Origin of the sequence: Pseudomonas sp. 22189 (genome assembly GCF_052045635.1) — a bacterium.
Lineage (GTDB): Bacteria > Pseudomonadota > Gammaproteobacteria > Pseudomonadales > Pseudomonadaceae > Aquipseudomonas > Aquipseudomonas parakoreensis.
Map to the genome: position 1 here is coordinate 286,134 of NZ_JBQEPG010000002.1, position 55,815 is coordinate 341,948.

Sequence of the window (55,815 nt, forward strand, 5' to 3'; positions counted from 1 at the left end):
CGGCGACAGGCGCGGTTCAATGTGGCGTTGCGCCACGGCATCGCGTGCGGCGACGGCTTCGATCAGCTCCAGGCTGTGGGTCGGCACCAGCGTCACTCGCGAGGTGCGCCCCGGCGCGTGACCGGAGCGCCCGGCCCGTTGCATCAGTCGCGCCACACCCTTGGCCGAGCCAATTTGCAGCACCCGCTCGACGGGCAGAAAGTCCACGCCCAGATCCAGGCTCGAGGTGCAGACTACGGCTTTCAACTGCCCGTCCTTCAACGCTTGCTCGACCCAGTCGCGGGTCTCGCGAGACAGTGAACTGTGGTGCAGCGCGATCAGTCCGGCCCAGTCCGGCCGCGCTTCGAGCAACGCCTGATACCAGATTTCCGACTGCGCGCGGGTGTTGGTGAAGACCAGGCTGCTGGCGCAGGCGTCGAGTTCGGCGACAACCTGCGGCAGCATCTTCAGACCGATGTGCCCGGCCCACGGAAAACGCTCGATGGCGGGTGGGATCAAGGTGTCGATCTTGAGTGATTTTTCGCTGTGGCCCTGCACGCTGATCCCGCCGCCCTGTGGGATCAGCACCTGTTCGGCGTGGGCTTGATTGCCGAGGGTGGCGGACACGCCCCAGACGATCAGCTCGGGTTGCCAATGGCGCAGGCGGGCGAGGGCCAGTTGCAGCTGTACGCCGCGTTTGTTGCCGAGCAGTTCGTGCCATTCATCGACAACGATCATCCGCAGGCTCGACAACGCAGTCCTGGCGTCGGCTCGGGCAAGCAGCAGGGTCAGGCTTTCCGGGGTGGTGATCAGCGTAGTCGGCAGGCGCCGGCCCTGACGCGCACGTTCGGCGCTGCTGGTGTCGCCGGTGCGCAGACCGATGCTCCACGGAATCTGCAAATCGCTGACCGGCGCTTGCAAGGCGCGCGCGGTGTCGGCGGCGAGGGCGCGCATCGGCGTGATCCACAGCACGGTCAGCGGTTCGCTCTGGGGTTTGCGTTTGCTGGTCGTGGCTGCGGGGGCGGCTGAACGGGCGAAGCGGTTGAGCGCGGCGAACCACACCGCATAGGTTTTACCGGCGCCGGTGCTGGCATGGAGCAACCCCGACTGACCTTGTTTGACGGCGGCCCACACCTGCTTTTGAAAGGCGAACGGCTTCCAGTTGCGTGCGCTGAACCAGAGTTTTGCGAAGTCGGTGGAGGTCGGCATACCGGCGGCGTGCGCTCTGAACGTGTTCCTTCAGTGACCGCGCCGACTGGCGAAAGGTTTAATCACGCCGCAATCCCCTGTAGGAGCTGCCGCAGGCTGCGATCTTTTGATCTTGAAAAGCAAAATCAAAAGATCGCAGCCTGCGGCAGCTCCTACATTGGAGATCCGGGTTACTTGAGGTTACCGCTGAGGAACTGTTTCAGCCGTTCGCTTCGCGGATTGCCCAGCACGTCTTCCGGCGCGCCTTCTTCTTCCACCAGCCCTTGATGCAGGAACAACACCTGGCTGGAGACTTTGCGGGCGAAGCTCATTTCATGGGTCACCATGATCATCGTCCGGCCTTCCTCGGCCAGCCCCTGAATCACCCGCAGCACTTCGCCCACCAGCTCCGGGTCGAGTGCCGAGGTCGGTTCGTCGAACAGCATCACTTCCGGCTCCATCGCCAGCGCCCGGGCAATCGCCACCCGCTGTTGCTGGCCGCCGGAGAGAAACGCCGGGTACTGATCGGCGACGCGCGCCGGCAGGCCAACCTTGTCCAGGTAACGGCGGGCGCGGTCTTCCGCTTCCTGTTTGCTGCAACCCAGTACCCGGCGCGGGGCCATGGTGATGTTTTCCAGCACGGTCATGTGGCTCCACAGGTTGAAGTGCTGGAACACCATGGCCAGTCGCGTGCGCAGGCGTTGCAGTTCATTCGGGTCGGCGACATGCATGCCGTGGCGGTCGGTGACCATGCGGATCGCCTGGCCGTCGAGGCTCATGGCGCCATCGTTGGGTTGTTCGAGGAAGTTGATGCAGCGCAAAAAGGTGCTTTTGCCCGAGCCACTGGCGCCGATCAGGCTGATCACGTCGCCGGTTTTGGCATTGAGCGAAACGCCTTTGAGTACCTGATGGTCGCCATAGCTTTTGTGCAGACCTTCAACCGTCAATTTGTACATGGGACAGACATCCTCAAGGCGAAAGTAGATAGCCGCTGCGATAGGCTTCGGCACCCGCCACGTGGGCGATCACCATGCCGGCAGTGGCCATGCGCCGCAGCGAGCGGGCGTACATCACGCCGGCAGCGGTGCAATGAATGGGGGTGACCCGGTCGTGGATCGGGTCGATGATTTCGGCAATCTGTTGCCCGGCTTGCAGGTATTGCCCGGCCGTGGCGGTGTACACCAGCAAGCCACCGACCGGCGTGGTCACCGGTTCGACACCGGCCAGCGGTGTTGCGGGGAAGGGCAAGGGCGGTTGCGGCCGGGTCTCGCCGACGATCGCATCGAACTGGATCAGGTAATCGATCAAGGCCTGGCAGTCACGGCTGGCCATCGGGTGATTGACGTCACCCTGGCCGCGCAACTCCACGGTCACCGAAAAACTGCCCAGCGGAATCTCGAAGTGCTCGCCAAAGCGTTCCTGCAGTTGCCACCACAGCAGGGTGAAGCATTCGTCGAACGACTGGCCGCCGGAATCGGTGGCCAGCAAGCTCGCCTGGGCTTCGATGTAACGCGCCAGCGGCTCGACCTGTGGCCACGCCTCGGGCGTGGTGTAGAGGTGAACCACCGATTCGAAATCGCAATGCAGGTCCAGCACCATGTCGGCATCACACGCCAGCCGTTGCAGGGTCAGGCGCTGGGATTGCAGTTGTGTGGCGGGCGTCTGGCGGGCGAGGGCGTTGCGCAGGCTGGCGCGGATCAGCTCAAGGTTGCGTTGCGGGTCGTCGCCCAGTTGGCCCTCGATGTCGTTGCCGATTTCTTCGCTGAGGTCGACGAACCAGCGATTGAAGTTCTGCCCGCTCTCCAGCTCGTAACGGCCCAGCGGCACGTCCATCAGCACTTGTTCAAGGCCGACCGGATTGGCCACCGGCACCAGCACGATCTGACTGCGCAGGCGCCCGGCGGCTTCCAGCTCCGCCAGGCGCTGCTTGAGGTGCCAGGCCACGAGCATGCCGGGCATTTCGTCGGCATGCAGCGAGGACTGGATGTAGATCTTGCCTTGGGCCTGCTCCGGGCCGAAGTGGAAGCTGTGGATCTGGCGTGCGGTCCCCGGCACCGGGGCCAACAGGTCATGGATCTGGTGTCGCATTACAGGGTTTCCTAGTGGGTCGGCCCGAGGAAGGCCAGCCATCGGCGTTCGGCGAGGCGGAACAGGCCGACCAGCGCAAAGGTAATGGTCAGGTAGATCAGCGCGGCGATGCCGAACGACTGGAAGGTCAGGTAGGTCGCCGAGTTGGCGTCCCGTGCCACTTTCAGGATGTCGGGGATGGTCGCGGTGAAGGCCACGGTGGTCGAGTGCAGCATCAGGATCACTTCGTTGCTGTAATACGGCAACGAACGGCGCAGCGCCGAGGGCATGATCACGTAGGCATACAGCTTCCAGCCGGTCAGACCGTAGGCCTTGGCCGCTTCGACTTCACCGTGGTTCATGCTGCGGATCGCCCCGGCGAAAATCTCCGTGGTGTAGGCGCAGGTGTTCAAGGCAAACGCGAGGATTGTGCAGTTCATCGCATCGCGAAAGAAACTGTCGAGCAACGGCTGCGCGCGCACGGCGGCCAGGCTGTAGATCCCGGTGTAGCAGATCAGCAACTGGATGTAGAGCGGCGTGCCACGGAACAGGTAGGTGTAGAACTGCACCGGCCAGCGCACATAGAAGTGCGAGGACACCCGGGCAATCGACAGCGGGATCGACACCAGGAACCCGATGAAGATCGAGGCGCTGAGCAACCACATCGTCATCGCCAGCCCGGTGATGTTGGTGCCGTCGGTATAAAGGAAGGGTTTCCAGTATTCCTGCAGGAGTTCGATCATCGTACGGCCTCCCGGGCACCGGCGGCGTAACGACGCTCGAGCCAGCGCAGGATGACGTTGGATGCACTGGTGATCAGCAGATAGATCAAGGCGGCGAGTACCAGGAAGTAGAACAGTTGATAGGTGCTTTTACCGGCGTCCTGCGCGGCTTTGACCAGATCCGCCAGACCGATGATCGACACCAGCGCGGTGGCCTTGAGCATTACCATCCAGTTGTTGCCGATGCCTGGCAGGGCGAAGCGCATCATTTGCGGGAACACCACGAAGCGAAAGCGCTGGCCGCGTTTGAGGCCGTAGGCGGTGGCCGCTTCGACCTGACCGCGCGGTACGGCGAGAATCGCGCCACGGAAGGTTTCGGTGAAATACGCACCATAGATGAAGCCCAGGGTGATCACCCCGGCGGTGAAGGAGTCGATTTCGATGTAGTCCCACTCCATGACGTCGGTCAGGGCGGTCAGCCAGGTTTGCAGGCTGTAGAAAATCAGCAGCATCAGCACCAGATCCGGTACGCCGCGAATCAGCGTGGTGTAGAGCTGGGCAGGCAGGCGCAGCAGTTTGGATTTCGACAGTTTGGCACTGGCGCCCAAGAGACCGAGCAACACGGCCACCAGCAGCGACAACGCCGACAATTTGATGGTCATCCAGGTGCCTTCCAACAGCAACGGACCGAAGCCCTTGAGGCTGAAGGCGGAGAGCCCCAGATTTTGTAAGAGGTTTTCGAACATAAATCAGCAACCTGAGCGGATGGAAAAGGCGCCCATCGAGTGATGGGCGCCAGGGCATTATTTACCGCTGTACAGATTCAGATCGCCAAAGTGTTTCTTTTGAATCTCGGCGTATTTGCCGTCATCGTGTAACGCTTTGATACCTTTATCTAAAAGTGCCTTCAGCTCTTTGTTACCTTTCTTAATACCGACAGCGGTTTTGGCTGGCAGCAATTCGCTGTCGACCGGCTTGCTGACTTCGTAGTTGGCGCCATCCGGCGACTTCAAAAAGCCCAGTTCGGCTTGCAGCATGTCCTGGATCGAGGCGTCGAGACGGCCGTTTTTCAGGTCGGCGTAGACCTGGTCCTGGTTGGCGTAAGCCTGGATTTTCACCCCGGCCTTCTCCAGTACGGCCTTGGCGTAGGCTTCCTGGATGGTGCCTTGCTCGTAACCGACGGATTTGCCCTTGAGAGAGGCGACGTCATCGCTCAGGCCGGAACCCTTCTTGAACACGTAGGAAGTCGGGCCGGAGAACAGCTCGCTGGAGAAATCGATCGCCTTTTCACGGGCCGGGGTCACGGTCATCGACGAAATCACACCGTCGAATTTGTTGGCGTTGAGGCCCGGAATCATGCCGTCGAAGTCGCTTTCAACCCATTTGCACTTGACCTTCAGCTCGGCGCAGATCGCGTTGCCCAGGTCGATGTCGAAGCCCACCAGGCTGCCGTCGGCCGCTTTCGACTCGAACGGTGCGTAGGAAGGATCAACGCCAAAACGCAGCTCTTTGTATTCCTTGGCCAGCGCGGAGCCGGCAGCCATGCACAACGCCAGTGCAGAAAGGGTCAGCAATGCTTTTTTCATTATTCAATCCCTAAGAACCAATATGAGCGCTTGTGGCGCAGAATTATTGTTACTGGAACGCGTACGACCTATAGAAAGTAGCAATTTCCGAACCAGAGTCCCGAACAAGTGTTTTAAAAGGTTGGGGGAGGGGAGAGAGAAAGGGATTGGTGCACGGAACCGGGCGGCTGTTGAAGGCTGCACCAAGTTGGGTCGAGGCACGCATTTTTTAGTGATTCAGAATACTTGTAGCGAGGGGATTTATCCCCGATCGGCTGCGCAGCAGTCGCAAATCCGGTACACGCGGTTTACTGAAAGTAATGATGGGGAGCCGCTTCGCGCCCATCGGGGATAAATCCCCTCACCACAAGATCTCCTCACCAGAAAATCCACTCACTACAGGATGTTCATTCAGCACGATTGGAGGTATGTCCCGGAAAACCGGGTCAGGCCAACAAATCCTGCAACGTTGCCAGGCTATCTGCCTCATCCACCGTCTTGTCCTGCCGCCAGCGCAGCATGCGCGGAAAACGCACGGCAATGCCGCTCTTGTGCCGTCGCGACAGGGCGATCCCTTCGAAACCCAGTTCGAACACCAGACTCGGTTTGACGCTGCTCACCGGGCCGAATTTTTCCACGGTGGTCTTGCGTACGATGCTGTCGACCTGACGCATCTCCTCGTCGGTCAGCCCCGAATAGGCCTTGGCAAACGGCACCAGCGCTCGTTGGCTGGATTCGGGCGGGCCATCCCACACGGCGAAGGTGTAATCGCTGTACAAACTGGCGCGCCGGCCATGGCCGCGTTGGGCGTAGATCAATACCGCATCGACGCTGAACGGATCGACCTTCCACTTCCACCACACGCCCATGTCCTTGGTCCGGCCCACGCCATACAGGGCGTCGCGGGCCTTGAGCATCATGCCCTCGACCCCCAGTCGCCGTGAGGCTTCACGCTGCCGGGCGAGATCCAACCAGTCACTCCCGGTGAGAATCGGCGAGGCCAGTAACACCGGGTTGTTACCGTGGGCGATGACCTGCTCCAGTTGCGCACGCCGTTCGGCCTGCGGACGGTTGCGCCAGTCTTCGCCCTGCCACTCCAGCAAGTCGTAGGCGAGCACCACCACCGGCACTTCTTCGAGGATTTTCTTGTCGAGGGTTTTGCGCCCGATGCGTTGCTGCAGCAGGGCGAAAGGTTGCACCGCTGGTGGCGCGCTCGATTGCGGATCGAAGGCGTCTTCGGTGCTCGGATGGGTACTTTTCCAGACCACGATTTCGCCGTCGATCACCGTGCCGTCGGGTAACGCGTGGATCAACGTATCGAATTCGGGAAAGCGTTCGGTCACCAGTTCTTCACCGCGCGACCAGACCCACAACCGCCCCTCACGTTTGACCACCTGCGCGCGGATGCCATCCCACTTCCATTCCACCTGCCAGTCGCTCGCCGGGCCCAGCAATGTTTCGAACTCCTCCACCGATTGCGACAAGGCATGGGCGAGGAAAAACGGGTAGGGCTGACCGCCACGCTGAGCGTGTTCGTCGGCGGATTCCGGAGCGATCAGTTTCAGGTAGCTGGCCGCGTTCGGCCGGTTCGACAGGTCGGTGTAACCCACCAGTCGCTGCGCCACACGTTTGCTGTCGAGGCCGGCCATCGATGCCAATGCGCGAGTGACCAACAGTTTCGACACGCCGACGCGAAAGCTGCCGGTGATCAATTTGATGCACAGCATCAGGCTCGGCCGGTCCAGCTGCGACCACAGTGCGGGCAGTTGGCGGGCGAGATACTCCGGGGTTTCACCGCGCAGCGGCAGCAGCTTGTCTTCGATCCATTCGGCCAGGCCGGCCTCGGAGCTGTGCAGGTTTTCTGGCAGCACCAGCGAAATGGTTTCCGCCAGATCGCCGACGGATTGATAGCTTTCCTCGAACAGCCACGGCTGCAACCCCGAGACCTCCACCGCCAGTTCGCGCAGGATGCGCACCGGCACCAGTTGTCGCGGGCGCCCGCCCGACAGAAAGTACACCGCCCATGCCGCGTCTTGCGGTGCAGCCTGGGCGAAGTAGGCTTGCATGGCGGCCAGTTTGGCGTTGCTGGACGTGGTGGCGTCGAGTTCGGCATACAACTCGGCGAAGGCTTTCATGCTTGCACCTCGGCGATGGCAGGTTCGGCGTCAATGTTTTCCTCTTCATCGTCGCCGTATTCGGTGTTGAAGCCTTGCGCATCCAGGCCTTGTTCACGCAGATGGCGCACCAGCACGCCGATCGAGCCGTGGGTGACCATCACCCGTTCGGCGCCGGTCTGTTCGATGGCCCAGAGCAGGCCCGGCCAGTCGGCGTGATCCGACAGCACAAAACCACGATCCACGCCGCGCCGCCGGCGGGTGCCGCGCAGGCGCATCCAGCCGCTGGCGAAGGCGTCGCTGAAATCACCGAACCGGCGCATCCAGGTGCTGCCACCGGCCGAGGGCGGGGCGATGACCAGCGCCTGACGCATGATCGGGTCGGATTTTTTGATGTCGCCGGCGTAGATCGTCGGCGGCAGGTACACGCCGGCCTCGCGGTAGACCCGGTTCAACGGCTCGACGGCGCCGTGGCTGAGGATCGGGCCGAGGCTGGCGTCGATACCGTGCAGGATCCGCTGAGCCTTGCCGAATGAATAACAGAACAGCACGCTGGCCTTGCCCGCCGCGATGTTTGCCTGCCACCACTGGTTGATCTCGCTGAACACCTGCGCCTGTGGCTGCCAGCGGTAGATCGGCAGGCCGAAGGTCGATTCGGTGATAAAGGTGTGGCAGCGCACCGGTTCGAACGGCGCGCAGGTGCCGTCGGGTTCGATCTTGTAGTCGCCGGACGCGACCCAGACTTCACCGCCGTATTCCAGACGCACCTGGGCCGAACCGAGCACATGCCCGGCCGGATGGAAACTCAAGGTCACGCCGTGGTGGGTCAGCCGCTGGCCGTAGGCGAGGGTTTGCAGGTTGATGTCCTGACCCAGACGCGCGCGCAAAATCCCTTCGCTGGCGCTGCTGGCAAGGTAGTGCTGATTGCCGTTACGGGCGTGATCGCCGTGGGCATGGGTGATCACCGAGCGCTCGACCGGGCGCCACGGATCAATATAGAAATCCCCGGCAGGGCAGTACAAGCCTTCGGGGCGGGCGATAACAAGGTCCATGTCGTTACCAGAATGGAGGGCTTGTTAGCTATGAGGTTGGCGCGAGTCCGGAAGTTCTATCGGGTTTTTATGTGGGGCGAAAAGCAAAAGATCGCAGCCTTCGGCAGCTCCTACAGGATGTTCACCATTCCCATGTAGGAGCTGCCGAAGGCTGCGATCTTTTGATCTTGCTCTAGCGTTTATTTGCCCGGGGTGAGGGTCAAACGCGTCTTGCCATACACCCGGTCAAAGTTCTGCGGCTGCATCGGCAGACCGATGTACTGACCCTTGAGCCACGCATCAACGCCATTGAGGTAATTCGGGCTGGCCGGGTTGCCGGACTGGCCGGTACCGTTCTGCCCCATCAAGGGTTCGGTCTGGCTGAAGTCGACAATGAAACGCATCGACGGCGCCCGCGTGGTGTTGAAGTCCTGACCCCAGGCAAATGCCGAGGTATTGAGCGTGGTGTGATCGCCGCCGGCTGCCAGTGGGCCGCGAACGGTCTGGCCGTTGGCGTTTTTCCATGTGTAGCTGTGCAGTTTGCCCCACTGCCAGGCCTTGTGATCGCCACCCAACTGACTGTCGCCAGCGTTGATCGCGGCGGCCAGACTGCGCGCCAGAATCACGGCTTTGTCTTCTTTCTGCGGGGTACGCAAGTCATCCCAGAACGGGCTGTCCTCGCGCCCGAGCAGGTGATCGGCCTGCGCCGCGTAGGACAAGTCGCCATTGGCAACAAAGGCTTTCCACGCCGGGCTCGACTCGGGGCCGAGCTCATCGAGGAAGATCTGCTTCATGCTTGCTTGCAGGAACAGCTCATAAATCGCCGCATCCGCCGAGGTCGAGCTGAGTTTGCCGTCGAACGCCATCAAGCGGCTGAAGGCCTCGCGCGCCTTGCTGCGATCGGCTTCCGGCAGAGCGTCGATCGCCTGCTTCAGCGGCTGCTTCATGCCCGGCGCTTCGAACATTTTCTTCAGCTTGGCGGCGAAGGTGGTGGTCTGGTCGTACTGCATGGCGATCACGCTGCGACCGTCCTGTTTGCCGCTGCCGGCCAGTTCCGCCAGACGTTCACCGCGCTCCGGCGCCGCCCACGAGTTGGACAGCTGCATGCCGTAGCCGTGAGGAATCACCCGCTGGTTGGCCGTGCCGAGCCAGCCCTGGGGCGGGTCCTGATCGTAGGGGTGGAGCATCGGGTCGGCGTAACCGTCCCAGTCGTAGCGACCTTCCCAGCCCGGCGATGGCAGCAGGCCTTCGCCTTCGCGACGGTTGGGGAAACGCCCGGTGACTTGCCAGCCAATATTGCTGGCGTCGGCGAACACCATGTTCAGGGCGATGGCGCGGATTTCGCGACTGGCGTCCGAAGCGCGTTCAACGTTTTGCGCGCGGGTCAGGTCGAAAAAAGCGTCCAGCGATTTGTCGTCGGTGAAGTTCGGGGTTTGCAGGGCCAGGCCGAAACCGTTGCCCTGTGCCGCAGCCTGGGCACTGTTGAGCAATGCACCGTGACGGGTTTCGTATACCACTTCGCGAATCGGCCGCTGGCCTTTGACGAAATAGGTTTCGTTGCGCACGCCCAGCGGCTGCCATTTGCCGTTGACCTCGTAGGTCAGGCTGCTGCCCTGACGGCGGATTTTTTCCAGGAACAGGTCCTGGTTGTCGCCGAGCACGCTGGTGACGCTCCACGCCACTTTGCCATTGAAACCGCCGAGGACCATCGGCAAACCGGCAACCGTGACACCGGCGGCCTGGTATTTCGGTGCGCGGATCTGCACGAAGGTCCACAGCGACGGCGCGGCCAAGGGCCCATGACTGTCGCTGGCAAGAATGCTCTTGCCGCTGCGGCTGCGTTGCGGGGCGATCGCCCAGTTGTTCGAGGTGCTGGCGCCCAGCAGATTCACCGCCGCCAGTTGTTGGCTGGCGTTGCTCAGTTCGGTGAGGCCAGGAATCTGTCCGTTGAGCTTGAGGCCTTGCAGCTTGTCAGCCTCGTCCAGCGGCAGGTTTTCGTCCGGAGCGGACGGGGTCAGCCAGGCGAGTTTGTCGCTGGTCACGGTCTGCGCCAGCACCAGCGAGGAAATTTCCTCCGGCAGGTTGGCTGACTGGCTGAAGTTCAGCAGCGCGAACAGCAGCGCCGAGTCTTCCGGTTTCCAGTATTCCGGCTTGTAGCCGCTGGACGCGAGGTCGCCCGGCAGTTTGTCGGCGTAGCGGAACAGGTAGGCGTTGACGCCTCGCGCATAGACTTCAAAGAAACGCTTGAGGCGTGGCGACGAGGCCTTGTACAGCTCGTCGGCGCTTTTCTTCAGGTTGACCGCGCGCATGTAGCGGTCAGCGTCGAGCATTGAGGCGCCGGACATTTCCGCCAGACGGCCCTGGGCCAGCAGGCGCAGGGTCACCATCTGGTTGATGCGGTCGCTGGCATGCACGTACCCGAGGGTGAACAGTGCGTCGTGGAAGCTGTTGCTTTCGATCAACGGCATGCCCATCGCATTGCGACGCACCGAAACGTTCTGCGCCAGCCCCTTGAGCGCTTGCACGCCGGAGGTGGGCGGGAGGGTGTCCTGAGCGTTCCAGGTCTGGCAACCGGACAGGCTCAAGACACCGGTCACTGCTGCGGCAACGCCGAACCGGGGAAGAAAATGTGTAAGGGCTGGCGAGGCCATGGCAAAGCTCCTGCGGGGGTAGAGGCTGGGGGCGCAATAAAGCCGCTACGTTAGTGAGCAGGCGGTGGCCGCGCAAGCGGGCGCGGGGGTTATTTGTGTAATTCTGTCGAATGGAGAAGATCGCAGCCTTCGGCAGCTCCTGCATTGGATTGAGTACCCCCTGTAGGAGCTGCCGCAGGCTGCGATCTTTTGATCTTGGAGGGTTGGTCTTATGCACTTGCCTGATACCTGGAGGTGATGCTGAAGTGCGGGAAATTCACTGACCCGCATGAGAAAAAAACGCCATGGAGCTCAAGGCCAACGCTGCACTGATCATCATCGACCAGCAACAAGGCATTCTGCAGCCGCGCCTGGGCCGACGGAATAATCCACAGGCCGAAGAACGCATGCTTGATTTGCTGAGGGCGTGGCGCAGCAGCGGGCGGCCGGTGATTCATGTGCAGCATCTGTCGCGTGAAGCGGATTCGGTGTTCTGGCCCGGGCAGTCAGGGGTGGAGATTCAGCAGCGATTCATGCCGCAGGACGGCGAATGGCTGATCCAGAAACAGGTGCCGGACGCGTTTTGCGCCATGGGGCTGGAGGCACGGTTGCGTGAGGCGGGGATCGGGCAATTGATCATTGTCGGTGTGGCGACCCACAACTCGGTGGAATCCACAGCGCGAACGGCGGGCAATCTGGGATTTGACGCCTGGGTGGCGGAGGACGCGTGTTTTACCTTCGACAAGGCCGATTATTTCGGCACACCGCGTTCAGCCGAAGAGGTGCACGGGATGTCGCTGGGGAATTTGCACGGGGAGTATGCGACGGTGGTCAGTGCTGCGCAGGTTCTGGCAGTTGCCTGAGAAACCTGTGGGAGCTGGCTTGCCAGCGATAGCGGAGCGTCAGGCTACATCGATGCTGGATGCGCCGGCCTCATCGCTGGCAAGCCAGCTCCCACAGTCGACTGCGTTCAGCCAGCGGGAACGCGGTCAACTGTGGGAGCGAGCTTGCTCGCGAAGGCAATGTGTCAGGCGAAGAGTATCTTCACCCGAAACATCAAGCGCCGTGGCACTTCTTGAATTTCTTGCCGTTGCCGCAAGGGCAAGGGTCGTTGCGACCGACGTCTTTCAGGGCGTTGCGCACCGGTTCCTGGTGAGCGTGGCCGCAGTTCGGGCCGTGGACATGGCCATGGTCGTGATCGTGATGATGGTCATGATCGTGGTTGCAGTCAGGGCCATGGACATGAGGTTGCTGAGTCATCGGTTGTGCTCCGGAATTAAATCGGCGGGGATTATCACGCCATTGCGCTCCAGGTGCACGTAGTGGGCGATGAATAAACCGGTTTCCATCTCGCCTTGCAATCGATAGGGCACCTGCTGGTGCGGACTTTTCAGCATTTTCACCACGTCCTTGACCCGCGGCCACAGGTTGGTGCGGATCGGTATCCGATAGAACGCGCTGCTTTTCGGTCCCACGGTGATCCAGTGTTCATGCTCGCCTTCGGCCAACAACAGGTCTGCCAGATGAATGCGATATTCCATGCCGCGCACGGTCAGGTCGCTGTCGTTGGGGTTGTCGATGCGAAAATGCAGGATGAATTTCTGTTCGAGCAATTTGGCCCGCACCACCTCGACTTTTACCAGGTGCACGGCGGGGTCGACGCTGTCGTCGCTGAACCATGAGGCGCAACCGCCGAGGTTCAGGATCAGCATCAATAACAAGCCATGCAGTGTGCGACAGTGACCGAGCATCGAAAAAACTCCCTTTGTGCCCCAGTCTAGTCGGCACTTCCCTTTATGCGCCGAAATACCCCGCACAGCACTTCTTGAACTTCTGCCCGCTGGCACATGGACACGCGTCATTGCGCCCCAGCTTCAACTGCACGGTCGGGTCGATGAAGTACCAGCGCCCGGCGTTCTGCACGAATGAAGAGCGCTCGCGGTGGCTGTGTTCGCCCTGGCTGTCGTGCCAGCGCGCGGTGAAGGTGACGAAGGCGTGCTCGGGCTGGCCGCCGAACACTTCCGAGCTTTCGACCTCAAGGCCGAGCCAGGTGCTTTGCGCGCTCCAGGCACTGATCGACTGGCGATCCAGACCGGCCTGTTGGGCGGGCAGGGTAGTGGCCACCAGATAATCGATCAGCCCCAAAACGTAGGCGCTGTAGCGCGACCGCATCAACGCTTCGGCGCACGGCGCCGGGTGGCCTTCGTGGTAGGGACCGCAGCAGGCCTGCAGCAGGTTGCCGCTGCCGCATGGGCAAATGGCTGTACTCATTGCATTACCACCAGTATTTGCCGAAGTTTTCCGGATTGGCCCAGAACCGCGAGTTGAGCCAGTCGGGGACTTGCTTGTAGTCAAGCAGATCGTAAGTGAACAGGGTCAGTACCTGCTCGTCACGCTGGAAGCGCTCACTGGCTTGCAGTGCCAGCGAGTAGAAATCGGTTTCCTGCCAGCCGCTGGCCAGCAGATCCGCCAGCACGGCGATGCGACTGGCGTTGAGGTTGCGAATCCCGCCCAGCAGGTTCAGGCCGTCACGCTTGGGCAAGTGCTCCAGGCAATCGACCACCAGCGCCAGGTCGAAGCGCCGCGCCGCGAGTTCGGCGGGCAACGCACCGGGTTCGGCGTGGGCCACGCAGCAATCCGGGTGCGCCTGTTTAAAAGCGGCGAGCGCCGGAAATTCGCTGGCGCCGATCAGCAGCAAACGCGCCGGGGCATAGCGATCCAGTAAAGCAGCCAGCGCCTGTTGCGGCGTGCGCGAAGAAATGGCGACGTTCATCGAAGCTCCTCAATCAGATCGCCAAGACTAGCGCGCCAGACGGATCCGGCCTAGACCCCGATTTGTCGCGCGTGGCAAAAGTGCCGAATCCCTGTGAACGCGGTCCCAAATGCCAGTGGCCTATTGCTGGCGGAGATTAAAACTCCGGTCTTTACTCCGTGAATCGGTTCTAAGCCGATCCCTCAGGAGAAAACCAGATGAGCATAGTTCGGACAGCATTACCTTTGATTCTGCTAACCAGTGTGTTGACTGGTTGCGCAGGTTTGCAGAAAACCGATTGGCCGACCTGTGCGGCGGTCGGCGGTGTGGTCGGGGCCGGTCTCGGTGCGACGGAAAGTTCGGCGTGGGCCGGCTACGGCGCACTGTTGGTCGGCGGTACGGCAGCGGCCTATTGCTGGGTGCACGGTGATGGCGACGAAGACGGCGACGGTGTGCCTGACAGCCGCGACAAGTGCCCGCACACGCCTAAAGGCGTGCAGGTCGATGCTGACGGCTGCCCTCCACCAGCCCCGGCGCCTGTGGTAGAAGAGGCGGTTGTGGTCAAGGAAGAAACCATCGTCATCCGCGATGTGCACTTCCAGTTCGACAAAGCCACCCTGACCGGCTCTGATAAACAGGTGCTGGACAAAGTTGCCACGCGCCTGAAACAAGAGTCGTCCACGGCGCAACTGACCGTGACCGGTCACACCGACAGCGTGGGCAGCGATGCCTACAACAAGAAACTGTCGGATCGTCGTGCGCACTCGGTGGTGGAATACCTGATCCAGCAAGGTGTGCCGCGTGCCAGCTTCGTTTCGGTGTCGGGCATGGGTGAAAGCCAGCCAGTGGCGGATAACAAAACCGCTGACGGTCGCGCACAGAACCGTCGTACCGAAATCAAAATCGTCCGCTAGCCCCTCACGCATCCGCGGCTTGTGCAGTCGCGGATGCGCGTCTTTACTCCTGTGTAACCGGTATGGGCCGGTGACACAGGAGCTTTCACAATGACTGTTTTCTCAAGGTCCGTCTTGCCGGTGCTGCTGCTGGGCAGCTTGCTCACCGGTTGCGCCACTCACAGCGACGGCGACGCCCCCCTCAATCAACGTACGTGGCCGATTTGCAGCCTGATCGGCGGGCTGGTCGGTGGCGGCCTTGGCGCCATTGAAAGTGGCGGCTGGGCCGGTGGCGGTGCCGCGCTGGGGATCCTTACCGGCGGGCTGATCTGTTATGCCCAGGATGGCGATGAAGATGGCGATGGCGTGTTCGATCGCCGCGACCGTTGTCCGGACACTCCGGCCAATACCCCGGTCGATCATCGTGGTTGTCCGCTGCCGCAATACCCGGTCACGGAAAAAGCGCCAGAGCCTGCACCGCAATCGGAAGTCATCACCCTCAGCGATGCCGGCAATGTGTTGTTCGATTTCGACAAGTCGGACCTGACCCCGGCCGCGAAAGCCCAGCTCGATACGCTGATGGACAAGTTGCGCAATGCTGACGTGGTCAGCATCAAAGTCATCGGCCATACCGACAGCAAGGGTTCGGAGGCCTATAACCAGGCGTTGTCGGAGCGGCGTGCCAGCAGTGTGGCGGCGTATCTGCTGAGCCAGGGCCTGGAACCGGCCAAACTGACCAGTGAAGGGCGCGGCGAGAGCGAGCCGGTGGCCGATAACGCGACGGACGAAGGGCGGGCGAAAAACCGTCGGGTAGAGTTGCATATCAATCGCTAGGACTTGTCTGTAGTCCGCAGGCTAGAGCTGCCGGGCGACGATCATCGTCGAACCGGCAGCGATCCGACGACTGACAAAAGTTTTTTCTTTTGCCCCTCTGGCTTATCCCCCGCGTAAGCCGTTACTGTGCGCCCAAAGAATAATTCCGAGACGGGGGAGCGTATGAAGGTTTTCTGGGGGCTGGGGCGTTTGCTGACCCTGCTGTTCTGGTGCGTGGTGGTGGTCAATCTGCTGCTGCCGTTTGTGCATCCGCTGCATCTGCTGGTCAATCTGGCCGGCGCCTTGTTGCTGGCGCTGCATGGGCTGGAGTTGCTGTTCTCTCGCCTCAAGGGGCGTGCCAACCCGTGGCGCGATCGTCTGCGCATCCTGCTGTTCGGCGTTTTTCACCTGCAAACCATCCCGGCCCCGGCCGCTCCGGAGGCTTCTTCCCATGCGTAAACTTTGCCTGCTCGCCGCATTCATCAGTCCCCTGGCCTGCGCCCAGGTGGTCAGTGTCGAAACCAATTCCCTGATGCGTTTGCCCAACACGGCCAGCACCCTGCAGCTGGAGCGGCTGGACGTCGCGGACTACGGCACCTTGCTGATTCCTGCCAACGTGACCGAGCTGACCGTCGGCGAATTGCGTCTGGGTCACGAAGCACGCATCGCGATCGTCCCGAGCGAACAGGCGCTGGACATGAAAGTCATCCGTGCCGAACTGTCCGAAGGCAGCCTGATCACCGCGCGCGGTGCGCCGGGCACGTATGAGAAAGCCGCCCGTGCCGGACGCAATCTGAATTTGCAGTTCAAGGCCTTGAGCGCGCCAAAACTGTTTGTGGATGCTCGCGGCGGTACCGGCGCGCCGGGTTTTGTTGGCCTCGATGGCGGCAACGGTGAAGATCCGGGCTGCACTTGGGGCGCGGCCGGTCACGGTTTTGATGGCAGCAACGGTAGCGATGGCCAGCCGGGAGCGCCGGGAGCGCTGGTGCGCCTGGAAGTGCCGCGCGAGTTTCCGGCTGAGCTGATCAAAGTCAATGTCGCGGGCGGCGCCGGTGGCCCGGCGGGTGTTGGCGGCAAGGCGGGCAAGGGCGGCCAGTCCAAGGGCTGCCTGGTGTACCGCGCCGATGGCGGCAAAAACGGCAAGCCCGGAGCGGATGGTCAGCCTGGACCGACGGGTGCGGCGGGGGCGGTGACTGTGCAGCGCCTCTAAACACAGCACTTCTTGATTGTGGTGAGGGGATAAATCCCCTCACCACAAAAAGTGCAGGTCGTCAGAACATCGGCCTTGCCGCTGCAATCGCCACCAGCACCAACCCCACAATCAAATTGATCCCCACCACCCGGCGAATCCGCCCCAGCACTGCCGCACCCACCGGCCATTCCTTGGCTTCAACGGCTTTGCGCAACTCTGGCAGCATCAAACCCTGAATCCGGATAAACAGCGCCGTCATCACCACATACAGTCCGATCATCACCTGCACGTATTTCGGCGCGGTCTCGAAGCCGACCTGCTGCAAGTGCAACATGCCCACGCCGCTGATCGGCAAGAGGATCACCGCGACCCAGACCCAGCGGAAAAAACCTTGAAACACTTCTACCCACAAAGTCAGGCGGGCAGGGCCGTCGAGCGCCTTCACCGCCGCCGGGCGCAGGACCATCCAGGCGAAAAACATGCCGCCGACCCAGACCAGGGCGGACAGGACATGCAGCGGATAAACGAGGCTAAAAGGTGTCATTGGGGTACTCCGTTCTGCGCGGGACTGATTAGCGGGGTATGATAGCGGCCGATCCGAACTACTGAAAATTTATCCAGCGTTTTTACGCCCGACATTCAATGATCAGCACTGAACTCAAAACCACGATCCAGGGCGCCTATTCGCGTTTTCTTGAAGCCAAGAGCCTCAAACCGCGTTACGGCCAGCGCCTGATGATCGCCGAAGTCGCCAAAGTCCTCGGGGATATCGACACCGACGACGAAGGCCGGCGCAGTGGCGACCCCGCGATTGTCGCGGTGGAAGCCGGCACCGGTACCGGCAAGACCGTGGCCTACAGCCTGGCGGCAATCCCCACGGCGAAGCTGGCCGGCAAGCGTTTGGTGATCGCCACCGCGACCGTGGCCCTGCAAGAGCAGATCGTCTACAAGGACTTGCCCGACCTGATGCGCAACAGCGGGCTGAACTTCAGCTTTGCGCTGGCCAAGGGCCGTGGCCGCTACATGTGCCTGTCCAAGCTCGACATGTTGTTGCAGGAAGGCCACGCGCAAACCGCCACCGCGCAGCTGTTCGAAGAAGAAGGCTTCAAGATCGAGGTCGATGAGGCCAGTCAGAAGCTGTTCACCAGCATGATCGAGAAACTCGCCGGCAATAAATGGGACGGCGACCGTGACAGCTGGCCCAACGCTCTCGAAGATGCCGACTGGGCGCGGCTGACCACCGATCACAGCCAGTGCACCAATCGCCATTGCCCGAATTTTGGCCAGTGCGCCTTTTACAAGGCGCGTGAAGGCATGGGCAAGGTCGATGTGATCGTCACCAACCACGACATGGTGCTGGCTGACCTGGCCCTCGGTGGCGGTGCGGTGCTGCCGGATCCGCGTGACACCATTTATGTGTTCGACGAAGGCCATCACCTGCCGGACAAGGCCATCGGCCACTTCGCTCATTACACGCGCCTGCGTTCCACCGCCGACTGGCTGGAAACCACGGCCAAGAACCTCACCAAACTGTTGGCCCAGCATCCGTTGCCGGGCGACCTCGGCAAGCTGATCGAGCAGGTGCCGGAGCTGGCGCGGGAAATCAAGACCCAGCAGCAGTTCATGTTCACCGCGTGCGAGCAGATTGCCGATTTCAAACCCGGCGAAGACGTTGAAGGCCGCGAGCGGCCACGCCATCGTTTCGTCGGCGGGGTAATTCCCGAGCACATGCGCGAGATGGGCATCGAGCTGAAGAAAGGCTATTCACGTCTCAATGACCTGTTCACCCGTCTGACCGACCTGCTCAAGGAAGGCATGGACGGCGAGGTCAATATCGGCATCGCCAGCAATCAGGCCGAAGAGTGGTATCCGCTGTTCGGCAGCCTGTTGTCCCGTGCCTCGGGCAACTGGGAACTGTGGACCGCGTTCACCGCCGAAGACCCGGAAGACAGCCCGCCGATGGCCCGCTGGCTGACGCTGGCCGAAAGCGGCTCGCTGTTCGACATCGAGGTCAATGCCAGCCCGATTCTCGCCGCAGAAACCTTGCGCCGCAGCCTGTGGAACGTCGCCTACGGCTGCCTCGTAACGTCGGCAACGCTGACCGCGCTGGGCACCTTTGACCGCTTTCGCATGCGCGCCGGGCTGCCGAAGAAAGCCGTCACCGCTGTGGTGCCGAGCCCGTTTCATCATGCCGACGCCGGCGTGTTGCGCGTGCCGGACCTCAAGGCTGATCCGCGTGATGCAGCGGCCCACACGGCGGCGATCATCCGCGATCTGCCGGACCTGGTGGAAGGCTCGCGCGGCAGTCTGGTGCTGTTCTCTTCGCGCAAACAGATGCAGGACGTGTTCGACGGCCTCGACCGCGACTGGCGCAAACAAGTGTTCATTCAAGGCAACCTGTCGAAACAGGAAACCCTGAACAAGCACAAGGCGCGGGTCGATGGCGGCGATTCCAGCGTGCTGTTCGGCCTCGCCAGTTTCGCCGAAGGGGTGGACTTGCCGGGCGCCTATTGCGAACACGTGGTGATCGCCAAGATCCCGTTCTCGGTGCCGGACGATCCGGTCGAGGCGGCGCTGTCGGAGTGGATCGAGGCCCGGGGCGGCAATCCGTTCATGGAAATCTCGGTGCCCGACGCCTCCTTGAAACTGGTTCAGGCCTGCGGCCGCCTGCTGCGCACCGAAGAAGACCGCGGCACCATCACCTTGCTCGATCGGCGCCTGGTCACCCAGCGCTATGGCAAGGCGATCCTCAATGCGTTACCGCCATTCCGTCGTGAAATATCCTGAGACAACGGTGGGCAGTTTTGCCCGCCGCGCTGTCTATCTCTCTGCCATGCTTTTCCATTGGCCTTTTGGTCGTTAGGGAGAACTCCGTTCTTATGATTCGCCGCTCGTTGCCTGCCGTTTTTGCCTTGATCTTTGCCGCTCCGTTACTGGCGGCGCCTGCCGGTCAGCAGACCCTGTTCAACTTCGTCCGTCCTGCCGATGTGGTGAAAGTCGTCACCGAAAACACTGACCTGCCACAAGCCAACGCCGAGCAAACCCCGGAAGGTGAAGTGCTGCGCCGGGTGACGTTCAACCCGGTAGCCCGCCCGACCCTGCGCCTGACCCCACAAACCGGCGCCTGGGACTGGTCGCAGTCGGGCATGATGAGCCTGCGTCTGCAGAGCGCAATGAACTGGGCCGTGACGGTCTACGTGCAAATCCAGAGCAACAACGGTCAGACCCTGACCAGCCGCGTTGACCTGCCGGCCGGCCCTGCGCAAACCCTGCTGGTGCCGCTGGTGGCAACTTCGCCGCTGAGCCAGGGCATGAAGGCCGGGCCGCCGATGCCGATGACCGTCGATGGCCAGCGCATTTTGCTGGCCAGCAGCAGCGGCGAACTGGATCGCAGCCAGGTGGTGTCGGTCAGCCTGTGGATGGATCAGCCGAAAGCCGCGCAAAGCCTGCTGCTCGAACGTTTCGGTGTGCAGGACGGCGATGCCGTGACCCGGGCCGTCTACGGCAATCTGGTGGACGCCTACGGGCAGTCGGCCCGCAGCAAATGGCCGGAAAAAATCAGCAACGACGAACAACTGAAATCTGTGGCCGCCAAGGAACAGCAACAGCTGAAAACCTGGCTGGCCGAGCGCGAAAAATCTTCGCTGGACAAGTTCGGTGGCTGGAATAAAGGGCCGGCGTTCAAGGCCAGCGGCTTTTTCCGCACTGAAAAGCGTGATGGTCGCTGGTATCTCGTCACGCCGGAAGGACATCCGTTCTATTCGCTGGGGGTCAACACCGTCAGCCCGCAGGTCAACCAGACCTACGTGGCCGGGCGTGAGTGGATGTTCGAATCCCTGCCCAAGGCCGATGAGCCGCTCGCCAGTCATTTCGGCGAAGGCGATAACCGTGGCGGCAACGGTGCCGATCAGGGCCGAGGCTATGGCAACGGGCGCTGGTACGATTTTTACGGCGCCAACCTGCAACGCCTGTACGGCGAACCTTGCGCAGCACAGGCGCATGCCGAACCGCCAGCCGCGCCGTGCAAGGCCACGGTCGATCAGCAGAAGTGGGCCACCCACACCCTCGACCGCCTGCAGGCCTGGGGCTTCAACACGGTCGGCAACTGGAGTGCCGACGCGCTCGCCGACGCCGAGCGGGTGCCATACACCTTGCCGCTGTCGATCGTCGGCGACTACACCAGCATCAGCACCGGCAGCGACTGGTGGGGCGGCATGCCTGATCCGTTCGACCCGCGTTTCGCCATGGCCACCGAGCGCGCCGTGGCCATCGCCGCCCGCGATCATCGTGATGATCCGTGGCTGATCGGCTACTACGCCGACAACGAACTGGCCTGGGCCGGTCCGGGCGATGATCCGCAGTCGCGCTATGCCTTGGCCTATGGCACGTTGAAAATGACCACCGACGTGCCGGCCAAACGCGCGTTTCTCAAGCAGCTGCGCGACAAGTACCGCAACCAGGCGGGCCTGTCGAAAGCCTGGGGCATTGATCTGCCGGCGTGGGAGTTGATGGAAGACCCGGGTTTCGTGCCACCGATGCCGAATCCGGAGCACCCGGAAATCGAAAACGACTTCAAATACTTCCAGAAGGTGTTCGCCGACACCTACTTCAAAACCATCTCCGATTCGCTGAAATGGCACGCGCCGAATCAGTTGCTGCTCGGCGGCCGTTTCGCCACCAGCACCCCGGAAGCCGTGGCGTCCTGTGCACAGTATTGCGACGTGCTGAGTTTCAACCTGTATACGCTGAAACCGCAGGACGGCTATGACTTCGCCGCTCTGCGTGCCCTCGACAAACCGGTGCTGATTACCGAGTTCAACTTCGGCTCCAGTGATCGCGGCCCGTTCTGGGGTGGCGTGACGCAACTGGCGAAGGAAGAAGATCGCGGCCCGGCGTATGCCAACTTCCTCAAACAGGCGTTAAGCGAACCGTCGATTGTTGGCGTGCACTGGTTCCAGTATCTGGACCAACCGGTAACCGGGCGTCTGCTTGATGGCGAGAACGGGCACTTTGGTCTGGTGGGGATTACCGATCTGCCGTATCAGGGTTTCGTCGAAGCGGTGCGCAAGAGCAATCTGCAAGCGGTTGATCAGCTCGGCAAAGAGGCCGAGAAGGCGGCCGCCGCTGCTGGTCATGAAGCTGAAGGAGGGCGCAAGGGTGAAGCCGGCAAGGGCCCGGGGGCCGGGCATGCGGGTGGGCATTCGGGGAATGGTCACTGAGGTTTGATGCCTTGAAGATCGCAGCCTTCGGCAGCTCCTACAGGGAATGGAATTTTGTAGGAGCTGCCGCAGGCTGCGATCTTTTGATTTTGCTTTGAAATGACCACCCGGCCCGCAGCTGTTCCCAAATCCTTCAAGGGCTGGAACAATGCGGGCCACTTTGTAGAGCGTTTTCGCGGGGGAGTTGCGGGTGCAGATTCAGGGTCATTACGAGCTTCAATTCGAAGCGGTGCGCGAGGCTTTCGCGGCACTGTTCGACGATCCCCAGGAGCGCGGCGCAGCCCTGTGCATCAAGGTCGGCGGCGAAACCGTCCTCGACCTCTGGTCCGGTACCGCCGATAAGGACGGCGCCGAGGCCTGGTACAGCGACACCATCGCCAACCTGTTTTCCTGCACCAAGACGTTCACTGCGGTCACCGCGCTGCAACTGGTGGCCGAAGGCAAACTGCAACTGGATGCACCGGTTGCCCGCTACTGGCCGGAATTCGCTGCCGCTGGCAAAGAAACCGTCACCCTGCGCCAATTGCTCTGCCATCAGGCCGGTCTGCCAGCGCTGCGCGAGTTGCTGGCGCCCGCCGCCCTCTACGAATGGCAGACCATGGTCGACGCCCTCGCAGCCGAAGCGCCGTGGTGGACGCCGGGCACCGGTCACGGCTATGCCGCCATCACTTATGGCTGGCTGGTCGGCGAGTTGCTGCGTCGTGCAGACGGTCGTGGGCCGGGCGAGTCCATCGTAGCCCGCGTCGCCAGACCGTTAGGGCTGGATTTCCACGTCGGTCTGGCGGACGAAGAATTCCACCGCGTGGCACATATTGCTCGCGGCAAGGGCAACGTCGGCGATGCCGCGGCCCAGCGTCTGCTGCAGGTGACCATGCGCGAACCGACCGCCATGACCACCCGTGCCTTCACCAATCCGCCGTCGGTGCTCACCAGCACCAACAAACCGGAATGGCGGCGCATGCAGCAGCCTGCCGCCAATGGTCATGGCAACGCGCGCAGCCTGGCCGGTTTCTACGCTGGCTTGCTCGATGGCAGCCTGCTCGAAAGCGAAATGCTCGAAGAACTGACCCGCGAACACAGTTACGGCGAAGACAAGACCCTGCTGACCCGTACCCGTTTCGGCCTGGGCTGCATGCTCGATCAGCCGGACATGGCGAACGCCACCTATGGCCTCGGCCCGCGGGCGTTTGGTCATCCGGGGGCGGGCGGTTCGGTGGGTTTTGCTGATCCCGAGCACGATGTCGCATTCGGTTTTGTGACAAATACCCTTGGGCCGTACGTCTTGATGGATCCGCGCGCGCAGCAACTGGCGCGGGTACTTGCCACTTGTCTGTAAAGCGTTACATGAGGTTCCAGGGTTGGAACCAGATCCGGTTTTTTGATTCAAAGCGTCTGTTTATCCGGGCAAAAGAGCTCTGATCTTTCATTACTTCACTTTGTGGATTTTCAATGTCATCCAAAAAAACTCTCGCCCTGGCCCTGTGTGTTGCGATCACCGGTTGCGCACAGACTCCTAAAAACGATGCGGACGGCGGCAGCTGGTGGCCGTTCGGCTCTTCCGACAAAGTGGCGGCCAAAGAGCCGGCCCCAGCCCCGGCTTCTGTCGCAGCCCCAGCCCCGCTCAAACCTGCCGCGACCGCACCTGTGGCCAAGGCTGAAAGCAGCAGCCACTGGTACTGGCCGTTCGGCAGCTCCGATGACGCGGCGGCCAAGGCCGACGTGAAACCCGAAGTCAAACCAGAAGCAAAACCGGCGGTAGTGGCCAAGGCCGATGCTGACACCGGCACAAAGTGGTGGTGGCCGTTCGGCGGCAAGGATCAGTCCACGGCCAAAGTGGTGCCGATGCCTGACCCGAAAGTCACTCAGGCCTGGCTGGATGACTACGAGCCACGCCTGCGTGCAGCGATCAAGGACAGCAATCTGCAACTCGAGCGCCGTGACAACGTGCTGGTGGTGATCGCGCCGGTTGAAGGCTCGTTCAACCCGAAACGTCCAGCGATGCTGTTGCCGGTGACCCTCAGCCCGTTCACCAATGTCGCGAAAATCCTCGAAGCTGACCCGAAAACCGCTGTCCTGGTGCTCGGTCACAGCGACAACACCGGCGCCGCGCCGGCCAACGTCAAGCTTAGCCAGGAACGCGCTCAGTCCGTGGCGGCGATTTTCCGCCTGAGCGGCTTGCAGCGTGATCGCCTGATGCTGCGCGGCATGGGTGGCGATGCCCCGCGTGCGGCCAACGACAGCGCCGAAGGCCGTGCCCTGAACCGTCGCGTCGAACTGCTGGTGACCCCGCAGAACACCATGGTGGCCCTGCTGAGCAAGTACAACATGCCGGCGCCCGCACCGACCACGATGCTTGCCGCACAGGACGTCAAGCCTGCAGCCAAACCGGTTACCCCGGCGCCGGCCGCTTCGAAGGCCGCCGTACCTGCAACCAAAAAGGCTCCGGCGAAGAAAGCCGCTGCCAAGGCACCAGCGAAGAAGGCGGCGAGCAAGGCTCCGGCGAAAACCCCAGCCAAGAAAACCGCTCCGGCCAAAGCTGCGACGACTGACAAGAAAGTTGCCGCCAGCGATACTTCCAAGCAGTGATCCGCTAACGAAAAGGAATGCGCCATGACCCAGGCTCTGGCAGATATGCGTCGTGATTACACCCGGGATGGTCTGACCGAGGCGCAAGCTCCGGCTGAACCCTTTGCGTTGTTCCACCAGTGGTTTGCCGATGCGGTGAAAACCGAACAGGCGCCGGTGGAGGCCAACGCCATGACCCTGGCCACGGTCGATGCGGACGGTCGCCCGCACTGCCGCATTCTGCTGCTCAAGGGCCTGGACGAGCAGGGCTTCACCTTTTTCACCAATTACGACAGCGCCAAGGGCCAGCATCTGGCGGCCAACCCGTTGGCTGCCATGACGTTTTTCTGGCCGACCCTGGAGCGCCAGGTGCGCATCGAAGGGCGTGTGGTGAAAGTCACGCCTGCTGAGTCCGATGCTTATTATCAGGTGCGTCCGCTGGGCAGTCGGCTCGGGGCCTGGGCTTCACCGCAGAGCCGGGTGATCAACGGGCGCGGCGAACTGGAAGAGCTGCTCAAGGCTACCGAGCAGCGTTTCAGCGATACGCAACCGCACTGTCCGGAACACTGGGGCGGTTATCGCCTGCTGCCTGAGCGCATCGAGTTCTGGCAGGGCCGTCCAAGTCGTCTGCACGATCGCCTGAACTACCGTCAGCAGGGTGCCGACTGGATTCTTGAACGTCTGGCGCCTTAAGCAGTCTACCGAGCGGGATAGCTTGCCGCAGCGGCCTCAAGCCACTTCGGCAGGTCCCGACGCTTGATCTTCTGCACGCGGGCATCGGCCAGTCGTTGCAGCATGAAGGCGCGTTTGTCTTCATCCTTGCCCGCCAACGACAGGGCCAGATCACGATCCATCCAGCGTTTGATCCGCACGTACAGCCACCCATGGAAGTACAGACCGGCGACGGTGGTGACGAAAATGATCAGGTAATCCATGAAAATCCTTGGGTTGGCAGGGCGGATTGGGCGATTTGGCGCTACTGTTGGGTGGGTCTGCAGGTGCCTGTACCGGGCCTGAATAAAATCAAGTTTATCCGGGCTGCGTCGTGACAGGCGTCAAGCAGCGGGGTTTAATGAACACCTGTTCTTTTGGAGTTGATGCTATGCGTAAGTCTGTTCTGCTGGTTGCTTCTTTTTCCACGATGGCGATGTTGCTGACCGGCTGCCAGTCGAGCCTGACCGGTGACTCCTACTCCCGTGACGAAGCGCGTCGTGTGCAGACGATTCGCATGGGCACCATCGAATCCCTGCGTCCGGTGAAAATCGAAGGCACCAAGACCCCGATCGGCGGCGCTGCAGGCGCAGTGGTCGGCGGTGTCGGTGGCAGCGCCATCGGTGGCGGCAAGGGCAGCATCGTTGCGGCGGTCATCGGCGCCGTGGCCGGCGGCCTGATCGGTTCGGCCACCGAAGAAGGCCTGACCCGCACCCAGGGCGTGGAAATCACCGTGCGCGAAGACGACGGCAGCATGCGCGCCTACGTGCAACAGGTTCAGGAAAACGAAGTGTTCCGTGTCGGTGAGCGCGTACGCATCTCCACCGTCGGTGGCACCAGCCGCGTTTCGCACTAAGCGGCAACGAGCGGTAAAGAAAAACCCCGATCAGGTGACTGGTCGGGGTTTTTTGTTGTGGTACTCACCACTTGTCGCGGTAGACGAACGCTATCTGATAGTCGAAACGAGTTAAATCAATAACTTGGTTGAAATGTGGTTGAAGAGTATCCGCCCAATGCGAAAGCATATCGAACCCTCCATTGTTCACATTGTTCTCGATCGGCATGCCAAGTGATTCGATGACGGATCCATCGTCACCGAAGTCTTTCGATAGCTCCTCTCCTTCATATAGTTCGGATTTCTTGTCATACCATTCAAGCCTGACTCTAAGTCCCATAGAACCCTCATAGATATTTTTTGATACTGCGTTTCTTCTTTTTCGGTGGATCTAATTGCTTACCGGTTCTATGGTCGAACGATCCCAAGTGCGTACCGTCACTTGCCCGGTATGTTTCAAGTTCACCGTGAAGAAAGTCCCATTCATATATTGTCCTGCCCTTCGCATCTGTCCAGCGATCTCGAAGACCACCCGCGTACGGCGTTTTCTTTTTTGCTCTTCTTAAACCTGGAAATGCAGTGATTTCGCTTGTTTCGGGGGCAGGGTGGTAGATATGGCCGGCCTCGGCTGTACCGTGGCGACGTACATTCAAAACAATGTAAACCGGCTTAACCCCCGAATCCGCCGGAAACACCAGAATGAAATCCCGATACTCCGGCGGATAAACCGGATTCACCAGAATCCCGTCCGCCGCTTTCGTCGGCGGATAAACCCAGATGTGCGGTGCTTGCGGGGCGGCCTCCAGTGCCGGGATGCCGAGAATGTCAGAACCATCCACCGCCGGTGTCCAGATCAATTCGACGCCTTCACCAAGGTTCGCAATGAATTGACTACCACGCGTGCTGAACTGCACGACATCGACCATTTCCCAATCGCGATTCCTGCCGGTATAGAAGCCGTAGCCCCTGAGGCTGCCGTCGGCCTGTTGTTCGACGCGCAGGCGCACGCGGGTACGGGCCTGTTTGAGGCTGCGCAGTTGCTCGTCGCTATAGAGTGCGCTGTCGCCGAGGCTGGAAGGCATGAGCAGCGCCACCAGTCCTGCCAGGGTGGCGGTGGCCGTTCCGGCGGCGATGGCGGGTAGCGCCTCAAAGGCGGCGCCGGCCAGGGCGAAATTGCCGAGCCCGGCGGGAATGGCTGCGGCGCCGATTTTCTTCAGGGCAATGCCGCCGTTCTCATCGCTTTCGCGTGCACCCAGCAGGATCAGCTCGCCGTAATCCTTGAGGCTGTCGGTCGGCACCATCCCCGAAGGATTCGCGTAGTCGATGATCGCGTCCGGCAATTTGCAGGACTTGGCGAACACGCATCCGGCACGCACCGGATCCGGCTTTTGGGCCGCTACCTCGTGGCTGCGCTCGAAGGCCTCCTGCCGCGCCAGCATGGCGTCGTAAGCGTTTTGCCGGGCTTCGCGCTCGGCCAATTCGGTGGCTGTCATGTAACGCCAGGTGACGTGATGTCCGTCGCCCGCCGGTGGGTTGGGAACCCGGGGAATGTCCTTGTTGCGAGCCACTTAGCGTCCTTTCGTTCATCCATCGACAACACTTCGAAAGGGCTGTGCGACGTTAACGAAGCGGACAAATGCTGGCTGTAGGACGGATCTTTGATTAAGTGCGGATTGTTCGCTATTTGTCAGGCAGGGATTCGAGCAGGCCGCTTCAGCGCAGAGAACGGGAGGAAAGGTTCTGCGTCGTTACTGCAAAAGCCTGATACCCATTTGCACAGAACCTGGCAGTTGGTGGATGAATTGAGCCTCAGCTGTATCTGTGAGGCCTGCAGGTTTTTTCCTATGCTTGATAGCTGAGCCTGTGACGAGGCAATTCCTGCCTGAATCAACGAGAACATGACCATGAGCGACACCCGACAGTGGGCCCGTGAAGCGATCCGCATCATCGAAGCGGACTTCCAGCGCAGCGCCGACACCCACCTGATCCCTTTGCCGCTGCCGGGCTTCGCAGGCATCGAGTTGTACTTCAAAGACGAGTCGAGCCATCCCACCGGCAGCCTCAAGCATCGCCTGGCGCGCTCGCTGTTTCTGTATGCGTTGTGTAACGGCTGGCTCAAGCCCGGCGCGCCGGTGATCGAGGCGTCCAGCGGTTCGACGGCGATTTCCGAAGCGTATTTCGCGCGCATGCTTGGCTTGCCGTTCATTGCGGTGATGCCGGCGACCACTTCGAAAGAAAAGATTGCGCAGATTGCCTTCTACGGTGGCCAGAGCCATCTGGTTCAGGATCCGACGCAGATTTACGCCGAGTCCGAACGTCTGGCTCGCGAGCATGGCGGCCACTTCATCGACCAGTTCACCTACGCCGAGCGGGCCACCGACTGGCGGGCGAACAACAACATCGCCGAGTCGATCTTCCAGCAGATGCGTTTCGAGAAACATCCGGAACCGAGCTGGCTGATTTCCAGCCCCGGCACCGGCGGCACCACCGCGACTCTCGGCCGCTACGTGCGTTATCGCCAGCATTGCACCCGGGTGTTGTGCGCCGATGCCGAGCGTTCGGTGTTCTTCGATTACTACCAGACGGGCGACGCGAGCCTGCGCCTGGACTGCGGTTCGCGGATCGAAGGCATCGGTCGGCCCCGGGTTGAGGCGTCGTTCCTGCCGCAGGTGATCGATGCGATGGTCAAGGTGCCGGACGCCTTGTCGCTGGCGGCCATGCATTATCTGGCGCAGCGTCTGGGACGGCATGTCGGCGGGTCGAGCGGCACCAACCTGATCGGCGCGCTGATGGCGGCGCAGCAGATGAAAGCGGCGGGGGAGTCGGGGTCGATCGTGGCGATTCTGTGCGATGGCGGCGAGCGCTATGCCGATACCTATTACGATCAGGACTGGCTGAAGGCGCAGGGCTATGAGCTGGAGGGATTGATTGCAGCGGTGGCGGCGAGTGCCGAACGCGGTGAGCCGCTGCCAACCACAGTACTGCGCGCGAATATCTGATACACCAAAAACCATTGTGGGAGCTGGCTTGCCAGCGATAGCGGATTGTCAGTCAACATCAATGTCGAATCTGAGTCCGTCATCGCTGGCAAGCCAGCTCCCACAGGATTGCGCGTTTTGCAGATTTGGCTGATCAGGCTTCCAGACCGAGGATATCCCGCGCCACGGCCTCGGCAATCCGAATCCCGTCCACACCCGCCGACAGAATCCCGCCCGCATAACCCGCGCCTTCACCGGCCGGGAACAGACCTTTGACGTTCATGCTCTGCAGCGACTCGTTACGCGTGATGCGCAGCGGCGACGAGGTGCGGGTTTCGATGCCGGTCAGTACGGCATCGTGCAGCGAGTAGCCACGAATCTGCTTCTCGAACGCCGGCAACGCTTCACGAATCGCTTCGATGGCAAAGTCCGGCAGCGCCAGGGCCAGGTCGCCCAGGGCCACGCCCGGTTTGTACGACGGCTCGACTTCGCCCAGTTCGGTGGACGGGGTGCCGTTGATGAAGTCGCCGACCAGTTGCGCGGGGGCCTTGTAATCGCTGCCGCCGAGGATGAACGCGTGGGACTCCAGACGCTCCTGCAACTCGATACCGGCCAGCGGGCCGCCCGGGTAATCGACCTCCGGGGTGATGCCGACGACGATCCCGGAGTTGGCGTTGCGCTCGTTACGCGAGTACTGGCTCATGCCGTTGGTGACCACGCGGTTCGGCTCGGACGTCGCCGCGACCACGGTGCCGCCCGGGCACATGCAGAAGCTGTAGACCGAACGGCCGTTCTTGGCGTGGTGCACCAGTTTGTAATCGGCAGCGCCCAGCTTCGGGTGGCCGGCGTACTTGCCCAGCCGCGCACGGTCGATCAGCGACTGCGGGTGTTCGATGCGGAAGCCCACCGAGAACGGCTTGGCTTCCATGAACACGCCACGGCTGTGGAGCATGCGGAAGGTGTCGCGGGCACTGTGGCCGAGGGCCAGGATTACGTGTTTCGAATGCAGGGTTTCACCGCTCGCCAGCTCGACGCCGACCAGTTGGCCGTCTTCGATCAGCACATCGGTGACGCGCTCCTGAAAGCGTACTTCGCCGCCCAGGGCGCGGATCTCTTCACGCATGGTCTCGACCATGCCGGTCAGACGGAAGGTACCGATGTGCGGTTTGCTGACATAGAGAATTTCTTCCGGCGCGCCGGCCTTGACGAATTCGTGCAGGACTTTGCGGCCGAGGAACTTCGGGTCCTTGATCTGGCTGTACAGCTTGCCGTCGGAGAACGTGCCCGCGCCGCCTTCGCCGAACTGCACGTTGGACTCGGGGTTGAGCACACTTTTACGCCACAGACCCCAGGTGTCCTTGGTGCGCTGGCGGACTTCAGTGCCACGTTCGAGGATGATCGGCTTGAAGCCCATCTGTGCCAGCAACAGGCCGGCGAAAATCCCGCACGGGCCGAAACCGACCACGATCGGGCGCTGGCTCAGGTCGCTCGGCGCCTGACCGACGAATTTGTAGCTGACATCCGGCGCCACGTTGACGTTACGGTCGTCGGCGAACTTGCCGAGCACCTTGGCCTCGTCGCGCACGGTGAGGTCGATGGTGTAGATGAAGCACAGTTCGGAAGACTTTTTGCGCGCGTCGTAGCTGCGCTTGAACAAGGTGAAATCGAGCAAGTCATCGCTGGCGATGCCCAGGCGCTGCACGATGGCGGCACGCAGGTCTTCTTCGGGATGGTCGATTGGCAGCTTGAGTTCGGTGATTCGTAACATGGCGAGGATCCGGATTCGCGGGGCGCACAACGGCGCCAGGGCGTTTGAAGGCCGCGATTATAAGCCGCAAAGGCCGGATCCGGTGAGGCTAAAACGCTCAGTCGTTGCGCGATCCGCCGAAATACCCGCAACCACGCTCGACCTTGCCGTCGATGCGCAACTCGGCGCTCATGTGCTGCACGCTGCCGGTGCTGCTGTCGACGCAGCGTTGCGGCGCGACCCACAACTCGATGCGCTGGTTGTTGGCTTCGCTGCTGAGGTTGAAGCGGCCGTCGCCCAGTTGTTCTTCGACATACGGCACGGCCAGCGCCGGTTGGCCTTCACGGTCGATGACCATGCCCTTGCCACTGACTTTGACGTTCCACTCGGGACCGTGGCCGGCGGCGCGCAGGATCAACAGTTTGAAATTCGGGTCATCGCACGCGGTGCCGGAACGCTCGACGCGATACAACTGACCGAGGTCGAGGCGGTCGCCGGCGATCTTCCCGCGTACATCGGCAAACAGCTTGCCCTGCTGATCGGCGAGGGTCGCAGCCTCTTGCAGCACGCTGGTGCCGCCGATGTCATTGACCACGTACTGACGCTGTTCGCCACAGGGCTGGAACACCAGTTTGCCGTCGGCCGCCGTCAATTGCCCCTGCATCCGGGATTGCCCGACGTGGGACGCGCTTTCACGCGGGCCGTCGAGCAACTGGCAGGCGGCGAACAATGGCAGCAGGGCAACAACGATCAACGAACGGGCAACACGCATCTTCGGCTCTCCAGACAAGTGCCGCCACGTTACGCAGGCTGACCGTTGATCACAAGGGTTTAGCCCACGTGAAAGGTCTGACCGGTTTGCAGGCCTTCGACACTTTTCGCGTAGGCCAGCGCCACATCGGCTGCCGGAACCGGCTTATAGCCACGGAAGTACGGAGCGTAGCTGCCCATGGCTTCCAGCAGCACGGTGGGGCTGATGGAGTTGATGCGCAGGCCACGCGGCAACTCGATGGCGGCGGCTTTGACGAAGCTGTCCAGTGCGCCGTTGACCAATGCCGCCGAGGCGCCGGTACGGATCGGGTCGTGGCTGAGCACGCCGCTGGTGAAGGTGAACGAGGCGCCGTCGTTGGCGTATTCGCGGCCGATCAGCAGCAGGTTGACCTGGCCCATCAGTTTGTCTTTCAGGCCCAGTGCAAAGCTGTCAGCGTTCATCTCGCCGAGTGGGGCGAAGGTTACGTTGCCGGCGGCGCAGATCAGCGCGTCGAACTTGCCGGTTTGCTCGAACAGTTTGCGAATCGATGCGCTGTCGCTGATGTCCACCTGGAAGTCGCCGCTGCTGCGACCAATGCGGATCACTTCGTGACGCTGGCTCAGCTCTTTATCCACGGCCGAACCGATGGTGCCGGCGGCACCGATCAACAGAATCTTCATGGGACTGTTCCTCAATGGGTTGAACGAGGTTTCAGTCTAGAGTGGTTTTTTCCGCAGATAAGCGCACTAATAGGCAACCTTTGGTTTTCAAATGGAAACAATCCATGAGCGAAATGGATGATCTGGCGGCGTTCGCGGTGTTGATCGAGGCCGGCAGTTTTACCTTGGCGGCACAGCAACTGGGTTGCAGCAAGGGCCAGTTGTCCAAACGCATCAGTCAGCTGGAAGCACAGTTTTCCGTGGTGTTGCTGCAACGCACCACGCGCCGCTTGACCCTGACAGCGGCGGGCGCCGCATTGTTGCCGCAAGCCCAGGCGCTGGTGGTGCAAGTGGAGCGGGCACGTCAGGCGTTGGCGCGTTTGAAAGACGACATGGCCGGTCCGGTGCGGATGACGGTGCCAGTATCGCTGGGGGAAACGTTTTTTGACGGCTTGCTGCTGGAGTTCTCGCAGCAATACCCCGAGGTGCAGATCGAGCTGGAGCTGAACAACCACTATCGCGACCTGTCCCGGGATGGCTTCGATCTGGCGATTCGCTCCGAGGTGGCCAATGACGAGCGGCTGGTGGCCAAGCCCCTGCTGGCGTGGCAGGAGTTGACCTGCGCCAGCCCGATATACCTTGAACAATTCGGCGAACCGCTGACCCCGCAGGAGCTGGCCGAACACCGCTGCCTGCTCAACAGTCATTACAGTGGCCGTGAAGAATGGCTGTATCACCAACAGCACGAATTGCTCCGGGTGCGGGTGTCGGGGCCGTTCGCCAGCAACCATTACAACCTGCTGAAGAAAGCCGCCCTGGCCGGCGCCGGTATCGCACGGTTGCCGTCGTATCTGCTGCAAACGGAACTGGCTGACGGCCGGTTGCGCTGGCTGCTGCGCGATTTTCAGACGCGCCGGATGCCGATGTATCTGGTGCACCCGTACCAAGGTGGGTTGCCCAAACGCACGCAGGTGCTGGCGGATTATCTGATTGGCTGGTTCAAACGCAGCGGCGAGGCGCTGGATCGCCTGGCGCATTGACCACGATGCCCGTGATACCCGTGATACCCGTGATACCTGTGATACCTCTGGAGCTGCCGAAGGCTGCGATCTTTTGATTTTNAGGTCAAAAGATCGCAGCCTTCGGCAGCTCCTACAGAGACATCAGAGACATCAGACATCAGCGTTTGTAGTACCTGGCGATCATGTGATCGATCGACAATTTCCCCGGCCCGGTCGCCATCAGGTACAGCAACACCGCCGCCCAGGTGCCATGGGTCGGGTAGGCATCGGGGTAGACAAACACCTCGATGACCAGCGTCATGCCCAGTAGCGCCAGCGCCGAAAACCTCGTGGCGAAGCCAATTAATATCAGCACTGGAAAGAAGTGTTCGGCGAACGCTGCCATGTGCGCGGCGATTTCCGGTGACAGCAGCGGCACAGTGTATTCGCTCTGGAACAACGGAATTGTCGAGTCCGCCAAGCGTGGCCAGCCGAGTTGAAAGGTGCCGTCGACCAAGTCGATGGCCAGTCCCTCGACCTTGGTCTGCCCGGACTTCCAGAACACCGCGGCAATCGAGAACCGGGCGATGAAGGCGATCAGGCTGTGGGGAATCTTTTCCATTAGCCCGATGGCGCGAGTGATGAGGTTGTTCATGGCGATACCTTGTTGTTCAGGTCGGTGATGGCATGGTGGCCGATCAGCAGGGCGAGGGTCTGCGGCAGATCGAAGGGCGGGCTGTCTTGCGCCGCTTGCAGCAGCGGTCGGTGATGGAGCAGATGGCGGATGAATACGCTGGCGCCGTGATCGAGGGCAAAGACCTCGACCTCCAGACCGTTGCGCAGCACCAGTGCGTGTTGCCCTTGATGGATATCGATATCCGCCAGTGTGGTGTCTTGCTGATGCGCGGCCCAGATCGAAACCACTGCGTAGGCGGAGTCGAGCAGGTGCAGCGAGGGGTGCAGGGCGATGTGCAGTTCGGCCAGTGTTTGTGGATCGGCCAGTGCAGCGCTGATCTGTTGCGCACTGACCGTCGCGGCATCGGCGGCGTGATAAGCGCGGGTGCGCAAGCGTTCGAGCCGTGCGACATCGGCCAGATACGGCACCTCGGCCGCCGGTTCGAATGCGTCAATGAAGTCCGCCAGACCGTCGCCGTAACGGCTCATCAACGGACTGTGCGGCGGCTGCTGCTGGATGAATATGCCGGCCATGCTACGGAAGAATTCCTCGCCGACCAACTGCTGCACCACCGGATAACTGTCGGCCAGCGCGTTGATCAACGAGCCTTGCACGTTATTGCGATACACCAGGAATCGGCTGGCAGGATCGGCACCGTTGGCGCTGAACAGGCCGGCGGGGCAGGGCAGGCGAGTGTCGAGCAGGGCGGCGCTGAAGTCGGCTTGAGTGTTCATGGCTGACTCCTTGAGCGCCGCAGCAACGCTTCGGCCTGCTGTGCCTCGGCCAGCAGCACGTTGAACGTCGGGAGGTGATTGTCCCGTTCGATCAAGGTTGCCACCGGGCCAACACGTTCGAGTGCCTGTCGGTATAACGCCCAGACGGCATCATCAACCGGCGCGCCGTGATCATCGATCAGCAAGCGGTCGCCGAGGCTGTCGGCGTCTTCGGCGAACCCGGCCAGATGAATCTCGCCAACCGCGTGCAAAGGCAGTGCGTCGAGGTAGGTCAGTGGATCGCGTTGATGGTTAATGCACGAGACGTAGACGTTGTTGACGTCAAGCAGCAGACCGCAACCGCTGCGGCGGATCACCTCGGTGATGAACGCCGGCTCGTCGATGGTCGAGCGCTCGAAGCCAAGATAGGTCGCTGGGTTTTCCAGCAGCATCGGGCGCTTGAGGGTGTTCTGCACTTGGTCGATATGCGCGCAGACGCGGTCAAGCGTCGGCGTGTCATACGCCAGCGGCAGCAGGTCATTGAGGAACACCGGGCCGTGGCTCGACCAGGCCAGGTGTTCGGAAAAGGCTTGCGGTTGATAACGCTCGATCAGTGTTTGCAGGCGTTGCAGGTGTTGCAGATCCAGTGGCCCTTCGGCCCCGATCGACAGCCCGACGCCGTGCAGCGACAGCGGATACTGCTCGCGGATCAACCCGAGAAAATGATGAAACGGACCGCCGTCGACCATGTAGTTTTCGGCGTGGACTTCAAAGAAACCGATGTCCGGTTGGGTGCCGAGCACTTCACGAAAGTGCCCGGTCTTGAGTCCCAGCCCCGCGCGGGGCGGGAGCCCGCAGAGGACTGCCCGAGTGCGCGGTGGGACAGGTTCGTTGAGGGTGAACATGAGCGTCACTCGGGCAGGTCGTGGATCAGGACTTGGCTTTGAAGGCTTCCATCTGACCGAAGCCGGTCGGCGAGGTTTTGCTCTCGGTGGTGGTGCAGGTGCCTTTTGGCACGAACTTCCAGGAGTTGGCCTGGTAATCCATTTTCGCGGTGCCGGCACATGTGGTGCCTGCGCCCGCGGCGCAATCGTTGTGACCCTTCATGGCCACACCGAAGCATTTTTCCATGTTGCTGTTGTCGGCGGCATTGGCGCTGGAAACGGCAGTCATGCTCAGGGCGGAACCAAGAGCCAGAACCAGTGCAGCGGCGGACAGGGTACGAGTGGTAGCAGTCATGATGTTTCTCCAGATTTGAGCTTGGGTTTTACAAGCGAAGTGCGCTTGCTTACCCCACTAGAGAACGCCCATGGCGATGCGTTACAGCGCCACCGAAATTTTTCAGAAAAAAATGCAAAACCCTGTAGGAGCTGCCGCAGGCTGCGATCTTTTGACTTTGATTTTAAAACCAGAAGCCAGATCAAAAGATCGCAGCCTGCGGCAGCTCCTACAGGGGATTTCTGTGGTTGCGCGTCTATAGTCATTGCAACGGCCCCTGTCACAGGCCGATTTACCAGGACGGTATCTCATGACGAAGGATCGATCAGTCCGCGCTGCGCTATTGCGCACGACTTCATCTTTTACGCTCGCCTGCACGCTGCCCCTGCTGTTCGGCACGGCTTGCGCCCAGACGCAGGTTGATCCGCTGGACACGCTCAAGCGCATCAACAGCAACTACAACACCCTCAAGGACGCTTGCCAGGAACCCGATACCGGCGCCGCGCGCGGGCTGTATTACTGCAGCGGCGTGACCCTGCGCATGGTCAATGACGGGCCCTTCAATCCGTGGGATTACAGCCCTTATGCAATCAAGATCGGCGCGACGTCCTACTCGTGGATTCGCAAGGATCTGAGTACGCGCATTCTCATTCACCCGGCCGGTTTCATCCTGCGCACACCCACCGATGCAGCGGCGCTGAAGCTGCCGGTCAAGGAGCAGGGCTTCACCTGCATCTATGCGTTTGATGGCGGTACCGGGCCGGAGCGCAAGTGGTATGGCTGCGGCTTCTTCGACAGCCGCGAACCGCCGCGTGCGGCGCAAGGCACGCTGAACAACCGCAATGCCGCACTGGCCTACGGCACTTGTGCCGAGGCGGGTGTCACCACCGCCGAGCAGTGGACGCAGAAATACACCGGGCTGATGAAGGGGCCGATCCAGTACAGCCAGTGTTCTTGGAACGCGGAAAAACCCAGCGACTGGCACGCGATGATCCGCGTGCATGAGTCGCGCCCGAACACCACCAACAAGGACCCCTTTGCCTTCAGTGCCCAGGTCAACGAGTTCATGTTGAAGAACGCCACCGCGAGCAACGATGGCAGCGAAAACATGAAGTACATCGATGCCTTCATCTACAACGTCAACAGCACGCAGAATTTTGCGACCCGCGGTGATCAGGCGCCGCCGAAACCGGAGAACGGTCTGAACAGCGCGCGCAATTTCCAGAAAAAACTCCAGGCCCAGGGCTACAGCGTGCCGATCCTGCGTCTGGACTTCACCAAGCCAGCCGAACAGCGTTTCAGCTATGTCGCTGCCGATCAGGCGATCGCCGAAATGGTGGTGGGTGGGGCCCCGGTGCCGCAATACATCGCCTCCGCCGACTGGATCAAACGTTACGACCCCGGCACCCGCAAGGATGAATGGAGCCTGAGCATCGTGCCCACCGCGGCGGGGCGCGCCTTGCCCGGTGAGCAGGTCGGCGCTCTGTACGATCAGTTGTTCGCCCTCAAGGGGCCGGACAGCAACTGGCGCGACAACGAAAAGTCCGCTGGCAGCATGCGTCAGCAACTGCGCTGCGTGCTGGTCAATTACCGCAACAAGACGCCATGGAATCTGGAACCGTTCAGGCCGGCGTTGTCGGACAGCGAGACTCGCGCCGCGGGTTGCAACCCGGTCCCGCGTTGAGTGTGTTGGCTAATCAAGGAGATGCAAGCCATGAAGAAACGTTTGAACAGGATCGCCCCGTTGCTCGTATTGCCGCTGTTGGTGCATGCGGCATGGGCCAGTGCCGAGTCATGCGACGAGACGCTGAGGAAGGTGGAAAAGCTCTATAACAATACCGTCGACAGTTGCGGGCAGGACCCCGCATCGGACTGCTCGGGGCTGCTGGTGCGCGGCACGCACCGCGCCGATCCGGCCAAGGGGCAAAAGTGGGACGTCTGGAACCCCAGCCCGAAAGCCGTGGAGCTGGGCACGTTTGCCGCCTCGTTCATGCGCGCCGACGGCATCAGTTATGAAGACCCCGGCATGAGCACGCAGAACGGCTACCTGATTACGCCACGGGATCTGGTGAAAGACCCCGAGACGCCGGTGCATGTCTATTGCGCGTTTCCCAACGATGCCTGGACCGACTTTCGCAACGACCGTGGCTGTGGCGACAACAAGAACACCGCCCCGACCGAAGCAGTCTGTCAGGCCATGAAACCACCGATCACCACGCCGAATGCCTGGGTCGCGCACTTCACCCAGTACAACAACAATCGCCAGCAGGACCAGTTGCAGTGCGGCTTCAACATGCGCAATCCGATGAGCAGCAAGGAGCGGGTCGACGCCTTTCGCAATTTCATGGGCGCGCGCAAAGTCATCAACAGCCGCGAGTTTCAGACTCAGACCGAGCTGCGTCTGGGTAACCCGAAAACCGATGAGCTGCCGATTCTGGCGTTCTTCTACAGCGATCAGCGCGGTCTGAACGATGCGTTGGCCAATCAAAAGGACTACAAGGCCAAGACCGGCAAGGATCGCAACATCATCAAGATCGACTTCCCGAGAACGCCGGTCGCCAAGGCCTCTTTCTCGTGCATCCAGACCTCGACGCCGGCCGCACCAAAATTTTGCGACAAGTACATCGAGTCCAGCACCTGGGTGCAGCGTCCCGATCCGAAACTGGGGCCGAACACCTGGTCGCTCTCGGTAGTGCCGACCGCGTGCGGGCGGGCAATCAAGGACGACCAGACCGACCGGATGTTTGCCGAGCTGTACAACAAGCACAAGGACGATGCGCAATGGCGCGAGTACAGCGTCAATGGCGGGTCGTTGCGGCGGCAGATGGTTTGCCATCTGGCGGCGGTCTACGACGGCAAACCGGTGAGGAACAAGCCTGAGTGGAACCTTGAACCGGCCCGGCCGTATGTCGATCAGGCGACGGCGGTGGCGCAGTACTGCAACCCGTACTGACGGCGCTTCCCTGTAGGAGCTGCCGCAGGCTGCGATCTTTTGATCTTGCAAAAGGCAAAGTCAAAAGATCGCAGCCTGCGGCAGCTCCTACACGGGGGATGTGTGAGGTATAAAAAAACGGCCCGAAGGCCGTTTTTTTGTTCAGCGAAAAGCCTCAACCGCCGAGGTACGCCTCGCGCACTTTCGGGTCGGTCAGCAGCGCTTCACCAGTACCTTGCATGACCACGCGGCCGTTCTCCAGAACGTACGCACGGTCAGCGATTTTCAGCGCCTGGTTGGCGTTCTGCTCGACCAGGAACACCGTTACACCGTCCTTGCGCAGTTGTTCGATGATGTCGAAGATCTGCTGGATGATGATCGGTGCCAGGCCCAGCGACGGCTCGTCGAGCAGCAGCAGTTTGGGCTTGCTCATCAGCGCGCGGCCGATGGCGAGCATTTGCTGTTCGCCGCCGGACATGGTGCCGCCGCGCTGGTTGAAGCGTTCTTTCAGGCGCGGGAACAGGCCGAGGACCTTGTCCATCTGCTCCTGATAGTCGCCCTTGTCGGTGAAGAAACCACCCATCGACAGGTTTTCTTCGACGGTCAGCCGGGCGAATACCCGACGACCTTCCGGCACCACGGCGATGCTCTTGCGCATGATCTGCGACGAGTCCTGGCCGACCAGTTCCTCACCCATGTAGCGGATGCTGCCGCTGTGCGCCTGCGGTGAACCGCAGAGCGTCATCAGCAGCGTGGACTTGCCGGCACCGTTGGCGCCGATCAGGGTCACGATCTCGCCCTGACGGACTTCGACGTTGACGCTGTGCAGGGCCTGGATCTTGCCGTAGAAGGTGGAAACGTTTTCGAACTGCAGCATTTACGCTTCCCCCAGGTAGGCTTTGATCACTTCAGGATTGTCGCGGATCTGTTCCGGCGTGCCATCGGCCAGCGGTGTGCCCTGGTTGATCACGACGATGTGGTCGGAAATGCTCATGACCAGTTTCATGTCGTGTTCGATCAGCAGCACGGTCACGTTGTGCTCTTCACGCAGCACGCTGATCAGCGCCTTGAGGTCTTCGGTTTCCTTCGGGTTCAGGCCGGCGGCCGGTTCGTCGAGCATGAGGATCCGCGGACGGGTCATCATGCAGCGGGCGATTTCCAGGCGCCGTTGCTGACCGTAGGCCAGGGTGCCGGCGGTACGGTTGGCGAACTCTTTCAGGTTGACCTTTTCCAGCCAGTATTCGGCGTACTCCATGGCCTCGCGCTCGCTCTTGCGGAACGCCGGGGTCTTGAACAGACCGGACAGGAAGTTGGTGTTCAGGTGACGGTGCTGCGCGATCAACAGGTTCTCGACCGCCGTCATGTCCTTGAACAGCCGCACGTTCTGGAAGGTGCGCACCACGCCCTTGAGGGCGATTTTGTGCCCCGGCAGGCCCTGGATGGGCTCGCCGTCGAGCAGGATGCTGCCGCCCGATGGCTGGTAGAAACCGGTCAGGCAGTTGAACACGGTGGTTTTGCCCGCGCCGTTCGGCCCGATCAGCGCCACCACTTGTTTTTCCTTGACGGTCAGGGCCACGCCATTGACCGCCAGCAAGCCGCCGAAGCGCATGCTCAGGTTTTCGACTTTCAGGATCTCGCGGCTCATTTTCGCAACTCCATGTGTGGGCGTTGCATCGGCAGCAGACCTTGTGGACGCCAGATCATCATCAACACCATCAGCGCACCGAACATCAACATCCGGTATTCGCTGAATTCACGCATCATTTCCGGCAACAGGATCATCACCACGGCCGCGAGAATCACGCCCAGCTGCGAGCCCATGCCACCCAGCACAACGATGGCGAGAATGATCGCCGACTCGATGAAGGTGAACGACTCCGGTGTCACCAGCCCCTGACGGGCGGCGAAGAAGCTGCCGGCGAAACCGGCGAAGCTCGCGCCCAGGGTGAACGCCGACAGCTTGATCACGGTCGGGTTGAGGCCAAGTGCGCGGCAGGCGATTTCGTCTTCACGCAGCGCTTCCCACGCACGGCCGATCGGCATGCGCAGCAGACGGTTGATGATGAACAGCGCCGCCAGTGCCAGCAACAGAGCAACCAGGTACAGGAAAATCACCTTGTTGATCGAGTTGTATTCGAGGCCGAAATACTCGTGGAAGGTTTGCAGGCCTTCCGCCGCTTTGCGTTCGAAGGTCAGGCCGAAGAACGTCGGTTTCTCGATGTTGCTGATACCGTTCGGACCGCCGGTGATGTCCGTTAGGTTACGCAGGAACAGCCGGATGATCTCGCCGAAGCCCAGGGTCACGATCGCCAGATAGTCACCGCGCAGACGCAACACCGGGAAGCCCAGCAGGAAGCCGAACGTCGCCGCCATCAGGCCGGCAATCGGCAGGCAGATCCAGAAGCTCAGGCCGTAGTAGTGCGACAGCAGCGCGTAGCTGTAGGCGCCGACGGCGTAGAAGCCGACGTAACCCAGATCGAGCAGACCGGCCAGACCGACGACGATGTTCAGGCCGAGGCCGAGCATCACGTAGATCAGGATCAGCGTGGCAATGTCCACCGCGCCACGCGAGCCGAAGAACGGCCACACCAGTGCACCGAGGATCAGCGCAATGATGATGTAGCGTTGCGTGGTCGGCAGGGTCAGGAAGTTGCTGGCTTTGGCCGGGATCAACGGCAGGCCCGGCGAGGATTTCCACGCCTTGCTGATCTGCTGGTTGAACAGCACCCGCAGGAACATCAGCACCGAGCACACGGCGATGGTCGCCAGAATGGCCGGGCTGGTGCCGTGCACTTCGAGGTTGATGCCGACAATGGTCAGTTTCAGACCGAGTACCGGGTAGGCCACGGCCCACACCAGCAAGGCACTGAACAGTGCCTGTTTAAGATTCCTAGTCATACTTTCTCAACCTCCGGACGGCCCAGAATGCCGGTCGGACGGAACAACAGCACCAGAACCAACAAGCCGAAAGCCACGACGTCCTTGTACTGGTCGCCGAAGATATCGGCGCCAAAGGCTTCCGCCACCCCGAGCACCAGCCCGCCGAGCATGGCGCCGGGGATGCTGCCGATCCCGCCGAGTACCGCAGCGGTGAAGGCCTTGAGGCCGACGAGGAAACCGGCGTTGGGGTTGATCACGCCGTACTGCATGCTCAGCAGCACAGCCGCAACGGCCGCCAGCGCAGCACCGATGACGAAGGTCAGGGCGATGATGTTGTTGGTGTTGATGCCCAGCAGGTTGGCCATCTTGATGTCTTCGGCGCAGGCGCGGCAGGCGCGACCCAGGCGAGAGCGGGAGATGAACAGCGTGAGGCCGAGCATGGCGACCAGGGTCACCACGAACACCACGATTTGCATGTAGGAAATCAGCACTTCATGTGCGCCACCTGGCCCGATGGAGAAGTTGCCGGGGATCAGGTTGGGGATGGATTTGTCCTTGGAGTCTTGCGCGAGCAGAACCGTGTTCTGCAGGAAGATCGACATACCGATCGCGGAAATCAGCGGAATCAGACGGTTGCTGCCGCGCAGGGGGCGGTAGGCGATCCGTTCGATGCTGTAACCGTAGGAACTGGTGACGACGATGCTCGCGATGAACGCGGCGGTCATCAACAGCGGGACGTTGTCGATTCCCATCATGGCCAGCCCGGCGATGGCGATGAACGCCACGTAGGAACCGATCATGTACACCTCGCCGTGGGCGAAGTTGATCATTCCAATGATGCCGTAGACCATCGTATAGCCGATGGCGATCAGGGCATACGTGCTGCCAATGGTCAGGCCATTAACCAGCTGTTGGAAGAAGTGATAGATGTCAGGCATTACAACGCTCCTAAAAACCTGATACGCATTTCACTGGTGGAGTCATTTTCCCGCCCGGCCCCGTGGATCTTTATCCACTTCGAATCCGGGTTTTGCCAGCGAACCGCTGATGACGGTTTTGAGATTTTCAGGTGGGGAGACTGGCGGATCACGCCAGCGCGGCCCATACATTCGTAAAACAAAGCCCACGGCACGCCGTGGGCTTTATTGGCAGTCAGTCAGGGCGCGCCTTACTGAGGCGAAACTTCAGTTTTCGGTTTGCCGAAGTGCCACTCGTAAACCACAAATTTGAAGTCCTTCAGGTCGCCCTTGGCGTCGAAGCTCAGGTCGCCGGTAGGGGTCTTGAAGGTGCCGGCGTGAATGGCTGCGGCCACTTTGGCTGCGTCTTCGGACTTGGCTGCCTTGATGCCTTCGGCAATCACTTCAACCGCCGAGTAGGAAGGGAACACGAACGGGCCGCTCGGGTCTTCTTTCTTCGCCTTGAACGCATCTGCCAGGGCAACGTTGGCCGGATCCTGGTCGAAGGATTTCGGCAGGGTCACCAGCAGGCCTTCGGAGGACTCTTTGGCGATCTGCGAAATGGAGTCGTTACCCACGCCTTCCGGGCCCATGAACTTGGCTTTCAGGCCTTTTTCCTGGGATTGACGCAGGATCAGGCCCAGCTCCGGGTGGTAGCCGCCGTAGTAAACGAAGTCGACGTTGGCTTGTTTGAGCTTGGCGATCATCGAGGAGAAGTCTTTGTCGCCGGCGTTGACGCCTTCGAACACGGCGACTTTCACGCCTTTCTTCTCAAGAGTCGCCTTGACGGCGGTGGCGATGCCTTCACCGTATTGCTGCTTGTCGTGCAGTACGGCAACGATTTTCGGCTTCACGTGATCGGCAATGTAGTTACCGGCGGCAGGGCCCTGGGCGCTGTCCAGACCGATGGTGCGGAAGACCATTTTGTAACCACGGGCGGTGATGTCCGGGCTGGTGGCAGCCGGGGTGATCATCACCACGCCTTCGTCTTCGTAGATGTCCGAAGCAGGCTGAGTGGAGCTGGAGCACAGGTGACCAACCACGAACTTGACGCCGTCGTTGACGACCTTGTTCGCGACCGCTACGGCTTGTTTCGGATCGCACGCGTCATCGTATTCAACGGCTTCGAGTTTCTTGCCGTCGACGCCGCCCTTGGCGTTGATCTGCTCGATGGCCATTTTCGCGCCACTGAACTGCATGTCGCCGTATTGGGCTACAGGACCGGTTTTAGGGCCGGCGATACCGATCTTGATGGTGTCAGCGGCGAACGAATGGCTGGCAACCCCGGCCAGAACCATAGCGGCAAACAGTTTGGAAATCTGCTTAGTAGCCTTAGTCATAGTGCTCCACTCTTACTGTTGTAATTTTTTTGAGTTCTGGCGCCGTAGCAGCAGAACCGGGTCAGATATCTTGGCGATACCCTCCGGAAATGCCCCCGGCAACTGTACCGGTACAGTGTAGAGCGCCGGTTGTTGGCCTGGGAAGCTGGCGCCAGGGGGCAAAACTTGTGGGTGTCGCATTTTTGAATGAAAAAGACAGAATTGCGGCGGGGCTTTCGGGGGGCTTATGCCCCAAACAGCAGCATTCCTTGGCGTTCCTGCTCTTTTCGTTCGGTGAAGCCATTTGCAACCGGGTTTTTCTGCCGAACCACCGACGTTATCATTCGCGTCGATTTCTTTTCCGGACAAACCCATGAATCAAGAACCTAGCACCCTCTATGCCAAGCTGCTTGGTGAAACCGCATCTATTACCTGGAAAGAGCTGGAGCCGTTCTTCGCCAAGGGTGCCCTATTGTGGGTCGACCCGGCCCTGGATTTGATCGCCGCTGCCGAGGCCGTAGCCTCGGATGATGGCGAGAAAGTCGCCGCCTGGCTGGCCGAAGACAAGGTCGCCAAGCTGTCTGAAACGCGGGCGCTGGATATTTTCGAGCGTGATCCGCAGATGTGGGCGGTGGTGGTAAGGCCGTGGATTCTGGTCCAGGAAAGGGCGCAGGCCTGAGTGTGTGCACCTTGATGGTGCGCTCTTCGTGCGCCGGAAAGTGTGTAGCCGAGTAGCGTGATGGCACGTTGCCGTAGAGAAAGGCCACAAGCGTGCGTGGCCTCACGGTGACGTAAACGTAACGGGAACAGTTTATTGAGCAGCCTGAGAGCTGCTTAATTGTTTCTTGATGTTGGCGATGAAGGTTTTGCAGTGTGTGGAGTGGCCTCTTCGCGAGCAGGCTCGCTCCCACATTTNTTGTGGGAGCGAGCCTGCTCGCGAAGGGAGCGACTCGGTCTTCGATCAGACCGAGTAAGTCTTCCCGGTATGGTTATTCAGGGAAATAACCTTGGTCTTGCCGATGCGGTGACGGTAGATCTCGCGCAGGTACTTGATCGACTTCTTCACGCAGTCGCGCGACAGGCGAATGTCGTTGATCGAAACAAACTTGTCCTTGTCGTTGATCAGTTCGCGGTATTTCTTCTCGTACATCGGCTTGATCGCGTACCAGTTGGTGTCGAGGATCTTCGCCGGGTTTTCGAACTCGTTGAGCAGGTCGTCGATGCGGTCTTCGTCAAAGTCTTCATTAATGATGAAGTCGAGGATCGAGTTGTCCAGGGTCTCGTCGAAACGGTACGGGGTCTTGGCGAAGCAACGCTTGATGAACGCCACGATCAGGGTCAGGAAATCGTCCGACAGGCACGGACTCTTGGCGATCAGGGTGGTCAGCGACAGGTTGGCCGACGCACCGATCACCAGCGCATAACGCTTGAGTGTGGTGTTGGGGAACAGGCTGTTGAGGTGGGTCTTCAACCGGTTCAGATCCATGTAGGACAGCTTGTAGTCTTTCGGCAACGAAACGATCGACACCACCGATGAGCAGTTCTTGAAGAAGTGCAGGTCGTGCAGGGCGGCGGCGTCGTAGCCGGAATTCTTGTACTGCTCCAGCGACGCGCGATAGCGCTTGGATTCGATTGGCAGCAGGCTGATGCCTTCGATGGCCTGGGTGACCTTGTTGAAGTGCGGCAGGTCGATCGAACGGAAGAACAGATCGTCGATGTTCAGGCGCTGCGGCTCTTTGTCGAATACCTTGAACTTGTCGCTGCTCGGCGGCGGGGTTTCCGGCACCACCGATTCGGCGTAGGCAATCGCCACCGGGCCGGCCAGGCTCATGAACAAGTCGTTGGCATCCAGGCGAATTGTTTCGCCGATGTCGATGCCGGCGCGGCGGAAGTAGTTCTGGTCGTAGTCGGTGGTCACCGCCTGCGCCGTCAGAATGTTGAAGATCTGCTGGGAGATGTACTGGTTGGCGTGCTTCTCCATCGCATTGACATCAATGTTCTGGATGTTGCCGTCATCGCTCTCTTCGGCGTAACGCATGATGTCGTTGGAGATCAGCATCATCGCGTTCCAAGGGCGAATACGGCCCATGACGCTGGCTTCGCTGCTGTCTTCATTGGCGAAGTTGTAGGAGAAATCCCATTCTTCCGACAGGTATTTGCACAACAGGCGTCCGGCGTTGATGTGCAGCGCCTCAGACATTTCGCTGCGGTGATCGGAAATGTTCGGCAGCACGCAGATGCCGCTGGTGAAGATCGGCTCGAACACGAACGAATGCCCGCTCTTGCCGTCATGCTCGTCCATCGGCTTGGTGTCGAAGGTCTTGTTCATGTACGAGTGCTGCTGGGCCAGGCCGAATTCCGAAGCCATGCCCGAACCGGTACCGCCGCCGGCACTGAAGATCGAGAAGTACAGGCGCGACTGGTTGGCCTTGATGCCGCAGCTGTCGATCAGGTACGAGTGGATCATTTTCCAGTCAGGGCTGGAGAAGCGCTGGGTGTCCTTGTTGAGGATGATCTTGGCCAGGTACTGACCGAGGATCGGCGCGTTACCGGCGCCACCGGCATGGACTTCGGACAAGTCCATGATCTTCATTTTGCTGTAATCGCGCAGAAAGCCGCTTTTCTCGCCCTTGCGCGAGAATCGGATGCGCCCGGCGATGTCCTTGTCGAGGTCGCCGAGCATCACCAGCGGTTCGACCAGGAACACCGGTTTGCTCGACTTGTTCGGGCCGATCCGCAGATTCTGCTTGATCCACTGGGCCGGGCTGTAGCCCTTGTCGGCCAGACGCCGGTCAGCGGCGCGGTCTTCGTTGTTGAATTCGTTGAGGTAGAACTTGCGCGCGTTGTACACCAACTCCGCGACGTCGAGGGCGATGTTCGAGCCGCAGCGACCGAGGCCGATCAGGCATACCGACGGGAATTCCTGGTCGTTGTGCTGTTCGTTGTCGCCTTCCAGGTGCGGCGGGCGCGGGAACACCAGGTCACGCAGACCGTCGAGGTTGTCGAGGATGCGGTCGGTGTTGGTTTCGGTGTAATACAGATATTGCTGAGTGCCCAGCGGGCGCGAAGGAGGCAATGGCTTCATCGGAGCCGGGCTGTTCGCCGCAGGGCTCAGGGGCAGATCGGATACCGCAGTGGCCGGATTGTTTTTAGAAGTCATTGTGCGCCATATACCTGGACAGGGTTGGCTCGGCGACCGTTGTCATCGAGCCTCACGGAAAGAGGATCTCGCGTCTTTGACTGCGCGTATTTGGCCCGGGCGTCAGGGGCTTGGCCTGATCGTCGCGCGGGGGAATCCTTTCCTGATCGTTCATGAATCGGCCATTATTCGGTGATCTTTAATCGAAAAGAGGCAAAATGATGTCAACGCTACCTTCGTTGGGCTTTGCCGGAATCGGCCTGATGGGCTTGCCCATGTGCCACCGTTTGCTGGCGGCGGGCTACCCGTTGACCGTGTGGAACCGCAACCCGGCCAAGTGCGCGCCCCTGGTTGAAGCCGGCGCCCGGCAGGTGGCGACTCCAGCCGAGCTGTGCGAACACGCGGACGTGGTGATGCTCTGTCTGGCCGATACGGCGGTGGTGCGCGAGGTGGTGTTTGGCACTGGCGGCGTTGTTGAAGGTGCGAAAAACGGCCAGTTGCTGGTGGACTTCTCCAGCCTCGAACCGACGGCTACTCGCGAGATGGCCGCCGACTTGGCAGGCAGGACCGGCATGGCCTGGCTTGATTCACCGGTGTCCGGCGGCGTGGTCGGTGCCGAGGCGGGCAGCCTGGCGATCATGGTCGGTGGTGCGGTGACGGATCTGGATCGGGTACGCCCGATGCTGCTCAACCTCGGTCAGCGCGTCACGCACATGGGCGGCATTGGCGCGGGGCAGGTGACCAAGGCTTGCAATCAGATGATCGTCGCTTGCAACGCGTTGGTGATTGCCGAAGTGGTGGCGCTGGCCGAACAGGCCGGAGTCGATGCGCGCTTGATTGCCGAAGCGCTGGCCGGTGGCTTTGCCGATTCGAAACCGCTGCAGATCCTCGCCCCGCAAATGGCCGAAAGCCGTTTTGAACCGGTGAAATGGCACGTGCGCACGCTGCTCAAGGATCTCGATACGGCGGTGAAATTCTCCCGCGAACAAGGCTCGGCCACGCCGATCAGCGGATTGGCCGCACAACTGATGCGCCTGCATGGGGCACAGGGTTTTTTGCAGAAGGATCCAGCGACTCTGGTACGCATGTACCGCGCGCCAGACTCAGTGGATTGACCGAATGCGCGTGTTTGCGCTGGTTGATTTCCTCCAGCACCGGACGGAGTTCATCCAGCGGCACCGGGCGGCTGAGCAGATACCCCTGAATGAAGTCGCAGCCCGAACGTTCGAGAAACTCGTACTGCTCCAGGCTTTCCACGCCTTCGGTCACCACCTGCAAGTGCAGGGTGTGGGCCATGACGATGATCGCCTGGACGATCTCCATGTCGGCGGTCGCCGCAGGAATGTCGAGGATGAACGAGCGGTCGATTTTCAGCGTATTGAGCGGCAGACGTTTGAGGTAGGCCAACGATGAGTATCCGGTGCCGAAGTCGTCGATCGACAGCGATACGCCGAGGGCCCGGATCTGCCGCAACAGCACCAGCGTGTTGGCGATGTTGCCCATCAGTGCGTTTTCGGTGACTTCCAGCTCCAGCCGTTCCGGCGCGACCCCAGCGCTGCGCAGTGCACTTTCGATTTCGTTGGCCAGTTCTTCCCGGGCCAGGTTGAGCGGTGAGCAGTTCCAGGCGATTTTCAGTTCGTTGCAGCCGTGGCGCGTCAGTTCGCCGAGGTCGGTGCAGGCGCGGCGAAGCACCCAGTTGTCCAGTTCGGCGATCAGGCCGTTGGTTTCGGCAATCGCGATGAAACGGTCCGGGGCCAGCAGGCCATGCACCGGATGCTGCCAGCGAATCAACGCTTCGAGTTTGGTCACCCGGCCGGTTTTCAGTTCGAAGATGGGTTGGTAATACAGCGTCAGCCCGTGGTCTTCACGCAAAGCCTGGCGCAGTTCTTCTTCCAGTTGCAGTTCGAGGCTGGCGCGGGTCTTCATGTTCGAACTGAAAAAATGCAGGCCGTTACGCCCGGCACCCTTGGACTGATACAACGCCAGATCGGCGTGCTTGAGCAGTTCTTCGCAGCTGGTGCCGTCGTTGGGGAACAGGCTGATACCGATGCTGGTGGTCATCACCATACGACGTCCGGCCAATTCGATCGGCTCCTTCATTTTCTGCATGATCCGTTGCGCCATGCTGCGCGCTTCCTCGCGGTCGTGCAGGCCGATCAGGATGCAGAACTCGTCACCGCCAAAGCGTGCGACCACGTCTTCATGGCTGCGCACCGAGCCTTTGATGTGGTTGGCGATGACTTTGAGCAGGGCGTCGCCGGCGTCATGGCCGAGGCTGTCGTTGATCCGCTTGAAGTGGTCGATGTCGAGAAACATCACCGCGAGCATGCCGCCTTCGCTGGTTTTCTGGCTGAGTTTCTCGGCGAAGATCTGGTTGAAACCGCGACGGTTGATCAGGTTGGTCAGGGCGTCGTAATTGGCCACTTGTTGCAGCGACATCCGAGCCTGATCGAGCTGGCTGAGCAGGGCATTGACTCGGCGCAGATCCTGCTCCTTGCTTTGCAGTTTCTTGTCGGCCAGTGCCGCGCTGATCGCGCTGCCGAGAATCAACAGTGTGATCAGCGCGATGGTCAGGCCCAGTTGCAGGTGATTGGTTTCGGCACTCAAGGTCGGCGTGGCGCCTTCGGGCAACACCAGATGCAACGCGGCCATCCCGGTGAAATGCATGCTGATGATGCCGGCGCCGAGGATGATCGCGGCGGTGTATTTGAACAGTTGATGAAAACGCCCACTGCCTTCACGCAAGTAACCGGCGACCCACAGCGCGGCGAAACTGGCGCTGATCGCAATCACGATCGACAGGCAGAACAACAGCGGCTCGTAATAGGCGGTGGCCACCGAGTGCATCGCCGCCATGCCGACGTAATGCATGCCGGCGATGCCCAAGCCAATGACGATGGCGGTTTTCAGGTAATGCACCCGTGAGGGATGGGGCACGCTCAGGGTGTGCATCGCCAGCCACGAAGCGAGCAGGGCGATCACCAGGGAAAACAGGGTGGTGGCCAGTTCGTAATGGATTTCGATCGGTGTCTGGAACGCCAGCATGGCAATGAAGTGCATCGCCCAGATACCGCCGGCCAGGCAAGTGGCGCCGATCCAGCGCCAGACCCGTTGCGAGCCCGGGTCTTCGGCATGGCCGACCCGCTCGGCCATGTCGAGGGTGGCAAAACTCGCGGCGCAGGCGACCAGATAAGCCACCAGCACCAGCAAGGGATTGTGTGTGCAATCGAGAATGACCTGCCCGCCGTCCGGCAGCTCGGTAACAAACTGCAAACCAAGCCACTCCATAGCATCCCCGTCTCTGAAGTCGTCCCTTCTGCGTCAGAAACGCAGGCGAATGAGAGGAGTATAGAGGCGGTTTTTATCGTGCAAGCGATAGTGGCATATTGGCGCCAACCATTTCGGCATGAGCCTCATAGCGATTGGCGCTAAGCGTCAGGCGCTCTGGTCGTAGGGGATCTGATTCCAGTCCTTCTCAAGGGGCGGCAAGCCGAAGCGGGCGCGGGCCTTGTCGCAATCGACATTCTGTTCACCGTTCTCCCAGGACGATTCGAATTCGCGGCAGGGGCTGGAGCGCTGCTCATAAATCGAGCACTGCACCTGACTGCCCACCTCGCCGACCAACGCCGTACAACGCGGTGACTTGCAGTCGGTGCCGTTCATCGCCACCCGGCTGGGGCTGATCTGCGTCACCAGCTCATCGGGCACTGTGCCGCCGGAGGAGGCGCATTCACCCCAGAAAAAAGACACGCGAAAATGGGAACAGCAGGCACCGCAATTCAGACACGGACTGACTTCGGACATTAGGAGGGCATCAAAGGGGTTGATCGGCGAATCCGGACGGATCCGGCGGCTATTCTAGGCTTCGCCATGAACTTGGGAAGGGGGGCGCGAAAGTATTTTTTTGTAGCCGGGTTTTGCCTCTAAACCCCCGGTTTACGGGGGATTGCTGCGTTATCAAGGGCTTACGTTTCTTTACAGAGCCATGGCTCATTATCAGCTTGACGAATGATCACAGACAGCTACGCACCGCCTGTCTAGATTGCAGGTTCCGGGCTCGGATGCGTCGGCAGTGAAGCCCTCATAACAATAAAGAGACGGACCCATGCAGAACTCGACCCAAGCGGCGAATGCCTGGCGCATTCTGTTCCTGTTGTTCCTTGCCAACCTGTTCAACTTCTTCGACCGCACCATTCCGGCGATCATCATCGAGCCGATCCGCATGGAGTGGCACCTGAGTGACTTTCAACTGGGGATCGTCGGTACCGCGTTTACCCTGGTTTATGCGATTGCCGGTCTGCCGTTAGGCCGCATGGCCGACACTGGCTCGCGCAGCAAACTGATGGGCTGGGGCCTGGCGACCTGGAGCGCACTGACGGCGGTCAACGGTCTGGTTGGTAGTTTCTGGAGCTTTCTGTTGGTGCGCATGGGGATCGGCATTGGCGAAGCCAGTTATGCACCGGCCGCCAACTCGCTGATCGGCGACCTGTTCCCGGCACACCGCCGGGCGCGGGCCATGGGCATTTTCATGCTCGGGCTGCCCTTGGGATTGTTGCTGGCGTTCTTCACCATCGGTGCGATGGTCAAGGCGTTCGACAGCTGGCGTGCGCCGTTCTTTATCGCGGCGGTGCCGGGGCTGATCCTCGCGGTGTTCATGTTCTTCATCAAGGAACCCAAGCGCGGCGCGGCGGAAACCGTGCAGGTGTCCCAGGATAAAGTCGACAGACCGATCCGCCGTGTCCTCGCCGTGCCGACGTTCCTTTGGCTGGTGATGGCGGGCCTGTGTTTCAACTTCGCCACCTATGCCTGCAACTCGTTCCTGGTGCCGATGCTGCAGCGCTACTTCCTGATGCCGTTGCAGGACGCGGCGGTGGCAACCGGGGTGATTGTGGGGATCACCGGGTTGATCGGCCTGACACTCGGCGGCTGGCTCGCTGACAAGATTCATCAGCGAGTCGCCAACGGCCGGCTGCTGTTTGCCGGCTTCAGTCTGATCATCTCGACCCTGTGCACGGCCTGGGCGTTGCACGCCGGACGGGTCGAGATCGGCGTGTTCGTCGCGGTGTTCAGCGTCGGCTGGCTGTTTGCCTATAACTTCTACACCTGCGTGTACACGGCGATCCAGGACGTGGTCGAACCACGCCTGCGGGCCACGGCGATGGCGTTGTTCTTTGCCGGGTTGTACTTGCTCGGCGGCGGCTTGGGGCCGGTGGTGGTGGGGGCCTTGTCCGATCACTTTGCCAAGTCGGCGATGCTTTCGGCGGGGGCTGAGCAGATGACCGAGGCGTTCAAGGCTGTCGGCCTGCATGACGCGATGTATCTGATTCCGGTGGCGCTGTTTTTCACCATGGTGTTTCTGTTTCTGGCCGCGCGGTGTTTTGTGCGGGATGCGCAGCGGATGAAGGAGGGGTTGGTGGCAGTGGTTGAGCCTGATGTTTCTGTGGCGACTGCATGATTGCTATCGCTGGCAAGCCAGCTCCCACAGTGACCGAGTCACACGCATAATTTTGTAAACACTCCAAACCCTNNNNGGCAAACAAAAAGGCCCGCATCACTGCGGGCCTTTTCATTTACAGCGGTGGGGCAGGGTGGCTTAACCCGCCACAAGTACCCGAATCGCTTCCAGACGCAGCGCCGCTTTATCCAGCATCGCCAGACCCTGTTCACGCTGCTGGCGCAACGCATCGAGTTCGCTGTCGCGCACGGTCGGGTTGACCGCTTGCAACGCGGTCAGGCGCGCCAGTTCTTCTTCGGTGTCGGCTGCCAGACGGCGCCGGGCCTCGGCCACGCGCTCGGCGTGACGCGGAGTGACCTTGTCTTCACCCGCGTTGATCCGTGGCGTCAGCTGATCGCGCTGGGCCTGGATGAACTTGTTGGCGCTGGCGCGAGGTACGCTTTCCAGTTGATCGTTGAGGGTTGCGAACGAGACCCGTGGCGACAGGTCGTTACCGTTGGCATCGAGCAGGCAGCGCAAGGCGGCCGGTGGCAGGTAGCGGCCCAGTTGCAGCGAACGCGGGGCAACCACTTCGCTGACATAGAGCAGTTCCAGCAGCACGGTGCCCGGTTTCAGTGCCTTGTTCTTGATCAGCGCGACGGCGGTGTTGCCCATCGAACCGGACAGCACCAGGTCCATGCCGCCCTGCACCATCGGGTGTTCCCAGGTGATGAACTGCATGTCTTCGCGCGACAGCGCCTGGTTGCGGTCGTAGGTGATGGTCACACCTTCGTCGTCGCCCAGCGGGAAGCTGGCGTCGAGCATCTTCTCGCTCGGCTTGAGGATCAGGGCGTTTTCCGAGTGGTCTTCGCTGTCGATGCCGAACGCATCGAACAGGGTTTCCATGTAAATCGGCAGGGCGAACTGGTCGTCCTGTTCAAGGATCGCCTCGACCAGCGCATCCCCTTCGCCAGCACCGCCGGAGTTGAGTTCCAGCAGACGGTCGCGACCGGTGTGCAGCTCTTGTTCCAGACGCTCGCGCTCGGTGCGGGCCTCGTCGATCAGTGCTTGCCACTCGCCGTCATCGGCTTCTTCGAGCAGCGGCAGCAGGCGCGGGCCGAACTGATGCTGCAAGGCGTTGCCGGTCGGGCAGGTGTTGAGGAACGCGTTCAATGCTTCGTGGTACCACTGGAACAGGCGCTCTTGCGGGCTGGTTTCCAGGTACGGCACGTGCAGTTCGATGATGTGCTTCTGGCCGATCCGGTCGAGACGACCGATGCGCTGCTCGAGCAGGTCCGGGTGCGATGGCAGATCGAACAGCACCAGGTGATGAGCGAACTGGAAGTTGCGACCCTCACTGCCGATTTCCGAGCAGATCAGCACTTGCGCGCCGAACTCTTCGTCGGCGAAGTAGGCGGCGGCGCGGTCACGCTCAAGGATGTTCATGCCTTCATGGAACACCGTGGCCGGAATGCCGGAACGCACGCGCAGGGCATCTTCCAGGTCCATCGCGGTTTCGGCGTGGGCGCAGATCACCAGCACTTTGGTGCGCTTGAGCATTTTCAGCTGATCGATCAGCCACTCGACGCGCGGGTCGAATTTCCACCAGCGCTCTTCTTCGCTGGCGTCCGGCTGGGCCTGGAAGCTGACTTCCGGGTACAGCTCGGCGTGATCGCCCAGCGGCAGTTCGAGGTATTCGTCCGGGCATGGCAGCGGGTAAGGGTGCAGTTTACGCTCGGGGAAACCCTGCACGGCGGCGCGGGTGTTACGGAACAGTACGCGGCCGGTGCCGTGGCGGTCGAGCAGCTCACGCACCAGACGGGCGCTGGCTTCGCTGTCGCCATCGTTGACCGCGGTCAGCAAGGCTTCGCCTTCGTTGCCGAGGAAACCGTGGATGGTCTTGTGCGCTTCCGGCGACAGGCGCCCCTTGTCGAGCAGTTCCTGAACGGCTTCAGCCACCGGGCGATAGTTCTCGCTCTCGGCGCGGAACGCGGCCAGGTCATGGAAACGGTTCGGGTCGAGCAGGCGCAGACGGGCGAAGTGGCTGTCCTGACCGAGTTGTTCCGGGGTCGCGGTGAGCAGCAGTACACCGGGAATCACTTCCGCCAGTTGCTCGACCAGCGCGTACTCCGGGCTGACCTTGTCTTCATGCCACACCAGGTGATGGGCTTCGTCGACCACCATCAGGTCCCAGCCGGCGGCGAACAGTGCATCCTGCGCCTTCTCGTCTTCGACCAGCCATTCCAGGGCAACCAATGCCAGCTGGGTGTCTTCGAACGGGTTGGTGGCATCGCTTTCAATGAAGCGTTCTTCGTCGAACAGCGCGACCTGCAGGTTGAAGCGGCGGCGCATTTCCACCAGCCACTGGTGCTGCAGGTTTTCCGGCACCAGAATCAGCACGCGATTGGCGCGGCCCGAGAGCAGTTGGCGATGGATCACCAGACCGGCTTCGATGGTTTTCCCCAGGCCCACTTCGTCTGCCAGCAGAACCCGTGGCGCGATGCGGTCGGCGACTTCACGGGCGATGTGCAACTGGTGCGCGATCGGTTGCGCACGCACGCCGCCCAGGCCCCAGAGCGAGGACTGCAATTGGCGGCTGGTGTGTTCCAGGGTGTTGTAGCGCAGGGAGAACCATGGCAGCGGGTCGATCTGTCCGGCGAACAGACGGTCGCTGGCCAGACGGAACTGAATGAAGTTCGACAGCTGGGTTTCCGGCAGGGTGACGGCTTCGTTCTGCCCGTTGAGACCGTGATAGACCATCAGCCCGTCGACGTCGTCGACTTCGCGCACGGTCATCTTCCAGCCTTCGAAGTGAGTAATCGTGTCACCCGGCGAGAACCGCACGCGGGTGAGGGGCGCATTCCGTAGCGCGTACTGGCGGGTTTCGCCAGTGGCCGGGTAAAGCACGGTCAACAAGCGGCCGTCCTGTGCCAGAACGGTGCCTAAACCAAGCTCTGCTTCGCTGTCACTGATCCAGCGTTGCCCCGGTTGATACTGCTGCGCCATGCTGCCTGACTCCCACCTTGAAAAAGCGGGCTATCTTAACGGAATGCAGGCTTCAGGGCCAAAGATTACTGGGTAGGAGCTGCCGCAGGCTGCGATCTTTTGATCTACGGAAACACCTGAGTTCTACGTT

The 55,815-nt window shown here is 61.0% G+C and carries 52 protein-coding genes (1 of these 52 cut by a window edge); 19 read left to right on the forward strand and 33 right to left on the reverse strand.

Annotation, left to right across the window (positions count from 1 at the left end; genetic code table 11):
• The 9 genes from ACTJKS_RS03065 to ACTJKS_RS03105 all read right to left on the reverse strand — a co-directional run.
• On the reverse strand, nt 1–1,188 hold the 5' portion of the coding sequence (locus ACTJKS_RS03065; protein ID WP_108181874.1) for a ligase-associated DNA damage response DEXH box helicase. 1,302 nt of this gene lie to the left of the window's left edge; the window shows 1,188 of its 2,490 coding nt (coding positions 1–1,188); it begins with the start codon at nt 1,186–1,188; the stop codon falls past the left edge of the window.
• A gap of 170 nt (nt 1,189–1,358) precedes the next feature.
• Nucleotides 1,359–2,123 carry an ABC transporter ATP-binding protein gene (locus ACTJKS_RS03070; protein WP_108181876.1) on the reverse strand — a complete coding sequence of 255 codons (765 nt, stop codon included), beginning with the start codon at nt 2,121–2,123 and terminating at the stop codon, nt 1,359–1,361.
• 13 nt (nt 2,124–2,136) lie between these two features.
• Nucleotides 2,137–3,255, reverse strand: a complete 1,119-nt coding sequence (locus ACTJKS_RS03075; RefSeq protein WP_108181877.1) for a succinylglutamate desuccinylase/aspartoacylase family protein — start codon at nt 3,253–3,255, stop codon at nt 2,137–2,139.
• Between the two features lie 11 nt (nt 3,256–3,266).
• Nucleotides 3,267–3,977: an ABC transporter permease gene (locus tag ACTJKS_RS03080; protein WP_041070638.1), complete on the reverse strand. Its 711-nt coding sequence runs from the start codon at nt 3,975–3,977 to the stop codon at nt 3,267–3,269.
• Complete coding sequence (locus ACTJKS_RS03085; protein WP_003222319.1) at nt 3,974–4,702, reverse strand: ABC transporter permease; 729 nt, start codon at nt 4,700–4,702, stop codon at nt 3,974–3,976. The genes ACTJKS_RS03080 and ACTJKS_RS03085 overlap by 4 nt, the downstream gene beginning before the upstream one ends.
• A gap of 57 nt (nt 4,703–4,759) precedes the next feature.
• Nucleotides 4,760–5,542 carry a transporter substrate-binding domain-containing protein gene (locus ACTJKS_RS03090; protein WP_003222321.1) on the reverse strand — a complete coding sequence of 261 codons (783 nt, stop codon included), beginning with the start codon at nt 5,540–5,542 and terminating at the stop codon, nt 4,760–4,762.
• Nucleotides 5,543–5,967: 425 nt separating this feature from the next.
• On the reverse strand, nt 5,968–7,656 hold the full coding sequence (locus tag ACTJKS_RS03095; RefSeq protein WP_108181878.1) for an ATP-dependent DNA ligase: 1,689 nt from the start codon (nt 7,654–7,656) through the stop codon (nt 5,968–5,970).
• Nucleotides 7,653–8,687 carry a ligase-associated DNA damage response exonuclease gene (locus ACTJKS_RS03100; protein WP_047601187.1) on the reverse strand — a complete coding sequence of 345 codons (1,035 nt, stop codon included), beginning with the start codon at nt 8,685–8,687 and terminating at the stop codon, nt 7,653–7,655. Before ACTJKS_RS03100 ends, ACTJKS_RS03095 begins: the two co-directional genes overlap by 4 nt.
• A gap of 179 nt (nt 8,688–8,866) precedes the next feature.
• Complete coding sequence (locus tag ACTJKS_RS03105; RefSeq protein ID WP_108181879.1) at nt 8,867–11,317, reverse strand: penicillin acylase family protein; 2,451 nt, start codon at nt 11,315–11,317, stop codon at nt 8,867–8,869.
• Between the two features lie 284 nt (nt 11,318–11,601).
• On the opposite strand from ACTJKS_RS03105, the gene ACTJKS_RS03110 reads away from it, so the two are divergent.
• Nucleotides 11,602–12,159, forward strand: coding sequence for a cysteine hydrolase family protein (locus ACTJKS_RS03110; RefSeq protein ID WP_108181880.1), 558 nt, complete (start codon nt 11,602–11,604; stop codon nt 12,157–12,159).
• A gap of 193 nt (nt 12,160–12,352) precedes the next feature.
• Here ACTJKS_RS03110 and ACTJKS_RS03115 read toward each other — a convergent pair whose 3' ends face one another.
• Genes ACTJKS_RS03115 through ACTJKS_RS03130 form a run of 4 tightly spaced genes read right to left on the reverse strand, consistent with a single transcriptional unit; the run spans nt 12,353 to nt 14,069 of the window.
• On the reverse strand, nt 12,353–12,556 hold the full coding sequence (locus tag ACTJKS_RS03115) for an SEC-C metal-binding domain-containing protein (protein WP_003198420.1): 204 nt from the start codon (nt 12,554–12,556) through the stop codon (nt 12,353–12,355).
• Nucleotides 12,553–13,047 (reverse strand): LEA type 2 family protein, encoded by a 495-nt coding sequence (locus tag ACTJKS_RS03120; protein ID WP_108181881.1) that lies wholly within the window; start codon nt 13,045–13,047, stop codon nt 12,553–12,555. Before ACTJKS_RS03120 ends, ACTJKS_RS03115 begins: the two co-directional genes overlap by 4 nt.
• A 43-nt stretch (nt 13,048–13,090) precedes the next feature.
• A complete protein-coding gene (locus ACTJKS_RS03125) occupies nt 13,091–13,567 on the reverse strand; it encodes a YchJ family protein (protein ID WP_108181882.1) in 477 nt (158 codons plus the stop codon).
• Nucleotides 13,568–13,571: 4 nt separating this feature from the next.
• Nucleotides 13,572–14,069 carry a DUF6231 family protein gene (locus ACTJKS_RS03130; RefSeq protein ID WP_108181883.1) on the reverse strand — a complete coding sequence of 166 codons (498 nt, stop codon included), beginning with the start codon at nt 14,067–14,069 and terminating at the stop codon, nt 13,572–13,574.
• Nucleotides 14,070–14,266: 197 nt separating this feature from the next.
• Here ACTJKS_RS03130 and ACTJKS_RS03135 point away from each other — a divergent pair, with 197 nt between their 5' ends.
• The 4 genes from ACTJKS_RS03135 (at nt 14,267) to ACTJKS_RS03150 (ending at nt 16,964) form a co-directional block, all read left to right on the forward strand.
• Nucleotides 14,267–14,962, forward strand: coding sequence for an OmpA family protein (locus ACTJKS_RS03135; protein WP_041070618.1), 696 nt, complete (start codon nt 14,267–14,269; stop codon nt 14,960–14,962).
• Nucleotides 14,963–15,052: 90 nt separating this feature from the next.
• Nucleotides 15,053–15,775, forward strand: a complete 723-nt coding sequence (locus tag ACTJKS_RS03140; RefSeq protein ID WP_108181884.1) for an OmpA family protein — start codon at nt 15,053–15,055, stop codon at nt 15,773–15,775.
• A gap of 162 nt (nt 15,776–15,937) precedes the next feature.
• Entirely contained in the window at nt 15,938–16,213 is a 276-nt protein-coding gene (locus tag ACTJKS_RS03145) for a DUF1145 domain-containing protein (protein ID WP_047292079.1), read from the forward strand.
• Nucleotides 16,206–16,964 carry a hypothetical protein gene (locus tag ACTJKS_RS03150; protein WP_108181885.1) on the forward strand — a complete coding sequence of 253 codons (759 nt, stop codon included), beginning with the start codon at nt 16,206–16,208 and terminating at the stop codon, nt 16,962–16,964. Before ACTJKS_RS03145 ends, ACTJKS_RS03150 begins: the two co-directional genes overlap by 8 nt.
• A gap of 61 nt (nt 16,965–17,025) precedes the next feature.
• On the opposite strand, the gene ACTJKS_RS03155 is transcribed toward ACTJKS_RS03150, so the two are convergent.
• Nucleotides 17,026–17,490 carry a CopD family protein gene (locus ACTJKS_RS03155; protein ID WP_041070611.1) on the reverse strand — a complete coding sequence of 155 codons (465 nt, stop codon included), beginning with the start codon at nt 17,488–17,490 and terminating at the stop codon, nt 17,026–17,028.
• 98 nt (nt 17,491–17,588) lie between these two features.
• Here ACTJKS_RS03155 and dinG point away from each other — a divergent pair, with 98 nt between their 5' ends.
• The 5 genes from dinG to pdxH all read left to right on the forward strand — a co-directional run bounded on the left by dinG (nt 17,589) and on the right by pdxH (nt 25,423).
• Nucleotides 17,589–19,733 carry an ATP-dependent DNA helicase DinG gene (gene dinG / locus ACTJKS_RS03160; RefSeq protein WP_041070609.1) on the forward strand — a complete coding sequence of 715 codons (2,145 nt, stop codon included), beginning with the start codon at nt 17,589–17,591 and terminating at the stop codon, nt 19,731–19,733.
• A 92-nt stretch (nt 19,734–19,825) separates the two neighbouring features.
• Nucleotides 19,826–22,165, forward strand: a complete 2,340-nt coding sequence (locus ACTJKS_RS03165) for a beta-galactosidase (protein ID WP_108181886.1) — start codon at nt 19,826–19,828, stop codon at nt 22,163–22,165.
• 190 nt (nt 22,166–22,355) lie between these two features.
• Nucleotides 22,356–23,501, forward strand: a complete 1,146-nt coding sequence (locus tag ACTJKS_RS03170) for a serine hydrolase domain-containing protein (protein WP_108181887.1) — start codon at nt 22,356–22,358, stop codon at nt 23,499–23,501.
• A gap of 113 nt (nt 23,502–23,614) precedes the next feature.
• A complete protein-coding gene (locus ACTJKS_RS03175) occupies nt 23,615–24,751 on the forward strand; it encodes an OmpA family protein (RefSeq protein ID WP_108181888.1) in 1,137 nt (378 codons plus the stop codon).
• A gap of 24 nt (nt 24,752–24,775) precedes the next feature.
• Entirely contained in the window at nt 24,776–25,423 is a 648-nt protein-coding gene (gene pdxH / locus ACTJKS_RS03180; protein ID WP_041070601.1) for a pyridoxamine 5'-phosphate oxidase, read from the forward strand.
• Nucleotides 25,424–25,428: 5 nt separating this feature from the next.
• On the opposite strand, the gene ACTJKS_RS03185 is transcribed toward pdxH, so the two are convergent.
• Complete coding sequence (locus ACTJKS_RS03185) at nt 25,429–25,665, reverse strand: hypothetical protein (protein WP_047292092.1); 237 nt, start codon at nt 25,663–25,665, stop codon at nt 25,429–25,431.
• 167 nt (nt 25,666–25,832) lie between these two features.
• Here ACTJKS_RS03185 and ACTJKS_RS03190 point away from each other — a divergent pair, with 167 nt between their 5' ends.
• Complete coding sequence (locus tag ACTJKS_RS03190; RefSeq protein WP_007969461.1) at nt 25,833–26,297, forward strand: glycine zipper 2TM domain-containing protein; 465 nt, start codon at nt 25,833–25,835, stop codon at nt 26,295–26,297.
• A gap of 64 nt (nt 26,298–26,361) precedes the next feature.
• Here the strand turns inward: ACTJKS_RS03190 and ACTJKS_RS03195 are convergent, their stop codons facing one another.
• Both ACTJKS_RS03195 and ACTJKS_RS03200 read right to left on the reverse strand, forming a co-directional pair.
• Nucleotides 26,362–26,616: a colicin E3-like toxin immunity protein gene (locus ACTJKS_RS03195; RefSeq protein ID WP_108181889.1), complete on the reverse strand. Its 255-nt coding sequence runs from the start codon at nt 26,614–26,616 to the stop codon at nt 26,362–26,364.
• 7 nt (nt 26,617–26,623) lie between these two features.
• Nucleotides 26,624–27,844 (reverse strand): S-type pyocin domain-containing protein, encoded by a 1,221-nt coding sequence (locus ACTJKS_RS03200; protein ID WP_108181890.1) that lies wholly within the window; start codon nt 27,842–27,844, stop codon nt 26,624–26,626.
• Between the two features lie 336 nt (nt 27,845–28,180).
• Here ACTJKS_RS03200 and ACTJKS_RS03205 point away from each other — a divergent pair, with 336 nt between their 5' ends.
• The gene (locus ACTJKS_RS03205; RefSeq protein ID WP_108181891.1) at nt 28,181–29,275 is read left to right on the forward strand and encodes a PLP-dependent cysteine synthase family protein; all 1,095 of its coding nucleotides are present in this window, start codon (nt 28,181–28,183) and stop codon (nt 29,273–29,275) included.
• A 133-nt stretch (nt 29,276–29,408) separates the two neighbouring features.
• Here the strand turns inward: ACTJKS_RS03205 and ACTJKS_RS03210 are convergent, their stop codons facing one another.
• The 3 genes from ACTJKS_RS03210 to ACTJKS_RS03220 form a co-directional block, all read right to left on the reverse strand.
• Nucleotides 29,409–31,022: an NAD(P)/FAD-dependent oxidoreductase gene (locus ACTJKS_RS03210; RefSeq protein ID WP_095667341.1), complete on the reverse strand. Its 1,614-nt coding sequence runs from the start codon at nt 31,020–31,022 to the stop codon at nt 29,409–29,411.
• Between the two features lie 97 nt (nt 31,023–31,119).
• Nucleotides 31,120–31,773 (reverse strand): COG3650 family protein, encoded by a 654-nt coding sequence (locus ACTJKS_RS03215; protein WP_103485731.1) that lies wholly within the window; start codon nt 31,771–31,773, stop codon nt 31,120–31,122.
• A 59-nt stretch (nt 31,774–31,832) separates the two neighbouring features.
• On the reverse strand, nt 31,833–32,432 hold the full coding sequence (locus ACTJKS_RS03220; RefSeq protein ID WP_108181892.1) for a short chain dehydrogenase: 600 nt from the start codon (nt 32,430–32,432) through the stop codon (nt 31,833–31,835).
• A 104-nt stretch (nt 32,433–32,536) separates the two neighbouring features.
• Between ACTJKS_RS03220 and ACTJKS_RS03225 the strand changes: the two genes are divergently transcribed.
• Entirely contained in the window at nt 32,537–33,451 is a 915-nt protein-coding gene (locus ACTJKS_RS03225; RefSeq protein ID WP_108181893.1) for a LysR family transcriptional regulator, read from the forward strand.
• Nucleotides 33,452–33,590: 139 nt separating this feature from the next.
• Here ACTJKS_RS03225 and ACTJKS_RS03230 read toward each other — a convergent pair whose 3' ends face one another.
• From ACTJKS_RS03230 to ACTJKS_RS03245, 4 genes are read right to left on the reverse strand one after another with little or no spacing between them, the layout of a single operon-like run.
• The gene (locus ACTJKS_RS03230) at nt 33,591–34,067 is read right to left on the reverse strand and encodes a DoxX family protein (RefSeq protein WP_108181894.1); all 477 of its coding nucleotides are present in this window, start codon (nt 34,065–34,067) and stop codon (nt 33,591–33,593) included.
• Nucleotides 34,064–34,822, reverse strand: coding sequence for an HvfC/BufC N-terminal domain-containing protein (locus ACTJKS_RS03235; RefSeq protein WP_108181895.1), 759 nt, complete (start codon nt 34,820–34,822; stop codon nt 34,064–34,066). The genes ACTJKS_RS03230 and ACTJKS_RS03235 overlap by 4 nt, the downstream gene beginning before the upstream one ends.
• Nucleotides 34,819–35,706, reverse strand: a complete 888-nt coding sequence (bufB, locus tag ACTJKS_RS03240; protein ID WP_108181896.1) for an MNIO family bufferin maturase — start codon at nt 35,704–35,706, stop codon at nt 34,819–34,821. The genes ACTJKS_RS03235 and bufB overlap by 4 nt, the downstream gene beginning before the upstream one ends.
• A 25-nt stretch (nt 35,707–35,731) precedes the next feature.
• Nucleotides 35,732–36,040: a BufA1 family periplasmic bufferin-type metallophore gene (locus ACTJKS_RS03245; RefSeq protein ID WP_007969475.1), complete on the reverse strand. Its 309-nt coding sequence runs from the start codon at nt 36,038–36,040 to the stop codon at nt 35,732–35,734.
• Nucleotides 36,041–36,110: 70 nt separating this feature from the next.
• Here ACTJKS_RS03245 and ACTJKS_RS03250 point away from each other — a divergent pair, with 70 nt between their 5' ends.
• Genes ACTJKS_RS03250 through ACTJKS_RS03260 form a run of 3 tightly spaced genes read left to right on the forward strand, consistent with a single transcriptional unit; the run spans nt 36,111 to nt 38,972 of the window.
• Entirely contained in the window at nt 36,111–36,281 is a 171-nt protein-coding gene (locus ACTJKS_RS03250) for a hypothetical protein (protein ID WP_262947960.1), read from the forward strand.
• A 48-nt stretch (nt 36,282–36,329) separates the two neighbouring features.
• Nucleotides 36,330–37,703 (forward strand): DUF2599 domain-containing protein, encoded by a 1,374-nt coding sequence (locus tag ACTJKS_RS03255; RefSeq protein WP_108181897.1) that lies wholly within the window; start codon nt 36,330–36,332, stop codon nt 37,701–37,703.
• A 30-nt stretch (nt 37,704–37,733) separates the two neighbouring features.
• Nucleotides 37,734–38,972: a DUF2599 domain-containing protein gene (locus ACTJKS_RS03260; RefSeq protein WP_108181898.1), complete on the forward strand. Its 1,239-nt coding sequence runs from the start codon at nt 37,734–37,736 to the stop codon at nt 38,970–38,972.
• Nucleotides 38,973–39,126: 154 nt separating this feature from the next.
• Here the strand turns inward: ACTJKS_RS03260 and ACTJKS_RS03265 are convergent, their stop codons facing one another.
• The 5 genes from ACTJKS_RS03265 to ACTJKS_RS03285 form a co-directional block, all read right to left on the reverse strand.
• Complete coding sequence (locus ACTJKS_RS03265; RefSeq protein WP_003222380.1) at nt 39,127–39,828, reverse strand: ABC transporter ATP-binding protein; 702 nt, start codon at nt 39,826–39,828, stop codon at nt 39,127–39,129.
• On the reverse strand, nt 39,829–40,596 hold the full coding sequence (gene livG / locus ACTJKS_RS03270; protein ID WP_007969480.1) for a high-affinity branched-chain amino acid ABC transporter ATP-binding protein LivG: 768 nt from the start codon (nt 40,594–40,596) through the stop codon (nt 39,829–39,831).
• Nucleotides 40,593–41,849 carry a high-affinity branched-chain amino acid ABC transporter permease LivM gene (locus ACTJKS_RS03275; RefSeq protein WP_041070567.1) on the reverse strand — a complete coding sequence of 419 codons (1,257 nt, stop codon included), beginning with the start codon at nt 41,847–41,849 and terminating at the stop codon, nt 40,593–40,595. The genes livG and ACTJKS_RS03275 overlap by 4 nt, the downstream gene beginning before the upstream one ends.
• Nucleotides 41,846–42,769 (reverse strand): high-affinity branched-chain amino acid ABC transporter permease LivH, encoded by a 924-nt coding sequence (gene livH / locus ACTJKS_RS03280; RefSeq protein ID WP_027614381.1) that lies wholly within the window; start codon nt 42,767–42,769, stop codon nt 41,846–41,848. Before livH ends, ACTJKS_RS03275 begins: the two co-directional genes overlap by 4 nt.
• Before the next feature lie 230 nt (nt 42,770–42,999).
• Nucleotides 43,000–44,127, reverse strand: a complete 1,128-nt coding sequence (locus ACTJKS_RS03285) for a branched-chain amino acid ABC transporter substrate-binding protein (RefSeq protein ID WP_041070565.1) — start codon at nt 44,125–44,127, stop codon at nt 43,000–43,002.
• Between the two features lie 352 nt (nt 44,128–44,479).
• Between ACTJKS_RS03285 and ACTJKS_RS03290 the strand changes: the two genes are divergently transcribed.
• Nucleotides 44,480–44,785 (forward strand): DUF2288 domain-containing protein, encoded by a 306-nt coding sequence (locus ACTJKS_RS03290; protein ID WP_041070563.1) that lies wholly within the window; start codon nt 44,480–44,482, stop codon nt 44,783–44,785.
• Between the two features lie 282 nt (nt 44,786–45,067).
• Here the strand turns inward: ACTJKS_RS03290 and ACTJKS_RS03295 are convergent, their stop codons facing one another.
• On the reverse strand, nt 45,068–47,266 hold the full coding sequence (locus ACTJKS_RS03295) for a hypothetical protein (RefSeq protein ID WP_041070561.1): 2,199 nt from the start codon (nt 47,264–47,266) through the stop codon (nt 45,068–45,070).
• A gap of 197 nt (nt 47,267–47,463) precedes the next feature.
• Here ACTJKS_RS03295 and ACTJKS_RS03300 point away from each other — a divergent pair, with 197 nt between their 5' ends.
• Nucleotides 47,464–48,360 (forward strand): NAD(P)-dependent oxidoreductase, encoded by an 897-nt coding sequence (locus ACTJKS_RS03300; protein ID WP_262949603.1) that lies wholly within the window; start codon nt 47,464–47,466, stop codon nt 48,358–48,360.
• Here ACTJKS_RS03300 and ACTJKS_RS03305 read toward each other — a convergent pair.
• Nucleotides 48,251–50,533 carry a putative bifunctional diguanylate cyclase/phosphodiesterase gene (locus ACTJKS_RS03305; protein ID WP_108181899.1) on the reverse strand — a complete coding sequence of 761 codons (2,283 nt, stop codon included), beginning with the start codon at nt 50,531–50,533 and terminating at the stop codon, nt 48,251–48,253. The genes ACTJKS_RS03300 and ACTJKS_RS03305 overlap by 110 nt on opposite strands.
• Nucleotides 50,534–50,680: 147 nt before the next feature.
• Nucleotides 50,681–51,049 carry a YkgJ family cysteine cluster protein gene (locus tag ACTJKS_RS03310; protein ID WP_041070557.1) on the reverse strand — a complete coding sequence of 123 codons (369 nt, stop codon included), beginning with the start codon at nt 51,047–51,049 and terminating at the stop codon, nt 50,681–50,683.
• A 301-nt stretch (nt 51,050–51,350) separates the two neighbouring features.
• On the opposite strand from ACTJKS_RS03310, the gene ACTJKS_RS03315 reads away from it, so the two are divergent.
• Nucleotides 51,351–52,700 carry a spinster family MFS transporter gene (locus ACTJKS_RS03315; protein ID WP_108181900.1) on the forward strand — a complete coding sequence of 450 codons (1,350 nt, stop codon included), beginning with the start codon at nt 51,351–51,353 and terminating at the stop codon, nt 52,698–52,700.
• A gap of 138 nt (nt 52,701–52,838) precedes the next feature.
• Here the strand turns inward: ACTJKS_RS03315 and rapA are convergent, their stop codons facing one another.
• Nucleotides 52,839–55,685 (reverse strand): RNA polymerase-associated protein RapA, encoded by a 2,847-nt coding sequence (gene rapA, locus ACTJKS_RS03320; protein ID WP_041070553.1) that lies wholly within the window; start codon nt 55,683–55,685, stop codon nt 52,839–52,841.
• Nucleotides 55,686–55,815 lie beyond the last annotated feature (130 nt).

Coding starts and splice junctions, on each gene's coding strand:
- ACTJKS_RS03070 (WP_108181876.1), bottom strand. CDS start 2,123: ATGTACAAATTGACGGTTGAAGGTCTGCACAAAAGCTATGGCGACCAT.
- ACTJKS_RS03075 (WP_108181877.1), bottom strand. CDS start 3,255: ATGCGACACCAGATCCATGACCTGTTGGCCCCGGTGCCGGGGACCGCA.
- ACTJKS_RS03080 (WP_041070638.1), bottom strand. CDS start 3,977: ATGATCGAACTCCTGCAGGAATACTGGAAACCCTTCCTTTATACCGAC.
- ACTJKS_RS03085 (WP_003222319.1), bottom strand. CDS start 4,702: ATGTTCGAAAACCTCTTACAAAATCTGGGGCTCTCCGCCTTCAGCCTC.
- ACTJKS_RS03090 (WP_003222321.1), bottom strand. CDS start 5,542: ATGAAAAAAGCATTGCTGACCCTTTCTGCACTGGCGTTGTGCATGGCT.
- ACTJKS_RS03095 (WP_108181878.1), bottom strand. CDS start 7,656: ATGAAAGCCTTCGCCGAGTTGTATGCCGAACTCGACGCCACCACGTCC.
- ACTJKS_RS03100 (WP_047601187.1), bottom strand. CDS start 8,687: ATGGACCTTGTTATCGCCCGCCCCGAAGGCTTGTACTGCCCTGCCGGG.
- ACTJKS_RS03105 (WP_108181879.1), bottom strand. CDS start 11,317: ATGGCCTCGCCAGCCCTTACACATTTTCTTCCCCGGTTCGGCGTTGCC.
- ACTJKS_RS03110 (WP_108181880.1), top strand. CDS start 11,602: ATGGAGCTCAAGGCCAACGCTGCACTGATCATCATCGACCAGCAACAA.
- ACTJKS_RS03115 (WP_003198420.1), bottom strand. CDS start 12,556: ATGACTCAGCAACCTCATGTCCATGGCCCTGACTGCAACCACGATCAT.
- ACTJKS_RS03120 (WP_108181881.1), bottom strand. CDS start 13,047: ATGCTCGGTCACTGTCGCACACTGCATGGCTTGTTATTGATGCTGATC.
- ACTJKS_RS03125 (WP_108181882.1), bottom strand. CDS start 13,567: ATGAGTACAGCCATTTGCCCATGCGGCAGCGGCAACCTGCTGCAGGCC.
- ACTJKS_RS03130 (WP_108181883.1), bottom strand. CDS start 14,069: ATGAACGTCGCCATTTCTTCGCGCACGCCGCAACAGGCGCTGGCTGCT.
- ACTJKS_RS03135 (WP_041070618.1), top strand. CDS start 14,267: ATGAGCATAGTTCGGACAGCATTACCTTTGATTCTGCTAACCAGTGTG.
- ACTJKS_RS03140 (WP_108181884.1), top strand. CDS start 15,053: ATGACTGTTTTCTCAAGGTCCGTCTTGCCGGTGCTGCTGCTGGGCAGC.
- ACTJKS_RS03145 (WP_047292079.1), top strand. CDS start 15,938: ATGAAGGTTTTCTGGGGGCTGGGGCGTTTGCTGACCCTGCTGTTCTGG.
- ACTJKS_RS03150 (WP_108181885.1), top strand. CDS start 16,206: ATGCGTAAACTTTGCCTGCTCGCCGCATTCATCAGTCCCCTGGCCTGC.
- ACTJKS_RS03155 (WP_041070611.1), bottom strand. CDS start 17,490: ATGACACCTTTTAGCCTCGTTTATCCGCTGCATGTCCTGTCCGCCCTG.
- dinG (WP_041070609.1), top strand. CDS start 17,589: ATGATCAGCACTGAACTCAAAACCACGATCCAGGGCGCCTATTCGCGT.
- ACTJKS_RS03165 (WP_108181886.1), top strand. CDS start 19,826: ATGATTCGCCGCTCGTTGCCTGCCGTTTTTGCCTTGATCTTTGCCGCT.
- ACTJKS_RS03175 (WP_108181888.1), top strand. CDS start 23,615: ATGTCATCCAAAAAAACTCTCGCCCTGGCCCTGTGTGTTGCGATCACC.
- pdxH (WP_041070601.1), top strand. CDS start 24,776: ATGACCCAGGCTCTGGCAGATATGCGTCGTGATTACACCCGGGATGGT.
- ACTJKS_RS03185 (WP_047292092.1), bottom strand. CDS start 25,665: ATGGATTACCTGATCATTTTCGTCACCACCGTCGCCGGTCTGTACTTC.
- ACTJKS_RS03190 (WP_007969461.1), top strand. CDS start 25,833: ATGCGTAAGTCTGTTCTGCTGGTTGCTTCTTTTTCCACGATGGCGATG.
- ACTJKS_RS03195 (WP_108181889.1), bottom strand. CDS start 26,616: ATGGGACTTAGAGTCAGGCTTGAATGGTATGACAAGAAATCCGAACTA.
- ACTJKS_RS03205 (WP_108181891.1), top strand. CDS start 28,181: ATGAGCGACACCCGACAGTGGGCCCGTGAAGCGATCCGCATCATCGAA.
- ACTJKS_RS03210 (WP_095667341.1), bottom strand. CDS start 31,022: ATGTTACGAATCACCGAACTCAAGCTGCCAATCGACCATCCCGAAGAA.
- ACTJKS_RS03215 (WP_103485731.1), bottom strand. CDS start 31,773: ATGCGTGTTGCCCGTTCGTTGATCGTTGTTGCCCTGCTGCCATTGTTC.
- ACTJKS_RS03220 (WP_108181892.1), bottom strand. CDS start 32,432: ATGAAGATTCTGTTGATCGGTGCCGCCGGCACCATCGGTTCGGCCGTG.
- ACTJKS_RS03225 (WP_108181893.1), top strand. CDS start 32,537: ATGAGCGAAATGGATGATCTGGCGGCGTTCGCGGTGTTGATCGAGGCC.
- ACTJKS_RS03230 (WP_108181894.1), bottom strand. CDS start 34,067: ATGAACAACCTCATCACTCGCGCCATCGGGCTAATGGAAAAGATTCCC.
- ACTJKS_RS03235 (WP_108181895.1), bottom strand. CDS start 34,822: ATGAACACTCAAGCCGACTTCAGCGCCGCCCTGCTCGACACTCGCCTG.
- bufB (WP_108181896.1), bottom strand. CDS start 35,706: ATGTTCACCCTCAACGAACCTGTCCCACCGCGCACTCGGGCAGTCCTC.
- ACTJKS_RS03245 (WP_007969475.1), bottom strand. CDS start 36,040: ATGACTGCTACCACTCGTACCCTGTCCGCCGCTGCACTGGTTCTGGCT.
- ACTJKS_RS03250 (WP_262947960.1), top strand. CDS start 36,111: ATGGCGATGCGTTACAGCGCCACCGAAATTTTTCAGAAAAAAATGCAA.
- ACTJKS_RS03255 (WP_108181897.1), top strand. CDS start 36,330: ATGACGAAGGATCGATCAGTCCGCGCTGCGCTATTGCGCACGACTTCA.
- ACTJKS_RS03260 (WP_108181898.1), top strand. CDS start 37,734: ATGAAGAAACGTTTGAACAGGATCGCCCCGTTGCTCGTATTGCCGCTG.
- ACTJKS_RS03265 (WP_003222380.1), bottom strand. CDS start 39,828: ATGCTGCAGTTCGAAAACGTTTCCACCTTCTACGGCAAGATCCAGGCC.
- livG (WP_007969480.1), bottom strand. CDS start 40,596: ATGAGCCGCGAGATCCTGAAAGTCGAAAACCTGAGCATGCGCTTCGGC.
- ACTJKS_RS03275 (WP_041070567.1), bottom strand. CDS start 41,849: ATGACTAGGAATCTTAAACAGGCACTGTTCAGTGCCTTGCTGGTGTGG.
- livH (WP_027614381.1), bottom strand. CDS start 42,769: ATGCCTGACATCTATCACTTCTTCCAACAGCTGGTTAATGGCCTGACC.
- ACTJKS_RS03285 (WP_041070565.1), bottom strand. CDS start 44,127: ATGACTAAGGCTACTAAGCAGATTTCCAAACTGTTTGCCGCTATGGTT.
- ACTJKS_RS03290 (WP_041070563.1), top strand. CDS start 44,480: ATGAATCAAGAACCTAGCACCCTCTATGCCAAGCTGCTTGGTGAAACC.
- ACTJKS_RS03295 (WP_041070561.1), bottom strand. CDS start 47,266: ATGACTTCTAAAAACAATCCGGCCACTGCGGTATCCGATCTGCCCCTG.
- ACTJKS_RS03300 (WP_262949603.1), top strand. CDS start 47,464: ATGATGTCAACGCTACCTTCGTTGGGCTTTGCCGGAATCGGCCTGATG.
- ACTJKS_RS03305 (WP_108181899.1), bottom strand. CDS start 50,533: ATGGAGTGGCTTGGTTTGCAGTTTGTTACCGAGCTGCCGGACGGCGGG.
- ACTJKS_RS03310 (WP_041070557.1), bottom strand. CDS start 51,049: ATGTCCGAAGTCAGTCCGTGTCTGAATTGCGGTGCCTGCTGTTCCCAT.
- ACTJKS_RS03315 (WP_108181900.1), top strand. CDS start 51,351: ATGCAGAACTCGACCCAAGCGGCGAATGCCTGGCGCATTCTGTTCCTG.
- rapA (WP_041070553.1), bottom strand. CDS start 55,685: ATGGCGCAGCAGTATCAACCGGGGCAACGCTGGATCAGTGACAGCGAA.